At 59.4% G+C, this 56062-nt stretch carries 55 protein-coding genes and 1 tRNA gene (2 of these 56 running past the window's edge); 26 read left to right on the top strand and 30 right to left on the bottom strand.

Annotated features, from left to right (window positions below; translation table 11 throughout):
- From BOA8489_RS02780 to BOA8489_RS02765, 4 genes are all read left to right on the top strand, one after another.
- Positions 1-963 carry the 3' portion of a TRAP transporter substrate-binding protein gene (locus BOA8489_RS02780; protein WP_093972416.1) on the top strand. Its footprint begins 267 nt before the window's first position, so the window shows 963 of its 1230 coding nt (coding positions 268-1230); its start codon lies off the left edge, out of view; its stop codon occupies positions 961-963.
- Positions 964-1088: 125 nt separating this feature from the next.
- Positions 1089-1757 carry a TRAP transporter small permease gene (locus BOA8489_RS02775; protein ID WP_093972415.1) on the top strand — a complete coding sequence of 223 codons (669 nt, stop codon included), beginning with the start codon at positions 1089-1091 and terminating at the stop codon, positions 1755-1757.
- 1 nt (position 1758) lies between these two features.
- Positions 1759-3117: a TRAP transporter large permease gene (locus BOA8489_RS02770; protein WP_093972414.1), complete on the top strand. Its 1359-nt coding sequence runs from the start codon at positions 1759-1761 to the stop codon at positions 3115-3117.
- A 10-nt stretch (positions 3118-3127) separates the two neighbouring features.
- Positions 3128-3907: an IclR family transcriptional regulator gene (locus tag BOA8489_RS02765; RefSeq protein ID WP_093972413.1), complete on the top strand. Its 780-nt coding sequence runs from the start codon at positions 3128-3130 to the stop codon at positions 3905-3907.
- A gap of 13 nt (positions 3908-3920) precedes the next feature.
- Here BOA8489_RS02765 and BOA8489_RS02760 read toward each other — a convergent pair whose 3' ends face one another.
- The 6 genes from BOA8489_RS02760 to fabI form a co-directional block, all read right to left on the bottom strand.
- Positions 3921-4673, bottom strand: coding sequence for an NHL repeat-containing protein (locus tag BOA8489_RS02760; RefSeq protein ID WP_245813633.1), 753 nt, complete (start codon positions 4671-4673; stop codon positions 3921-3923).
- A 139-nt stretch (positions 4674-4812) separates the two neighbouring features.
- The gene (gene trpE / locus BOA8489_RS02755) at positions 4813-6324 is read right to left on the bottom strand and encodes an anthranilate synthase component I (RefSeq protein WP_093972412.1); all 1512 of its coding nucleotides are present in this window, start codon (positions 6322-6324) and stop codon (positions 4813-4815) included.
- On the bottom strand, positions 6324-8165 hold the full coding sequence (locus tag BOA8489_RS02750; RefSeq protein ID WP_093972411.1) for a peptidylprolyl isomerase: 1842 nt from the start codon (positions 8163-8165) through the stop codon (positions 6324-6326). Before BOA8489_RS02750 ends, trpE begins: the two co-directional genes overlap by 1 nt.
- A gap of 69 nt (positions 8166-8234) precedes the next feature.
- The gene (locus BOA8489_RS02745; protein WP_093972410.1) at positions 8235-9407 is read right to left on the bottom strand and encodes an aminotransferase; all 1173 of its coding nucleotides are present in this window, start codon (positions 9405-9407) and stop codon (positions 8235-8237) included.
- A complete protein-coding gene (gpt, locus tag BOA8489_RS02740; protein WP_093972409.1) occupies positions 9407-9910 on the bottom strand; it encodes a xanthine phosphoribosyltransferase in 504 nt (167 codons plus the stop codon). The genes BOA8489_RS02745 and gpt overlap by 1 nt, the downstream gene beginning before the upstream one ends.
- Positions 9907-10722, bottom strand: coding sequence for an enoyl-ACP reductase FabI (gene fabI, locus BOA8489_RS02735; protein WP_093972408.1), 816 nt, complete (start codon positions 10720-10722; stop codon positions 9907-9909). Before fabI ends, gpt begins: the two co-directional genes overlap by 4 nt.
- An 88-nt stretch (positions 10723-10810) precedes the next feature.
- Between fabI and pdxH the strand changes: the two genes are divergently transcribed.
- From pdxH to BOA8489_RS02705, 6 genes are all read left to right on the top strand, one after another.
- Positions 10811-11416, top strand: a complete 606-nt coding sequence (pdxH, locus tag BOA8489_RS02730) for a pyridoxamine 5'-phosphate oxidase (protein WP_093972407.1) — start codon at positions 10811-10813, stop codon at positions 11414-11416.
- 114 nt (positions 11417-11530) lie between these two features.
- On the top strand, positions 11531-12064 hold the full coding sequence (locus BOA8489_RS02725) for a cold-shock protein (protein WP_245813632.1): 534 nt from the start codon (positions 11531-11533) through the stop codon (positions 12062-12064).
- Entirely contained in the window at positions 12061-12537 is a 477-nt protein-coding gene (locus BOA8489_RS02720) for a DUF192 domain-containing protein (protein WP_370807032.1), read from the top strand. Before BOA8489_RS02725 ends, BOA8489_RS02720 begins: the two co-directional genes overlap by 4 nt.
- 51 nt (positions 12538-12588) lie before the next feature.
- Positions 12589-12665: transfer RNA gene (locus BOA8489_RS02715), tRNA-Pro, on the top strand.
- A gap of 599 nt (positions 12666-13264) precedes the next feature.
- Positions 13265-16924: a vitamin B12-dependent ribonucleotide reductase gene (locus tag BOA8489_RS02710; RefSeq protein ID WP_093972406.1), complete on the top strand. Its 3660-nt coding sequence runs from the start codon at positions 13265-13267 to the stop codon at positions 16922-16924.
- 347 nt (positions 16925-17271) lie between these two features.
- A complete protein-coding gene (locus BOA8489_RS02705) occupies positions 17272-17907 on the top strand; it encodes a hypothetical protein (protein WP_093972405.1) in 636 nt (211 codons plus the stop codon).
- Here BOA8489_RS02705 and BOA8489_RS02700 read toward each other — a convergent pair.
- Positions 17904-18698 carry a methyltransferase domain-containing protein gene (locus BOA8489_RS02700; protein ID WP_093972404.1) on the bottom strand — a complete coding sequence of 265 codons (795 nt, stop codon included), beginning with the start codon at positions 18696-18698 and terminating at the stop codon, positions 17904-17906. The two genes, BOA8489_RS02705 and BOA8489_RS02700, sit on opposite strands and share 4 nt — an antisense overlap.
- A 168-nt stretch (positions 18699-18866) precedes the next feature.
- On the opposite strand from BOA8489_RS02700, the gene BOA8489_RS02695 reads away from it, so the two are divergent.
- The gene (locus tag BOA8489_RS02695) at positions 18867-19994 is read left to right on the top strand and encodes an aminotransferase class V-fold PLP-dependent enzyme (protein ID WP_093972403.1); all 1128 of its coding nucleotides are present in this window, start codon (positions 18867-18869) and stop codon (positions 19992-19994) included.
- A gap of 247 nt (positions 19995-20241) precedes the next feature.
- Here the strand turns inward: BOA8489_RS02695 and BOA8489_RS02690 are convergent, their stop codons facing one another.
- The 3 genes from BOA8489_RS02690 to BOA8489_RS02680 form a co-directional block, all read right to left on the bottom strand.
- A complete protein-coding gene (locus BOA8489_RS02690; protein WP_093972402.1) occupies positions 20242-21153 on the bottom strand; it encodes a pirin family protein in 912 nt (303 codons plus the stop codon).
- Positions 21154-21250: 97 nt separating this feature from the next.
- Positions 21251-21820, bottom strand: a complete 570-nt coding sequence (gene ilvN, locus BOA8489_RS02685; RefSeq protein WP_093972401.1) for an acetolactate synthase small subunit — start codon at positions 21818-21820, stop codon at positions 21251-21253.
- Between the two features lie 59 nt (positions 21821-21879).
- Positions 21880-23640 (bottom strand): acetolactate synthase 3 large subunit, encoded by a 1761-nt coding sequence (locus BOA8489_RS02680; protein WP_245813631.1) that lies wholly within the window; start codon positions 23638-23640, stop codon positions 21880-21882.
- A 300-nt stretch (positions 23641-23940) separates the two neighbouring features.
- Between BOA8489_RS02680 and BOA8489_RS02675 the strand changes: the two genes are divergently transcribed.
- Complete coding sequence (locus BOA8489_RS02675) at positions 23941-24822, top strand: YihY/virulence factor BrkB family protein (RefSeq protein ID WP_176440184.1); 882 nt, start codon at positions 23941-23943, stop codon at positions 24820-24822.
- Here BOA8489_RS02675 and BOA8489_RS02670 read toward each other — a convergent pair.
- A complete protein-coding gene (locus BOA8489_RS02670) occupies positions 24819-25460 on the bottom strand; it encodes a response regulator transcription factor (protein ID WP_093972399.1) in 642 nt (213 codons plus the stop codon). The genes BOA8489_RS02675 and BOA8489_RS02670 overlap by 4 nt on opposite strands.
- On the bottom strand, positions 25457-26872 hold the full coding sequence (locus tag BOA8489_RS02665; RefSeq protein WP_093972398.1) for a cache domain-containing protein: 1416 nt from the start codon (positions 26870-26872) through the stop codon (positions 25457-25459). Before BOA8489_RS02665 ends, BOA8489_RS02670 begins: the two co-directional genes overlap by 4 nt.
- Positions 26873-27092: 220 nt before the next feature.
- On the opposite strand from BOA8489_RS02665, the gene BOA8489_RS02660 reads away from it, so the two are divergent.
- The 3 genes from BOA8489_RS02660 (at position 27093) to BOA8489_RS02650 (ending at position 31530) form a co-directional block, all read left to right on the top strand.
- On the top strand, positions 27093-28178 hold the full coding sequence (locus BOA8489_RS02660; RefSeq protein WP_093972397.1) for a TRAP transporter substrate-binding protein: 1086 nt from the start codon (positions 27093-27095) through the stop codon (positions 28176-28178).
- Positions 28179-28269: 91 nt separating this feature from the next.
- Positions 28270-29163, top strand: coding sequence for a TRAP transporter small permease subunit (locus tag BOA8489_RS02655; protein WP_093972396.1), 894 nt, complete (start codon positions 28270-28272; stop codon positions 29161-29163).
- Positions 29164-29175: 12 nt separating this feature from the next.
- Positions 29176-31530, top strand: a complete 2355-nt coding sequence (locus tag BOA8489_RS02650) for a TRAP transporter large permease (RefSeq protein ID WP_093972395.1) — start codon at positions 29176-29178, stop codon at positions 31528-31530.
- Between the two features lie 104 nt (positions 31531-31634).
- On the opposite strand, the gene BOA8489_RS02645 is transcribed toward BOA8489_RS02650, so the two are convergent.
- From BOA8489_RS02645 to BOA8489_RS02630, 4 genes are all read right to left on the bottom strand, one after another.
- Positions 31635-32465, bottom strand: coding sequence for an arginyltransferase (locus tag BOA8489_RS02645; protein WP_093972394.1), 831 nt, complete (start codon positions 32463-32465; stop codon positions 31635-31637).
- Between the two features lie 74 nt (positions 32466-32539).
- Positions 32540-32971, bottom strand: coding sequence for an RDD family protein (locus BOA8489_RS02640; RefSeq protein ID WP_093972393.1), 432 nt, complete (start codon positions 32969-32971; stop codon positions 32540-32542).
- Between the two features lie 68 nt (positions 32972-33039).
- The gene (locus BOA8489_RS02635; RefSeq protein ID WP_093972510.1) at positions 33040-33459 is read right to left on the bottom strand and encodes a DUF2852 domain-containing protein; all 420 of its coding nucleotides are present in this window, start codon (positions 33457-33459) and stop codon (positions 33040-33042) included.
- A gap of 120 nt (positions 33460-33579) precedes the next feature.
- Positions 33580-34047: a YbaK/EbsC family protein gene (locus BOA8489_RS02630; protein WP_093972392.1), complete on the bottom strand. Its 468-nt coding sequence runs from the start codon at positions 34045-34047 to the stop codon at positions 33580-33582.
- Between the two features lie 144 nt (positions 34048-34191).
- Between BOA8489_RS02630 and BOA8489_RS02625 the strand changes: the two genes are divergently transcribed.
- Together BOA8489_RS02625 and BOA8489_RS02620 are read left to right on the top strand one after the other, a co-directional pair.
- Entirely contained in the window at positions 34192-36990 is a 2799-nt protein-coding gene (locus BOA8489_RS02625) for a [protein-PII] uridylyltransferase family protein (protein WP_093972509.1), read from the top strand.
- A gap of 32 nt (positions 36991-37022) precedes the next feature.
- Positions 37023-37301: a hypothetical protein gene (locus BOA8489_RS02620; RefSeq protein WP_093972391.1), complete on the top strand. Its 279-nt coding sequence runs from the start codon at positions 37023-37025 to the stop codon at positions 37299-37301.
- On the opposite strand, the gene eda is transcribed toward BOA8489_RS02620, so the two are convergent.
- Positions 37298-37933 (bottom strand): bifunctional 4-hydroxy-2-oxoglutarate aldolase/2-dehydro-3-deoxy-phosphogluconate aldolase, encoded by a 636-nt coding sequence (gene eda, locus BOA8489_RS02615; protein ID WP_093972390.1) that lies wholly within the window; start codon positions 37931-37933, stop codon positions 37298-37300. The genes BOA8489_RS02620 and eda overlap by 4 nt on opposite strands.
- A 62-nt stretch (positions 37934-37995) precedes the next feature.
- The gene (edd, locus tag BOA8489_RS02610) at positions 37996-39801 is read right to left on the bottom strand and encodes a phosphogluconate dehydratase (protein ID WP_093972389.1); all 1806 of its coding nucleotides are present in this window, start codon (positions 39799-39801) and stop codon (positions 37996-37998) included.
- A gap of 94 nt (positions 39802-39895) precedes the next feature.
- Here edd and BOA8489_RS02605 point away from each other — a divergent pair, with 94 nt between their 5' ends.
- The 3 genes from BOA8489_RS02605 to BOA8489_RS02595 are packed head-to-tail and all read left to right on the top strand — an operon-like array spanning position 39896 to position 41869.
- Complete coding sequence (locus BOA8489_RS02605) at positions 39896-40096, top strand: hypothetical protein (RefSeq protein WP_141138218.1); 201 nt, start codon at positions 39896-39898, stop codon at positions 40094-40096.
- A gap of 46 nt (positions 40097-40142) precedes the next feature.
- Positions 40143-41333 (top strand): RSP_2647 family RNA methyltransferase, encoded by a 1191-nt coding sequence (locus tag BOA8489_RS02600; protein WP_176440194.1) that lies wholly within the window; start codon positions 40143-40145, stop codon positions 41331-41333.
- On the top strand, positions 41330-41869 hold the full coding sequence (locus BOA8489_RS02595) for an RSP_2648 family PIN domain-containing protein (RefSeq protein ID WP_093972386.1): 540 nt from the start codon (positions 41330-41332) through the stop codon (positions 41867-41869). The genes BOA8489_RS02600 and BOA8489_RS02595 overlap by 4 nt, the downstream gene beginning before the upstream one ends.
- On the opposite strand, the gene BOA8489_RS02590 is transcribed toward BOA8489_RS02595, so the two are convergent.
- From BOA8489_RS02590 to BOA8489_RS02565, 7 genes are read right to left on the bottom strand one after another with little or no spacing between them, the layout of a single operon-like run.
- Positions 41857-42555 carry a M48 family metallopeptidase gene (locus BOA8489_RS02590; protein ID WP_093972508.1) on the bottom strand — a complete coding sequence of 233 codons (699 nt, stop codon included), beginning with the start codon at positions 42553-42555 and terminating at the stop codon, positions 41857-41859. The genes BOA8489_RS02595 and BOA8489_RS02590 overlap by 13 nt on opposite strands.
- A gap of 46 nt (positions 42556-42601) precedes the next feature.
- Positions 42602-43786: a vWA domain-containing protein gene (locus BOA8489_RS02585; RefSeq protein ID WP_093972385.1), complete on the bottom strand. Its 1185-nt coding sequence runs from the start codon at positions 43784-43786 to the stop codon at positions 42602-42604.
- Positions 43786-43953: a hypothetical protein gene (locus BOA8489_RS20340; RefSeq protein ID WP_176440183.1), complete on the bottom strand. Its 168-nt coding sequence runs from the start codon at positions 43951-43953 to the stop codon at positions 43786-43788. Before BOA8489_RS20340 ends, BOA8489_RS02585 begins: the two co-directional genes overlap by 1 nt.
- A complete protein-coding gene (locus BOA8489_RS02580; protein WP_093972384.1) occupies positions 43950-45314 on the bottom strand; it encodes a DUF2927 domain-containing protein in 1365 nt (454 codons plus the stop codon). Before BOA8489_RS02580 ends, BOA8489_RS20340 begins: the two co-directional genes overlap by 4 nt.
- Entirely contained in the window at positions 45311-45754 is a 444-nt protein-coding gene (locus BOA8489_RS02575; protein WP_093972383.1) for a GNAT family N-acetyltransferase, read from the bottom strand. Before BOA8489_RS02575 ends, BOA8489_RS02580 begins: the two co-directional genes overlap by 4 nt.
- Positions 45751-46659, bottom strand: a complete 909-nt coding sequence (locus BOA8489_RS02570; protein WP_093972382.1) for an AEC family transporter — start codon at positions 46657-46659, stop codon at positions 45751-45753. The genes BOA8489_RS02575 and BOA8489_RS02570 overlap by 4 nt, the downstream gene beginning before the upstream one ends.
- Position 46660: 1 nt before the next feature.
- Positions 46661-47500, bottom strand: a complete 840-nt coding sequence (locus tag BOA8489_RS02565; protein WP_093972507.1) for an AAA family ATPase — start codon at positions 47498-47500, stop codon at positions 46661-46663.
- Positions 47501-47677: 177 nt separating this feature from the next.
- Here BOA8489_RS02565 and dksA point away from each other — a divergent pair, with 177 nt between their 5' ends.
- A complete protein-coding gene (gene dksA, locus BOA8489_RS02560; RefSeq protein WP_093972506.1) occupies positions 47678-48124 on the top strand; it encodes an RNA polymerase-binding protein DksA in 447 nt (148 codons plus the stop codon).
- 65 nt (positions 48125-48189) lie between these two features.
- On the opposite strand, the gene BOA8489_RS02555 is transcribed toward dksA, so the two are convergent.
- Genes BOA8489_RS02555 through ccmI form a run of 3 tightly spaced genes read right to left on the bottom strand, consistent with a single transcriptional unit; the run spans position 48190 to position 50125 of the window.
- A complete protein-coding gene (locus tag BOA8489_RS02555; RefSeq protein ID WP_093972381.1) occupies positions 48190-48429 on the bottom strand; it encodes a DUF1289 domain-containing protein in 240 nt (79 codons plus the stop codon).
- The gene (gene ruvX, locus BOA8489_RS02550) at positions 48426-48905 is read right to left on the bottom strand and encodes a Holliday junction resolvase RuvX (RefSeq protein ID WP_093972380.1); all 480 of its coding nucleotides are present in this window, start codon (positions 48903-48905) and stop codon (positions 48426-48428) included. The genes BOA8489_RS02555 and ruvX overlap by 4 nt, the downstream gene beginning before the upstream one ends.
- Entirely contained in the window at positions 48902-50125 is a 1224-nt protein-coding gene (gene ccmI, locus BOA8489_RS02545; protein WP_176440182.1) for a c-type cytochrome biogenesis protein CcmI, read from the bottom strand. Before ccmI ends, ruvX begins: the two co-directional genes overlap by 4 nt.
- A 196-nt stretch (positions 50126-50321) precedes the next feature.
- On the opposite strand from ccmI, the gene BOA8489_RS02540 reads away from it, so the two are divergent.
- Positions 50322-51566 (top strand): sarcosine oxidase subunit beta family protein, encoded by a 1245-nt coding sequence (locus BOA8489_RS02540; RefSeq protein WP_093972505.1) that lies wholly within the window; start codon positions 50322-50324, stop codon positions 51564-51566.
- Here the strand turns inward: BOA8489_RS02540 and BOA8489_RS20335 are convergent.
- Complete coding sequence (locus tag BOA8489_RS20335) at positions 51563-51712, bottom strand: hypothetical protein (protein ID WP_176440181.1); 150 nt, start codon at positions 51710-51712, stop codon at positions 51563-51565. The two genes, BOA8489_RS02540 and BOA8489_RS20335, sit on opposite strands and share 4 nt — an antisense overlap.
- A gap of 9 nt (positions 51713-51721) precedes the next feature.
- Positions 51722-51865, bottom strand: a complete 144-nt coding sequence (locus tag BOA8489_RS20330; protein ID WP_176440180.1) for a hypothetical protein — start codon at positions 51863-51865, stop codon at positions 51722-51724.
- A 176-nt stretch (positions 51866-52041) separates the two neighbouring features.
- Here BOA8489_RS20330 and BOA8489_RS02530 point away from each other — a divergent pair, with 176 nt between their 5' ends.
- The 4 genes in view from BOA8489_RS02530 to BOA8489_RS02515 are tightly spaced (at most 39 nt apart) and all read left to right on the top strand, a layout consistent with a single transcriptional unit that may run on beyond the window.
- Positions 52042-52227: a hypothetical protein gene (locus BOA8489_RS02530; protein ID WP_093972377.1), complete on the top strand. Its 186-nt coding sequence runs from the start codon at positions 52042-52044 to the stop codon at positions 52225-52227.
- A 39-nt stretch (positions 52228-52266) separates the two neighbouring features.
- Positions 52267-52596, top strand: a complete 330-nt coding sequence (locus tag BOA8489_RS02525) for a sarcosine oxidase subunit delta (protein WP_093972376.1) — start codon at positions 52267-52269, stop codon at positions 52594-52596.
- The gene (locus tag BOA8489_RS02520) at positions 52593-55601 is read left to right on the top strand and encodes a sarcosine oxidase subunit alpha family protein (protein WP_093972375.1); all 3009 of its coding nucleotides are present in this window, start codon (positions 52593-52595) and stop codon (positions 55599-55601) included. Before BOA8489_RS02525 ends, BOA8489_RS02520 begins: the two co-directional genes overlap by 4 nt.
- Positions 55594-56062 carry the 5' portion of a sarcosine oxidase subunit gamma gene (locus BOA8489_RS02515; RefSeq protein WP_093972374.1) on the top strand. The gene runs 104 nt beyond the window's last position, so 469 of the gene's 573 nt are visible here — the first part of the coding sequence; its start codon is at positions 55594-55596; the stop codon falls past the right edge of the window. Before BOA8489_RS02520 ends, BOA8489_RS02515 begins: the two co-directional genes overlap by 8 nt.

Below are 56062 nucleotides of genomic sequence, written 5' to 3'. Positions count from 1 at the left end.
GAAGAGCGCACTGACGGCGAAATCCGCATAGAATTCATCGGCAATAACCAGATTTGCGGTCAGTTGTCCTGCGTCGAGAAGGCCCAGCAGGGCATCATCGACATCTACGCGGCCTCCACTCAGAACTCGGCCGGTGGTGCACCATATCTGAACGTTCTGGACTATGCGTACATGTTCCGCAGTCGCGCGGACCAGTATTACTTCATGTACAGCCCGGAATCGCAGCGCATCCTGCGTGATCCCTTCGAGGCGCGTCACGGCCTGAAGTTCCTCTTCACCCATGCCGAATTGCGCGGCATCATGATGGGCCAGAACTTTGCCGATAAGCCGACGGTCACATCGATCGAAGACATTATGGGCACCAAGAACCGCGTCACGGGCACCCAGCTTGGCCGAATCGCCATGGAAGCCCTGAACCTCAACCCGGTTCCGGTTGCATGGGAAGAAACCCTCGACGGTCTGAAGCAGGGCCTGATCGACGGTGCGGAAACATGGGCATCGGCTGTGGCTTACGCCAACATGTCGCCTGTGGTCAGCCAGGTTGTCGACCTGCGCTTCTTCTGCGGTACCGAGCACACCGCCATGACGGCATCGACTTTCGACAGCCTTGGCGGCACGTTGCAGGATGCGGTGATGGAATCGTCCTACCTCACACAGGTTCACGTACAGGCCGCGAACGAAGCCGCACTTGTGAACACCGTGGGTCACACCAATCCACCACGTCCAGGCACGATCTTCGCAGAAAACAACGTCCGCGTTGCGGCTCTGGCCGACAGCGAAGTGCGCAAAGCCGAAGAGATGTGCTCGCCGGAATTCCAGCCACAACTCTGGGAGCAGTGGCGCGAGCGGATCAACGGTTGGGCTGGTGGCATCGACACCTATCAGGACATCTACAACGAAGTCCGCAACAACCCACACACTCTGGCCGAGAACGTCGAGCCTCGCCGGTGGTGGAAAGGCTAAACGCCTTCCTCTAGGATCAACGCCAGTCCCGGATTCGTTTGGGACTGGCATTTTTGTCAGGCACAAAGACCGGGCCGTCCGACAAGGACAAAACCCGGCTGACACGAAACGGGGAGGGATGGCCAATGTCCGTTTGGTCCGATGCAATGACGCTGTTCAGCGCGCTGGCAGGTCAGGATTCTTTTGACATTCGAAACGCGCTTCGGCCGAATTCGATGTATATCATCGCCGCGATTTATCTGTTGATCACCGGCTGGATCATGGCCTGGATCTACCACCACGTTCCCCTTTTCGAACGCTACTTCGAACGCACAGTGATGATCACCTGCTATCTGGCGATTGCGCTGATCATCTTCTGGGGCGTCGTTGACCGCTTCGTCTTTTCGAACCAGCAACCCTGGTCCACAACAATTCCGCCATTCCTCTTTATGGTCATGGCATGGTTCGGCGCGGCCTATAACGTCCGCGTCCGAACGCACCTCAGTTTCTCGGAATTCAGAACCCGGATGCCACGTATCGGACAGATGGCCTGCCTGTGGCTCGACTTTTTCCTGTGGTACGGTTTCGCGCTGATCTTCTTCGTCACCACCATGCGCGTCGTCGCGCTCTCGGCGTCGAACTTCCAGATCGTGCTGGGCACCGACAACACCATGCAGTGGTGGTTCATCCTCGCCGCGCCGGTTGCCGGAACGCTCATGGCCGCCCGCGCGGTCGAGAACATTCAGGACGACGTGAAGAACTACAAGAATGACGAACCCCTGATCACACAGGCCGTCATCGGAGGGGATACCTGACATGACCGACGGAACCTGGATCACCCTCATCTCGCTCGCGGTCACGTTTCTCTTCATGCTCGGGGTGCCGGTGCTGCTTGTGATCGCCTATTGGGTCATTGGCTGCTCCTTCGTCTTGGGCCTCACGCTCGACAACATGGGCGCCGAACTCCTCAACGTTTTCAACAAGGGCTTCGCTCTCCTTGCGATGCCGCTCTTCATCCTGACGGGGGACCTGATCAACAAATCAGGCATCGCGCGACGATTATCGGATTTCGCCTACGCCTGCCTTGGCTGGCTCCGAGGCGGCCTCGCCATGGCCAGCTTGGGTGCCTGCGGCCTCTTTGCCGCAATCTCCGGCTCGAACTCGGCCACGACGGCCACCATCGGCTCGATGCTGCACCCTGAGATGGTAAAAGGCGGCTACGACGAACGCTTCTCGGCGGCCACAGCAGCCGCCGGCGGCACGGTCGGCATCATCATCCCACCGTCGATCATCTTCATTGTCTACGGCTTCCTGATGAACCTGCCGATCTCGGACCTCTTCGTCGCCGGCATCCTGCCCGGCGCGCTCATGGTCATCGGTATGCAACTGGCCTGCTGGATCGTCTGCCGCATTAACGGCTGGGGCTACCTCATCCCGCTGCAACTGAACCGCATCCTGAAAACCGGGTTCGGCGCATGGCTTGGCTTCTTCGCCATCGGACTTGTGCTCTGGGGCATATACACTGGCAAGTTCTCCCCCACCGAAGCCGCAGGCGTCACAGTGGGCTTCTGCATCATCGCGGGCGTTGCCTCGTGGATCCTCAGCAGCGTGCTCAGAATGCGCTCGGACAAAACCTGGGAAGAAAAATCCTACGCCGAAATGCTGGTCGTCGAAGGCTTCACGCCATGGCAAATCCCTTCGATCACCATGCGTTCGGCCGAAATTACCGGCATCCTCGCGCCACTCATCGCGATCTCGGTCGTGATGCAGCAAATCCTGTCACTCCTTGGCGCACAGGAAGTCATCGGTGCCTTCGTGACCGGCATGGGCGGCTATTACGCGGTGCTGTTCACCTCGATGGTCATCGTGTTCTTCTCTGGCATGGTGCTAGAATCGCTGCCTGTCACGATCATCCTGGCCCCAATCCTCGCACCCATCGCCGCCAGCGTCGGCGTCGATCCGGTGCACTTCTCGGTGATCTTCCTCGTCGGTGCCTCCATCGGCTTCATCACACCACCCTATGGCCTCAACCTCTACGTGGCCTCGGGTGTAACGGGCGTGCCGTACTTCAGACTGCTGAAGTACACCGTGCCTTACCTCATCGCGCTAGTTGGCGTCTGGTTCCTCGTTGCTCTGACACCGGATCTTGCGCTGATGCTGTTGCCGAGCAGGTAAAGAGGAGCGTATGCCGGTAGATGATGTGATCGCTGACAAAACACAGATCCCGACAAATCTCCGGCTTCTCCTCCTGATCGAGGCGGTCGTGAAAAAGGGCGAGCCGGTGTCCCCGGCCGCCCTTTCCGAAACACTCGACCTGCCAAAGGCCACGATCCATCGCCTGCTAACCACGGCCGAAGCCGAAGGCTATTTGCAGCGGGATGTCGACGGACGCTCTTACGGGCCGGGACAGCGCCTGCGTGTGCTGGCCGCCAACACCATGTCCTCGCAACGGGTGCGCACCGAACGCCTGCTGATAATGCGCAGACTGGCCGAGGACATCGGCGAGACCTGTAATCTTGCGGCCCCCGAACGCTTCGGCATGATCTATCTTGATCGCGTCGAAACCAAATGGCCGCTGCGCATCCAACTGCCCGTCGGCACCACTGTGCCGTTCCACTGCACCGCAAGCGGCAAACTCTACCTGTCCTCGCTCAGAAGCGACAAGCTCGAACGCCTTCTGGACGGGCTGGAACTGGCCCGCTTCACGGACCGCACGCTGACCACGCCCTCGGACCTGATGAAGGAACTCTCGGACATCCGCGCGCGCGGCTATTCCACCGACAACGAAGAATTCATGGACGGCATGGCCGCGGTCGCCGCTCCGATCCGCGACAGTGAAAACCGCTTTCTCACGGCCATCGCGATCCACGCGCCTGTGCAGCGCCTAGGCATCAGTGAATTGCTGGAAACCCTGCCAATCATCCGGACCGCCGCGCGTAAACTGGAAATCATCGCGCGAAGTTGACGCGCGCACCGCATCAGAACATCATGCAATCCGCGCCGGGGCGCAAAGGCTCGGCACCGTCGGGCAGGGTGGGCGTATAGGTGAAACTCGCGATCGAAGCGCCCTGATCGAAGGCGATGAACAACTCGTTCGACCCCGGCCGGATCGCGATCCCCTCGGGATCGATCCCATAGGGCAACAACGACGCCGTATTCAGCAACGTGCCGTCCGCGTCGAACTCATAAAGACTGTTCGATCCCTCGTAATCATCGACAATCAGCAAATGCCCTGTGCGCGGATCCCGCGCAATGCCCTGTGCTTCGCTCAAAGGCGGGTCCAAAGTCATCGTATTGATCCGCCGCAAAATCTCGCCATCCGGCGCCATCCACGTTAGAAACTCGGGATCATCTTCGACCGTGATGATCACGCCCGCGTCGTCCACCACCATGCCCTCGGTATCCGCCCATTCCCCCTCAATACGAAACGGCGCGGCCAGTGCCTCGCCGTTCTTGGAGAGCCGCTGAAACCTGCCGCCGCCATCTGCCACGATCAGATCGTTGCCTTCCAAAGCGATCGCCTTGATGCGAAACAAATCCGAAGTGATGCGACGCAACTCCAGCCCGTCCAGCGTCACCAGGATTGCCTCGGGTCCCTCGTTGGCAATCCAAAGCCCGCAAAATGCCGGATCATATTCCAGACTGGCAGGTCGATTGAGACTGTACTGTCCGGTCAACTGCAAATCCAAAGCAAAGGCTGGGCCGGACATGCCCACCAAAGCCAATACCACAAATCTCGCGCAGCGTTTCATACACACAAAAGATGCGACACGACGGCCATTGGTCAACTGCACCCGACACGCGGCGCGGCTCTAACCCTCCTTTTTGGCTAAAATATCCAACGCGATTTCTTGCAATCGCCAAAAAAAACTACCGGTTGCGCCCGCGCTCAAAGCGTCCCGCATCTTCTGCCGCCTTGCGGATGGCCCGGCTCTTGTTGACGGTTTCTTCGTATTCGGCCTCGGGGTCGCTGTCCCAGACGACACCGCCACCCGCCTGCACGTAAAGCGTTTCGTCCTTCAGGACAGCCGTGCGCAAGGCGATACACATGTCCATGTCGCCCCCGGCCGAGAAATACCCGACACCGCCGCCGTAAACGCCGCGCTTTTCGGGCTCCAACTCGTCGATGATCTCCATCGCCCGTACCTTGGGCGCGCCCGAGACCGTCCCGGCAGGCAAACCCGCCAACAAGGCCGACAAGGCGTCCTGATCCGCGCGCAATTCACCGACGACGTTCGACACGATGTGCATCACATGGCTGTAATGCTCGACGATGAATTCCTCGGTGGGGTGCACGGTGCCGATCTTGGCAACCCGTCCTACATCGTTGCGTCCCAGATCCAGAAGCATCAGATGTTCGGCCAATTCCTTTTCGTCGCTCATCAGATCCGCCTCAAAAGCGCGGTCTTCCTCTGGCGTCGCGCCCCGTGGCCGCGTGCCCGCAATCGGGCGCACCGTGACTTCACCGTCAAACACCCGCACCAGTATTTCCGGCGACGCCCCGATGACCTGAAAACCACCGAAATCGAAATGGAACATGAACGGCGACGGGTTCGTGCGGCGCAAGGACCGGTAAAGCGAGAAGGGCGCCAGAGGAAACGGTTGCGACCAGCGCTGCGACGGGACCACCTGAAAAATGTCGCCCGCCTTGATGTATTCGCGCGCCTTCTCGACGGCGGCCAGATAATCGGCCTTGGCAAAGTTCGACACTGGCTCGGGCGCGACGAATTCTTCGCCCAGATCCCGGTCGCCACTTGGCACCGCGCGCTCCATATCGCGCACCGCATCCATCACACGCTCGGCCGCCTGCGCATAGGCCGCCCGCGCGCTCTGTCCCGACGACACCCAGGCGGGCGCGCAGACGATCACCTCGCCCTTCACACCGTCCAGCACGGCCACGACGGACGGGCGCAACAAGATGGCATCCGGCACACCCAGAACATCGGGGTTGATGTTGGGCAGACGCTCGACCAGACGGATCATGTCATAACCAAGATACCCAAAAAGCCCCGCCGACGCGCCTGGCAAGCCTGCAGGAAGATCAATCCGGCTTTCTGCGATCAGACTGCGCAAAGATGCCAATGGATCAAGCGTCTCATCCGTGAAATCGTCCCGGTCAAACCGCGCGTTCCGGTTGATCCGGGCCGTCGTTCCCTGACATTCCCAGATCAAATCCGGCTTCATGCCGATGATCGAATAGCGCCCGCGCACTTCGCCGCCCGTGACCGACTCAAGCACAAACGCATCCGCCTTGGCCCCGGTCAACTTCAGCATCAGCGACACCGGAGTGTCCAGGTCTGCCGCCAGCCGGGTGTAGACCAACTGGTTCTCGCCCGCGTCGTACCCGCGGGCAAAAGCGTCATAGGAAGGCAACAGGCTCATCAGGGTGCGCTGGCCGTCACGGCGTTGATCGCGGTCTGGTTGATCGACACCTCCGTCTCGTTCAGCACGGCTTGCGTGAACGCACCAAGCAGGCTGTCGGACAGCTCGCGCGCGGTCTCCTGACCGAACTGATCGATCACCAGCTGCGCCTCGGGCGAGTTTGGATCAGGCGCCACAATATCGTCCAGCCGCACCAGCCAAACCTCACCCGCCTCGGCCAGAACGCGCACTTCGCCGGGCGCCATGTCAAACACCTGATCGGTGAAATCCGGCGGCGTGCCCTGGACGAAACCGTTGCGCTCGAGGCCGCGATCCGTCTCCAGCCGAAGGCCCAACCCGGCCATTTCGGCGCCCCCGCGCAAACGGTCGGCATACTCCTCGGCCTGCGCGCTCAGGGCCGCCTCGGTCTGAGCCGCCTCCCATGCTTCGATCACCTCGCCGCGCACGCTTTCGAACGGCAGCAATACGGGCGGCAGAACCTTTGCCAAAGACAGCACGAAAAGCCCGCCGTCGTCCAATTCGCCGACCTCGGCAAAGGCACCAACCTCGGCAGTTGCCGCCGCCAGACGGAACGCATCATAAGCGGCGATCCCGTCCGTTACGTCCTCGCGCCACTCGATGGTGCCCGCCTGCATGTCCGTGCGCTCGGCCAGTTGTTCGGTGGTCGCTCCGCCCGCGATCAAATCCTCGACCTGCGCCTGACCTTCCAGAATGATGCGCCGCGCACGATCCGCGGCAGCTTCTTCGGCCAACTCCTCGCGGGCGTCTTCGAATGTCGTTTCCTGTGCGCTCAGGATTGCGTTCATCCGGTAAAGGGCAGGGCCAAGCGACGAGGGTAAAGGCCCGGCAACGCCTGGCTCTTCCAGCGCAAAAAGGGCCGCGCCCGCAGCGCCAAGCTCGTCTTCCTGCATATCGCCAAGATCCACGTCGTCCAGCGTCAGTCCGCGCTCTGCCACCAAATCGTCAAAACTGACCTCGCCCCCATCAATCCGCGCCTTTGCCGCCATCGCTTCGGCCTCCGAGGTGAACACCAGACGCTCGACGATACGCCGCTCAGGGCGCACATAAGAACTGAGCCGGCCCTCGTACAGTGCGCGCAACTGGTCATCGTCGACCTCGATATCGTCAACGATCATGTCCGGCGTCAGCCAAGCATAGTCGATCACGCGCGTTTCGTCCTGGGTGAATGGCTCGGGGTTTTCACTGTGAAAGCTCCGCAATTCGGCGTCCGAAGGTTCGGCCAGAGGCGCATCCAGATCGTCGCGGTTCAGCCGCGCCCAAGTGATGTCACGCGCCTCGCGCGCATAGTTGAACAGCGTGTTGGTGAAAACATCCGGCGTGCGCACACCCGACTGCACCGCAGCGCGCAACAGCCCGCTTGCGATCCCGTCGCGGATTTCCGTCTCGTACTCGCGCACCGTCACACCGCTCTGGCGCAGCGCCAATTCGTAGGTCTGACGGTCGAAATCACCCGAAAGCCCCTGAAACGCGGGGCTTTGCGCCACTTCGCGCCCGACGTTCTCGTCGCCGACCGAAATCCCGGCCTCGGCGGTTGCGTTTTCCAGTGCCGCGTCGCGCACCACCTGGCTCAAAGCCGCGCGATCGAACCCGAATTCGCGCGCCTGCGCGACCGTCAGGGCCTGGCCCGTCACCTGCTGGTAACTGCGCATCTGGGCCTGCAAGGTGCGCGCGAATGTCTCGGCGCTGACCTCGGTGTCGCCCACGGTTGCCACGTTGCGGACTGACCCGCCGAAGTTGGTCGCACCAAACCCTGCAAGGCCCGCGATAAGCAGCACCATGATGATCCAGACGAAGACGTTTGACGCCTTTTTCTTAGCCATTTTTGCGGGTCCTTCTGCAACGGTCGCGACTTCCTACGCGAGCGCCAAAGCCCGTGCAAGACCCAGACCTCAAAGAGTAAGCGATCCCAGGCGCCGCGCCAGTTCGTGGATGCCGCTCGCGTCTATATTGGCAAATGCGATCCGCAAGCTTTGCTGTCCCAAAGTGTCGCCTGCGGGCGTGAACATCGTCCCCGGCAAGGCCAGCACCGAGGCCTCCGAAACCAGACGCTTGGTCAGCACGTCCGAGGCCATATTGTAAGGATGCCGCATATAGGCGAAATACGCCCCGACCCCGAGAATTTCCCATCCGGGCAGAGGCGCGATATGCGTTTCGACCGCCGCGCGCCTTGCCAGTATTTCGGCGCGTTCTCCACCCAGCCATTGCCGCAGGTTACGCATCCCCCAAAGGGCGGCCATCTGCCCCAACTGATTGGCGCAGATCGATACCGTATCCAGAAACTTCTCAACCTCGGCCAACCGGGCAGGGGTCGCCACCAACGCGCCCACCCGATGTCCCGTCAACCGATAGGCCTTCGAAAACGAGTAAAGCTGGATCAGCGTCTCGCGCCAGTCAGGATCGGTGAACAGATCATGTGGCGCGCCCTCAACCGAATGGAAATCGCGATAGGTCTCGTCCAGGATCAAAGCGATCCCCCGCGCACGGCATACCTCGAAAAACGCCCGTACCAGTCCGACGGGGTATTCCGCCCCCGTCGGATTGTTCGGCGTCACCAGCACTATCGCCCGCGTCCGGTCTGTGATCAGAGCGGTCGCCGCCTCCAGATCAGGCAACATTCCCGCGCCGCAGGGCGTTGGAACCGCCCGTATCCCCGACATGTCCAGCCACATTTTATGATTGAAATACCAAGGCGTTGGAAGAAGAACTTCATCCTCCGGCCCTGCCAGTGTCGCCACCGCTGCCGCAAATGCCTGGTTGCACCCCGACGTGATCGCGACGTCACCTGCATCAACTGCGCCGCCATAAGCCTCGGACCACTCCGAGGCGACAGTCGCGCGCAATTCCGGTATCCCCAGAACCGGCCCGTATAAATGCGCCTGAGGCACTTCAATCGCAAACCGCGCAATCGCCTCGCGCATCGCCAATGGCGGCACATCGACCGGCGCCGCCTGACTGACATTCAGCAATGGCCGATCAACCGGGAACTCAACGCCGGCAATCCACCGACGCGCCTCCATCACCGGAGGCGCTTCCGTGCCCGCCATCGCCGGTTGAATGCGCATCAATCCTTGCCGCGATAAGGCTCAACGTATTGCAGCGCCATGTCCCACGGGAAGAAAATCCAAGTGTCCTGCGAGACGCCAGTGATAAACGTATCCACCATCGGTTCGCCCTTGGGCTTTGCGTAAACGGTCGCGAAATGCGCATTCGGATACAAGGACCGCACCAGTTCCAGCGTCTTGCCGCTGTCCACCAGATCGTCCACCACCAGAATACCCGTCCCGTCGCCCATCATTTCGGCGTCCGGCGCCTTCAGCACCTGCGCCGACGACTGCGCCTGATGGTCATAGGATTTGACCGAAATCGTATCGACCGTGCGCACATCCAGTTCACGCGCCACAATCATCGCAGGGGCCATTCCACCGCGCGTGATGGCCACAATCGCGCGCCATGTGCCGTCGTCAGGGCCGCGGCCATCCAGCCGCCACGCCAAGGCGCGGCTATCGCGATGAATCTGGTCCCATGAGACATGAAACCCCTTTTCGTGTGGCAGTTGATCGCTCATTCCTTGCGCTCCAGCGTCATATCGGGGGCCTCGGGGTTCTTCATGCCAACGACATGATACCCTGAATCCACGTGATGCACCTCTCCAGTCACGCCACGCCCCAGATCACTGAGCAAATACAGCGCCGAACCGCCGACGTCTTCGATCGAAACGTTCCGGCGTAGAGGCGAATTCAACTCATTCCACCTCAGGATATAGCGGAAATCGCCAATCCCCGACGCGGCCAGCGTCTTGATCGTTCCCGCGGAAATCGCGTTGCAACGGATGTTATCCTTGCCCAGATCCTCGGCGATATACCGCACACTCGCCTCCAAAGCCGCCTTGGCCACACCCATCACATTGTAGTGCGGCATGACCTTCTCGGCGCCGTAATAGGTCATCGTCAAAAGCGATCCCCCGTCCGGCATCATCGTACAAGCCCGCCGGCATACGGCCGTAAAGGAAAAGACCGAGATATCCATCGTCTGCTTGAAGTTGTCGCGGCTGGTGTCGACATAGCGACCCCGAAGTTCATTTTTATCTGAAAAACCAATGGCATGAACGACAAAGTCCAATTTGCCCCAACGCTCTTTCAAGGCATCGAACAACTCGTCGATGCTGTTTCCGTCGCCCACATCGCAAGGCAGAACAACGTCCGAGCCCAAAGACGCCGCCAAAGGATCGACCCGCTTCTTCAGCGCGTCTCCCTGATAGGAAAATGCAAGCTCGGCGCCCTGATCGGCCAGCGCCTTTGCAATCCCCCATGCAATAGATTTATCGTTTGCCAACCCCATGATGAGGCCGCGTTTACCCGTCATTAACCCTGCAGCCATGGCCTTGTCCCTCAGCCCGTTTACGCTGCGACGGGTCTATGCCATGAACACCCTCGCATCAAGACCCGCGTCAACAGGAGCCCGCAACATGAGCGAAAGAACCGGCATTTTCGAAGGCGACAGCCCGTTCGAGATCATTCGACGCTGGCAATCCGAAGCATGGGACACCGAGCCAAACGACGCCAACGCCATCGCCTTGTCGACGGTCGACCCTGACGGTCTGCCCAACGTGCGCATGGTGCTGTTGAAGGACATCGAAGACGACGCCTTCGTGTTTTACACCAATTACGACAGCGCCAAGGGGCAGGAGCTTGCCGCCACCCCCAAAGCCGCCTTCGTGATGCACTGGAAAACCCTGCGCCGTCAGGTGCGCGTGCGCGGACACGTCACCCGCGAAGAAGGCGAAAAGGCCGATGCCTATTACAACTCCCGCGCCCTTGAGAGCCGCATCGGCGCCTGGGCCTCACAGCAATCGCGTCCCCTGAAATCCCGCGCCACCCTCATGGCCGAGGTTGCAAAACAGGGCGCAAAGCATGGGTTAAGCCCGAAACGCCCGCCACATTGGGGCGGTTTTCGCATCAAACCGGTCGAGATCGAACTTTGGGCGGATGGCGCTTTCCGGCTGCATGACCGCTTCCGATTCACCCAAAACGAAGACAATCGTGCCTGGCAAGCAACACGCCTTGCACCGTGATGTGGTTTCCGGGAAGAACATTAACAAAAACTAATATTGACCCTTGCAATGGTGCGACACCATGGCCCAAACTCCTATTAAAAGGGGCCAGAGGCTCGAGGGATGATGCTGAAAATGTCGGACGCTGAAGAAGACGGGACACGTGTCTCGGGCACCGTTAAATGGTTTGACCCATCCAAGGGGTTCGGATTCGTCGTGGCCAACGAAGGCGGTCCCGACATTCTTCTCCATGCCAATGTGCTCAGAAATTTTGGACAATCCTCGGTGGCCGACGCCGCCGGGATCGTGGTCATTGTACAGGAGACCGCGCGTGGCGTGCAGGCCGTCGAAGTCCTGTCCATCTCGCCGCCTGCCGGTGAAGAATTCGACGAAGACGAAATCGACAGCGAAATCGCGGAGGCCGTCGATCTGTCGCTGCCTTTGGAGCCGGCCCGCGTGAAGTGGTTCGACAAGGCCAAGGGCTTCGGCTTTGCCAATGTGTTCGCCCGCGACGAGGACGTGTTCCTCCATGTAGAAGTGCTGCGCCGTTCCGGCCTTGCCGATCTGCAACCGGGAGAGGCCGTATCGCTGCGCGTGGTCGATGGCAAACGCGGCCGAATGGCCATGCAGGTCACCAGCTGGGAAGCCGCGTTAAAGCCCGACGAGTGACCCGCACCGCTCTCTTTTCCTTTCTGACCACGATCGCCACCGCCACCGCGGCTTTTTCCGCCTGTTCCGAAACGCATGTCGATCTCAAGGGCGACTGGGGGCAGGCGCGTTTCATGGTCGAAGTCGCCGACGATCCCGCCGAACGCTCGCAAGGTCTGATGAACCGAGAAAACATGGCCCGAAGCGCGGGTATGCTTTTTGTCTACGAATTTCCCCAGCGCGTCGCCTTCTGGATGCGCAACACGCTTATTCCACTCGACATGATCTTCCTCGATGACACTGGCACAGTGCAGCGCGTCCACGAAAACGCCATCCCGCTTGATGAAACCGCGATCCCGGGGGGCGACAACATCCAGTATGTGCTCGAGATCAATGCAGGCCTCGCCGCACTTTATGGCATCGACGAAGGTACCGTCCTCAGACACCCGTCCATCGGTGAAAATGCCGTTTGGGGCTGCAAAGACGAAAATTAACTGAAATGCAGGATTGCACCCGCCAAAAAACGCGGCTAATCAGCAACCCGTCGGGGCGTAGCGCAGCCTGGTAGCGCATCTGTTTTGGGAACAGAGGGTCGGGAGTTCGAATCTCTCCGCCCCGACCACCACCACCATTCACAGTCGAAAACGTGAAAAACACCCACTACATCTAGTGGTGCCTGTTTCTGTGGCACATTTTGTACCCTTGACCGCGTCCACAAGGCCACGCTGGCGTTAACCTTCGTTAACATCAATGCCAACGCAAAAAGGCGCATCGCTGGCGTTTACGCCGAGTCGCCCCTTGCGAGTCCCACCCGAAAACCTCAACACATCCCGCTAGCGGATTGCGAAACAAAGGATTTTTGCGATTGCCCTTTGGTCACCACCTTTGCGCGTCCGTTTGCGCATCGGCTAGGTCAGAATCGTCGGTTTCGCGATGCCCTGATCGTCAACCGAAAAACTTCACAAAAATGTAAAAATTCTCGTTGACGGGGCAGGGCTCCATGCTTCAGGTTGTGCGGGCCGGTCAGAAAGCCACAATATCTAGTGGTCGCGGCGCAGGGATGACACCCAACTCACAACCGCTCCCCCAAGGGCGATGCCGTGGCTTTTTTCAAATGAGTCACGCACCGATGAAGGTGTGTCCAGCGCTCTGACCGGCACGAATAGCGGCGTAAGCCAAAGGCGCGCCAGGAACCAAAACGACCTACCACGGGGCAAGTTAATGAAAATAGATCGTTCCTTTACGAAGGCTGGAAAAGACGCCTACGCGTCGCTCGAGTTCATGCACACTGCGTCCGAAATCCGCAATCCTGACGGCACGATCGTCTTCAAACTCGACAATGTCGAAGTTCCGACCACCTGGAGCCAGGTCGCCTCGGACGTCATTGCGCAGAAGTATTTCCGCAAGGCCGGCGTTCCTGCCGCGCTAAAGAAGGTCAAGGAAAAAGGCGTGCCTGCGTTCCTCTGGCGCTCGGTTCCCGACACCAAAGCCCTCGAAAAGCTGCCTGAGGACGAACGGTTCACCGGCGAAACCTCCGCCCGTCAGGTGTTCGACCGCCTCGCAGGGGCCTGGGCCTACTGGGGCTGGAAGGGCGGCTACTTCACCACCGAAGCCGACGCAAAGGCCTACTTCGACGAAATGCGCTTCATGCTCGCCACCCAGCGCGCCGCGCCGAACTCGCCACAATGGTTCAACACCGGCCTGCACTGGGCCTACGGCATCGACGGCCCATCCCAGGGCCACCACTACGTCGACTACAAGACCGGTAAACTCACGAAATCCGACAGCGCGTACGAGCACCCGCAGCCGCACGCCTGTTTCATTCAGTCCTGCGCCGATGACCTCGTAAACGAAGGCGGCATCATGGATCTCTGGGTCCGCGAAGCGCGCCTCTTCAAGTACGGCTCCGGCACCGGCACCAACTTCTCCAGCCTGCGCGCTGCCAATGAATCGCTCTCCGGCGGTGGCAAATCCTCAGGCCTCATGGGCTTCCTCAAGATCGGTGACCGCGCTGCCGGCGCAATCAAATCGGGCGGCACAACACGCCGGGCCGCCAAGATGGTCATCGTCGACGCCGACCACCCCGACATCGAGGAATTCATTAACTGGAAGGTCATCGAAGAGCAGAAAGTGGCCTCGATCGTTGCTGGCTCCAAGATGCACGAGCAAAAGCTCAACGCCATCTTCGCCGCCATCGCAGCCTTCGACGGAACCGAAGAAGGGGCTTATGATCCGGCTTCGAACCCGGCCCTCAAGTCGGCGGTGCGCGATGCGAAAAAGTCCGCAATCCCCGAGACTTACATCAAGCGCGTACTCGACTATGCACGCCAGGGCTACGCCTCGATCGAATTCCCGACCTACGACACAGACTGGGACTCCGAGGCCTATTCCTCCGTCTCGGGCCAGAACTCGAACAACTCGATCCGCGTCACCGACGCCTTCCTCAAGGCCGTCAAGGATGACGCCGACTGGGAGCTGATCCGTCGCAAGGACGGCAAGGTCGCCAAGTCGATCAAAGCCCGCGATCTGTGGGAACAGGTCGGCCACGCCGCATGGGCCTGCGCCGATCCCGGCATCCAGTACCACGACACGGTCAATGCCTGGCACACCTGCCCGGAAGACGGCGCAATCCGCGGCTCGAACCCGTGCTCGGAGTACATGTTCCTCGACGACACCGCCTGTAACCTTGCTTCGATGAACCTGCTCACCTTCTACAAGGACGGTGAATTCCAGGCCGATGAATACGTCCATGCCACGCGCCTGTGGACCGTCACACTGGAAATCTCGGTGATGATGGCCCAGTTCCCATCCAAGGAAATCGCGCAGCGGTCTTACGACTTCCGCACCCTTGGCCTCGGCTACGCCAACATCGGCGGCCTTCTGATGAACATGGGCTACAGCTATGACAGCGACGAAGGCCGCGCCCTTTGCGGAGCTCTCACAGCCGTCATGACCGGCGTCTCCTACGCAACCTCCGCCGAAATGGCGAGCGAGCTTGGCGCCTTTCCGGGCCACGCCAAGAACGGGGACCACATGCTGCGCGTCATGCGCAATCACCGTCGCGCGGCTTACGGTGAAACCGACGGCTACGAATTGATGAACGTTAATCCCGTTGCCCTCGATCACGCCAATTGCCCCGACCAGCGCCTCGTCGAACTGGCAAAAGCCAGCTGGGACGAAGCTCTCAGCCTTGGTGAAAAGCACGGCTACCGCAATGCGCAGGCCACGGTCATCGCGCCTACCGGCACGATTGGTTTGGTCATGGACTGCGACACAACCGGCATCGAGCCCGACTTCGCCCTCGTGAAGTTCAAAAAGCTCGCCGGCGGCGGTTACTTCAAGATCATCAACCGCTCCGTCCCAGCCGCGCTTGAAAAGCAAGGCTACGGCTCGGCCCAGATCGAAGAAATCATCTCCTACGCGGTCGGTCACGGCACGATCGGCAATGCGCCTGGCATTAACCATACCTCGCTGATCGGTCACGGCTTTGGCCCGGCTGAACTTGAGAAAATCGAAGCCGCCCTGCCATCGGCCTTCGACATCCGGTTCGTGTTCAACCAGTGGACACTGGGCGAGGAGTTCTGCACCAAAACCCTCGGCATCCCGGTTGAAAAGCTGCGCGATCCGTCCTTCGACCTGCTGCGTCACCTCGGGTTCACCCGGAAGGATATCGAACGGGCCAACGACCACGTTTGCGGCACGATGACCCTCGAAGGCGCGCCACACCTCAAGGAAGAGCACTATTCGATCTTCGACTGTGCCAACCCTTGCGGCAAGAAAGGCAAGCGTTTTCTCAGCGTCGACAGCCACATCACCATGATGGCCGCCGCGCAGTCGTTCATCTCCGGCGCGATCTCCAAGACGATCAACATGCCGAATGATGCAACGATCGAAGACTGCAAAGCCGCCTACGAACTATCGTGGTCCCTGGGCATCAAAGCCAACGCGCTCTACCGCGACGGCTCGAAACTCAGCCAGCCTCTCGCCGCTTCGCTTGTCGAAGACGACGACGAAGCCGCCGAGGTCCTCGAATCCGGCACGACACAGGAAAAGGCCGTCGTACTGGCCGAGAAGATGGTCGAAAAGATCATCGTCAAAGAAGTCGCCCGCGGTCGCGAGCGTATGCCCGAACGTCGCCGCGGCTACACACAGAAAGCCGTCGTCGGGGGCCACAAGGTGTATCTGCGCACTGGTGAATATCAGGACGGCAAGATCGGTGAGATCTTCATCGACATGCACAAGGAAGGCGCGGGTTTCCGCGCGATGATGAACAACTTCGCCATCGCCGTGTCCGTCGGTCTTCAGTATGGCGTGCCGCTTGAGGAATTCGTCGACGCCTTCACCTTCACCAAGTTCGAGCCAGCCGGCATGGTTCAGGGCAACGACAGCATCAAGAACGCCACGTCGATCCTCGACTACATCTTCCGCGAACTTGCTGTGTCCTACCTTGACCGCACCGACCTCGCGCACGTCAAACCACAGGGCGTCAGCTTTGACGACCTCGGTCGCGGCGAAGAAGAGGGCAAGCGCAACTTCGAAGAGGTGAACGGCTCACGCGGCGAGGATCCGGTCGACGTGCTGCGCAAAGTAGTGTCGACGGGCTACCTCAGAAACCGTGCGCCGCAAGGCCTGATGGTCGTGCAAGGCGGAGCAGGGGCCACGGCCCTCAACACCACCGGCGACGCGGTTGCGACACTTGAAACCGTGGTCAAATCGGAAACCGCCATCGCAACGGGCACCGTCTCAATGGACGCGCGCACCAAGGCGAAAATGCAGGGCTACGAAGGCGATCCTTGCGGCGATTGCGGCAACTACACACTGGTGCGCAACGGCACCTGCATGAAGTGCAACACCTGCGGCGCGACAAGCGGGTGTAGCTGAACGAACAGGGTGGGGCGGCACTCACGTCCCCCCACTCTCACACGGAGTGCGTGCGCGCGCTCTTAACGCGGGTCAGGCCGCAGGCATAAACCGGGCGGTACAATCACAGAGCCTGACAAGCGAAACTGGGGGTCCTTAGGGGCCCCCTTCTTCTTTCCAGCCTCCTGATAATAAACGCAAAACCCCGACAAAACTGCTGGTATGTCAAAGAAGTGCCAGAAAACTCAACCAATCGGAGAGCATAGTCGTTAAAACTTTCTTAAAAATTGCCCCGCTCTCGCCCGAATGTCGTCACACTCTGTGGTCCATAAACCAAAAAGGGGTTGGGACGCCTGGAGATACGACACATGAATGCGTTAGCCGAAGACTTTTGGAACACCGAAACAGCCCAAACCATAGCTTCGAAGCTGCGTGTCTGGGATGCGCATTGGGGCTTCAACGTCTCCGAAAAGAAAAAGCGCAAGAACGACAAAAGCACGCTTTGGGAGCTGGGTATCAAGCTTGTTGGGATGATGATGATCCCGGCAGCCGGGATTATTCTCTTCCTTCCGGGCCTTCAGGTCTCAACGACCAGCGTCGTAGTCGTGCAGGCGGCCATGCTTTTCGCGTTTCTCGCCGTCGGCTTCGGTCTGCACCGCTACGCTGACCGTGGCTTTCGGACGAAATTCCAGGTCGACAGCGCCCGTGGTGAACTGCGCATCGGGACACTGAACGCCAAAGACCGCTTCTTCGTGCGCACCATCCTGAGCGTGACAAACATCGAAAGCGTGTTCATCGTCCGCTCGAAAGAGCCAGGCAAACCCGCCCAGCTGAGGGTTCGCATGAAGACCGGTACGACCACTGTACCGCTGGCCGAAGGCTCGGAGCGCACGCTTGTGCCAATTCTGGAGCGCATGATCGTCACGCTGCAGCCGCCACGCGCCAACAAACGCCGCGTGCGCACCATGACTACGGGCAAATTCATCCGTGCGTCGTTCGGCTAGGACACCTCCTGCAACCCTGATTTCCGCGCCACGCAAACGAATTGCGTGATCGAGAAAAAGAAGCGCCCGTCGCGCGCCAGAGCGACTTGCTGGTCGAACCACGCCTGCGCCTCCGCGGCGTCAATATGCCCTTGATCAATGGCAAATCCCCGCATCAGGTGCATCATCATCATGGCCACGCCGTCAGGGTTCAGCCTGTGATCAACCAGCGTGACTGGCACCACGTCCTCGACAAGATGACCCTCGCTCCTCAGAAGTGCGGGCAGGCGTTCAGGGATGCTTCCGCTCGCGAAATGCTGATCCCGGGACGACTTCATCCGCTCCATGCGATCCGGAACATCGCTGAACCAGATGAAACTCCCAAAATGCAGATCGCTGATCACCAGCATACCTCCGGGTTTGATGCATCGGAGAACCTCAGCGGCAGCAGCACGGATATCATCAGTGTATTCAAACACCTGAACCGACACGGCCTTGTCTGCGAAAGCGTCGTCCAACGGTAAATCCGTCGCCACGCCGCGCAGGAACGACACTTGGTCGAACGCGCCGCACTTTTCTTTCGCGACGCTCAGCATATCGTCACTTGGATCAATACCAATGATCTGACCCTCGGGGCCGACCGCGCGGGCCAGTTCGCGCGTTAGCAATCCGTTGCCGCAGCCGACATCAAGGATCGCCTCGCCCGGTCCGGGTTTCAGCGCATCAAACGAAGCCCGCCGCCTGCGCGTTATATCCGCCCCCTGATACGCGTTATCAAGAATTCTGGTCACTTCCGCATCAAACGTAAGCATCCCTCGCGTCCCTCAAAGCTCTTGATTCTGCCTGCGATCTTAGCCTCGAAAACGGGTTTTGCCCAATGAGGGCATCCACTCGACCGTGCTTGGGAAAAAGACACCTTCCCCCAACCGGCGTCCCGCGCTATCCCAATCAAAAGCAGAAAAACAAACGGAGCACACCACATGACCACTGGATCCGACATTGACCCGCACGGCCTCATGGAATTCTCTGTGGTCTTCACCGATCGTTCCCTCAACCATATGTCCAAGGCGTTTCAGGCGGTGATGAACGATATTTCGTCCATGCTGAAAGACATCTATTCCGCCAGCGGCGTGGCCATTGTTCCCGGCGGCGGCACCTACGCGATGGAGGCCGTGGCACGTCAGTTCGCCACCAAACGTCGTGCGCTCGTCATCCGGAATGGCTGGTTTTCCTACCGCTGGACCCAGATTTTCGACGCCGGCGACATTCCATCAAGTGCCACCATCCTGAAGGCCCGTCGTACCGGAAATCACCATCAGGCCCCTTTCGCACCCGCACCCATCGACGAAGTGACGCGGACCATCCTCGCTGAAAAACCCGACGTAGTCTTTGCCCCGCATGTCGAAACTTCCGCCGGCATCATCCTGCCGGATGATTATATCACAGCGGTCGCCGAAGCCGTTCACACCTATGGTGGCGTCTTTGTGCTCGACTGCATCGCGTCGGGCACGATCTGGGTCGATATGGCCGAGACCGGCGTCGATGTTCTGATCTCGGCCCCGCAAAAAGGGTGGAGCGCGTCACCGGCGGCGGGTCTCGTCATGCTGTCGGACCATGCGATTGCACGTATGAGCGAAACCCAGAGCACCAGTTTCGCCTGCGACCTTGGCAAGTGGTATCAGATCATGCAGGCCTATGAGAACGGCGGACACGCCTATCACGCCACTATGCCGACCGATGCTCTGGTTACGTTCCGCGATACGATGCTGGAAACCAAAGCGCTTGGATTCGACACCGTTAAGGCACAGCAAATCGAACTTGGCTCGAAAATTCGCGCCCTTCTTTCAGACGCAGGTATTCAAAGTGTGGCCGCTCCCGGTTTTGAGGCCCCCGGTGTGGTCGTGTCTTACACCGATGACCCCGACATCCAGAACGGGTCAAAGTTTGCCGCCCAGGGCATGCAGATTGCCGCAGGCGTTCCGCTTCAGGTGGGCGAGCCGGACGATTTCCGCACCTTCCGACTTGGTCTTTTCGGCCTCGACAAGCTGGCCGATGTGGATGGCGCCGTCGCTAAGGTAAAAACGGCTTTGGACACCGTCTACACCTGACAGGCCGCCAGTCACGCCCCTGCCGCCGCGATCCCGACGTGTTGCGGACGGGCGTATAGAGCTAATGTTTAGGAAACCTGAACGAGGGCGCAAAAAATCGCACGCCCCGTTCACCAAATCCTCACCAACACCCGCAATTCTTAACAGACCGTCACCCGGGCGAACGGTCGCACCGACGCGATACCGACGTGGCACCGACGCTTCTCGCATCGCGTTAAAGCAATCTAAAACGGGGACTTACAAGGCGTTAGTGCTGTGATTTGATAAACGTACCGTTATTGAGTTCTTTCACCGCCTGCATCAGTTCGGCTTGTGTGTTCATCACGATCGGCCCGTGCCACGCCACCGGTTCCTGCAAAGGACGCCCGGAAATCAGCAGAAACCTGACCCCCTCATTCCCGCTTGTCACGGTAATTTCGTCGCCAGTATCGAACCGCACCAACGTCCGGTTCCCGGACATGTCGCGGATGTTCAACTCCTCGCCTCGAAACTCTTTTTCTACACGAACACCAATAGGTTGCGAGGCGTCCCTAAAGCTCGCCGAGCCAGCAAACACATAGGCAAACGCGTTCGAATAGGCGTCGACAGGCAGAACCTTCCGCGTGTTCGGCGGGATCGAAACATCGACAAACATGGGCTCCGCCGCGATCCCGTCAACCGGCCCTGTCTTGCCCCAGAACTTGCCGATGATGATCTTCACGCGAGTCCCGTCATCGTCAATGATCTCAGGCACATCGGACCCCTGGATATCCTGATACCGCGGGTCCGTCATCTTGTGTGCACCGGGCAAATTCGCCCAAAGCTGGAATCCATGCATCCGCCCCGAAAAATCGCCCTTTGGCATTTCCTGATGCAAAATCCCCGAACCGGCCGTCATCCACTGCACGGACCCACGCCCCAGCAGCCCGCGATTCCCAAGCGAATCGCCATGCTCGACCTCACCTTCCAACACATAGGTGATCGTCTCGATCCCGCGGTGCGGATGCCATGGAAACCCCTTGTGATAAAGGGCCGGATCGTCATTTCTGAAATCATCCAGCAGCAGAAACGGATCGCTCTCGCTTGGGTCGCCAAACCCGAAAACACGGTGCAGATGAACCCCCGCACCCTCCATGGTCGGCCGGGCGGTCGAGGTTGATTTAACTGGACGAAAAGTCATGGCAAAACTCCTGTGAACGTTAACCCGAGACATAATCCAACCGCGCGAAAGGGAAACTGCCGCGCGCGCACAGGATCTGTGAAAAAAGGCGCGAAGCCTAGTGCGCGCCGTCCCCTCGTGACAGGGCCGCAACGCCGGTCCGCGCAACCTCCTGCAATCCCAACGGGCGCATCAGTTCGGCAAAAGCATCAATCTTTTCGGGTGTTCCGGTGATCTCGAAGACAAAACTCTCAAGTGTCGAGTCGACTACATTCACGCGGAAAATATCTGCCAACCGCAGGGCTTCCACCCGCTTGTCGCCAGTGCCCGCCACCTTGAACAACCCAAGCTCCCGCTCGACACTCGGCCCCTCGACAGTCAGATCATGCACCTCATGCACTGGCACGATCCGCCCCAGTTGCGCCTTGATCTGCTCGATCACGGATGGAGTTCCCGACGTCACAATCGTGATACGGCTCACATGACCGGTATGATCCGTTTCAGCAACGGTCAGGCTTTCAATGTTGTACCCGCGCCCCGAAAACAGCCCGATGACACGCGCCAGAACACCCGCTTCGTTATCGACGACAACAGCCAGAGTATGCCGTTCAATCGCTTCTGCATGGGGGTCACGAAGGTCGTAAGCCGAATGGCTCGATGCACCTTTTTTGATCTTGAGTGGAGACATGATCCAACTTCATCCTTTTCCAAATACCACGGGGTGAGCGAAGCGAGGGGCAGCGCCCCTCAAACCATCACAGCCCCCTTGGCGCCAATCGCATCCTTGGTCGAAACCTCACCCAGAAGCATCTTGTTATGCGGTTCACCCGACGGAATCATCGGGTAGCAATTCTCGTGCTTGGTCACCAGACAGTCAAAGATCACCGGCCCGTCGTGGTTCAGCATCTCCATGATCGCGTCATCCAAGTCCGCCGGATCCGAACACAAAATGCCTTTCGCTCCAAAGGCTTCCGCCAGCTTCACGAAATCGGGCAGGGCGGATGACCAGCTTTCCGAATACCGCTCACCATGCAGCAGTTCCTGCCACTGGCGCACCATACCAAGGCGCTCATTGTTTAGAATGAACTGCTTTACCGGCAGACGATACTGCACAGCCGTGCCCATCTCCTGCATGTTCATCAACCATGAGGCCTCACCCGCAACGTTGATTACCAAGGCATCCGGATGCGCCATCTGTACGCCCACCGACGCCGGGAACCCATAACCCATCGTGCCAAGCCCGCCAGAGGTCATCCAGCGGTTTGGTTCGTTGAATCCGAGGTACTGTGCGGCCCACATCTGGTGCTGGCCGACCTCGGTGCAAATATAACGAGACGGATGATCCTTGGTCAAAGCCTCCAGTCGCGACAACGCATACTGCGGCTTGATCACATTGCCTTCCTGCTTGAACGCCAGGCAATCCACCTTGCGCCATTTCTCGATTTGCGCCCACCACTTCTTGACCGCCTCGCCGTTTGTCTTTCGACCGCGCGATTTCCAAATTCTTAACATATCTTCGAGAACATGACCCACGTCACCGATGATCGGCAATTCGACGCGGATCACCTTGTTTATCGAAGACGGGTCAATATCCACATGCGCTTTCACTGATCCCGGTGAAAAATCCTGAACCCGGCCGGTGATCCGGTCATCGAACCGCGCGCCGATGTTGATCATCAGATCGCAGTCGTGCATCGCAAGGTTGGCCTCGTACAAACCATGCATGCCCAGCATGCCCAGCCATTTTTCACCATTCGCGGGGTATGCGCCCAGACCCATCAGGGTCGACGTGATCGGAAATCCTGTCGCCTCGACCAGTTCACGCAGCAGAGTGCTGGCAGCCGGCCCGGAATTGATAACGCCGCCGCCAGTGTAAAACAGCGGACGTTTGGCGGTTTCCATCGCCTCGACCAGTGCGGTGATCGTCTCGATGTCGCCTTTCACCGGCGGCTGGTAATGCGACACCCTCGCGGCCTTTGGAGCCGTGTACTTGCCGCTGGCGAATTGCACGTCCTTCGGGATGTCGACCAGAACGGGGCCGGGGCGGCCCTTTGTTGCGACGTGAAAGGCCTGATGGATGGTGTTGGACAATTCATCAGTCTCTTTCACCAGCCAGTTGTGCTTGGTGCAGGGCCGCGTGATCCCGACGGTGTCGGCCTCCTGAAAGGCGTCGTTGCCGATCATGAAGGTTGGAACTTGTCCGGTCAGAACAACGATCGGGATCGAATCCATTAACGCGTCCGTCAGACCGGTCACCGCGTTTGTGGCACCGGGGCCGGACGTGACCAAGGCAACGCCGGGCTTGCCGGTTGACCGCGCATACCCCTCGGCGGCGTGAACCGCACCTTGCTCGTGGCGCACAAGCACGTGGCGGATCTGGTTTTGCTGGAAAATCTCGTCGTAAATCGGAAGCACCGCGCCGCCGGGATAGCCAAAGATCACCTCGACACCCTGATCTTTCAGGGCCTGCACTACCATTTTCGCACCAGTCATCTGCGTCTTGCTCATCGCGCCAATCTCCATACGTCGCGCATAAAAAAAGCCCCCGATTTTCGGAGGCGCATGGGGTACCGTTCAGGATGTCCGTTACCGGCCCATGCGCCATTTTCCCACGAGGACTACAATCGGGGCCATTGCCCTATCTCCTAATGTCAGTGTGCCGGACCCTAGGCAGCAGGCTGAGGGGCGTCAACCGTGAAATTTGCATTTCTTGCGTTTGAGGGGGCTTTTGTGAAACTTTTCGCGGATTTTTGTCGCTTCGAAGCGATCGCCCTTTTCGCCAGCCCGACTTGAGCTATGGTCGCACGCATGGAAGAAACCACACCCAAACCGACGCAGGCCCGCCCGCTGCTCAGAGGTATCTCATTGAAACAATGGGGCTTTATTCTGTGGCGCGTACTGCGCCGCATGGGCCCCGACCAACTTGGTGTGATCGCCGCCGGCGTCGCATTCTACGCCCTTTTGGCGGTTTTCCCAGCGATTGCTGCCCTAACGGCCCTTGCGGGACTGTTCACCGAAGCCGACGCGGTTGTCGGTCAGCTTCAGTTCTTCACGCAGTATCTGCCCGAGGAGGCCGCGCTGATCTTGATCAATCAGGCCAACACGGTCGCCAGTTCGTCCGACGAGGGTCTGTCACTGGCACTTGCCCTCGGTGTGGGCTTCGCGATCTATCTGTCCACTCGCGCCACGACCAGCCTTATCCACGGCCTCAACATCGCGTTCAAAGAACAAGAGAGCAGGGGCATTGTCGCCTTCTGGAGCACCGTTATTCTGCTGACGGCCACGCTCCTGTTCGGCGTTTTGATCCTCGCGCTGTTGCTGATTGGCTTGCCGACCGCACTTGCCTTCGTTCCGCTGGATGTCGGCACCGAACAAACGCTCGCTGCCGCGCGCTGGATTCTGGTCGCCGCCGTGGTCATCGCGGGCATGTCCATTCTCTATCGCTGGGGGCCATCGCACGGCGCCGCTCGATGGAAATGGCTGACGCCGGGCACGATGATCTCAAGCGCGCTCTGGTATCTCGGCACCATCGGATTTTCGATCTATGTCGCGAATTTCGGCAATTACAATCAGACCTTCGGCAGCCTCGGCGGCGTCATCATCCTGCTGACATGGCTCTGGCTTTCGGCGTTCATCATCCTCCTCGGAGCCCTGCTGGACGCCGAGGTTAACGCCGAAATCGGCCTCTAAAGCTGACCTGTGCCCTGCAAGACGCCGTGCTCCATCGCATAACGTGTCAGGCCAGCGGTTGAGCTGATCCCCAGCTTCCGCTTGATGTTCTTGCGGTGCGTTTCGACCGTATGGATCGAAATATCCAGCACTTCGGCCACCTCGCGGTTCGACTTGCCCTGCGCCAGTTGTAGCAGCACCGTCTGTTCGCGAGACGTCAGCGGCTCGCGACCGTCCGAGATACGCGGGCTCAGGGACGATCGCGTGCCGGTGCACATATATGTGCCGCCCGCCATGACCCGGTCAATGGCGGTCTTGATCTCGTCGGTTGGCACGTCCTTGAGGATATACCCCTTTGCCCCATGGTTCATCGCCGTCGCGATATACTCCGGACTGTCATGCATACTCAGGATGACGATCAGCGTCTCGGAGCGCCGCTCAAGAATCATTTCGGTTGCCGCCAATCCGGTCACACCCGGCATGTTCAGGTCCAGCAAGACCACATCGGGGCGCAGAGCTTCGGCCTGTTCGACAGCCTCGCGCCCGTTGGACAGTGTGGCGACTACTTCGATGTCGTCATAGGTTTCAAGGATCGCCTCGATCCCTTCGGCCACCATGGCATGATCGTCGACGATCATCACGCGAATGGGTTTACTCATGCGCTTTCCTTCAAGGCCGAGTCGGGTCTCAACAGGTGACTGAGAGGTACCTCTGCTTCGATAATGGTGCCCTTTGGCGACGACAGAACCCGAAATGCGCCATCCAGTTGCGCCACGCGTTCTTCCATATTCCGCAAGCCCAGCCCGCCGCGTGCGGTGTCGGGCTGAAAGCCCGCCCCGTCGTCCTGTACCCGCAGCGTCGCGCCTTTCTTGTGTCCAAAGATGCGCACCTTCACTTCGCTGGCTCTTGCGTGCCGCTCGATGTTGGTCAACGCCTCCTGAGCCACCCGGAACAGGGCGGTCTTGGCCTCGTCATCAAGCCGGTTGCGGAACACCACGGTCTCAAGCTCGGTCCTGATCCCGGTCCGGTCGGTGAATTCGTCCGTCAAGGCCTTCAGTGCGGGTCCAAGTCCTAGGTCATCCAGCGTGCCAGGCCGCAGGTCACGGCTGATCCGTCGCACCTCCTGAATGGCCGTGGTCAGGTTCGCCATTCCTTTGGCGAGGCTTTCCGAAGCGCGCGTATCGCCAAGTGTCAGTCTTCTCTGCGCCAGATCAAAGGCATAGCGCGCACTGATAAGTATCTGACTGATCCCGTCGTGCAGTTCGCGCGCCACCCGCCCGCGTTCTTCTTCCTGCGTGTCGATGATGCGCTGCGTGAGTTGCTTCAGTTGCGCATCCGCAAGTGATCGCTCGCGGATGTTGATCCAAAGGCCGGCGACAAATACCAACAGCAACCCCGATGCCGTAATCAGCCCGATATAGATGAATGTCCGCTCAATCCGCCCTTCGACGCCCGCCCGCGCGGCGGCCACGGTTTCGCGAATGTCGTCGATGAAGATGCCGGTCCCCAACACCCATCGCCAATCCTGCAACCCGATCACATAGGTGGCCATCTCGGCCTGTTCACCGGTTGTCGGCTTGAACCACAAATGCGAATGATAGCCGCCACCAGAGCGTGCAACGCGAATGAACTCGGACGTGATCGGCACGCCGTTTGCGTCTTCGAGGCCCAGCCAGTTCTCGTTGATCAACTGGGTTTGCCGGGGTGCCACAAGGTTCTTTCCGTCATAGTCAAAGACAAAGAAATAGCCGTCCTGACCATAGATCATCGCGGCAAGGGTCTGCATGACCTGACGTTGTGCGTCTTCATCCTCGGGCAGGGCGTTGCCGTAGGTCGCGCCAATCGCGGTGCGCGCAATCGAGATGTAATTGCGCAGCTCTTCTTTCTTGGCTTCCAGCAATTGCACTTCCAATGAAGCGATCTCGCGCTCAGCCAGCGCACGCGATTGCAGGGTGACAAGAACGGCGATGGCCCCCATCGCCAGCAGCAAAGGCAACGCCGCGATAAGGAAGAACTTCCGGCGATACCGACGTGTCAGGTGATTGTCGTTGATGCGGAACTGATCCGGCATAGGCTCCTCCCACCGCTACGAATCGCAGCTTAGTTGGCGATCGACAAGCTATATTGCTGTTAAGCTCGTTCCCAATCCGACCTAAAAACTAGCAACTTGAATTAAAAATCACCGGAACTGGGTATTTTACTTTCTTAAAGCCCCCGCTAGGTTCGCCGACACTTGCAACGATCCGTCTGCCCCTGGGGGTGGACTGTTTCACATGGGAGGAAATAACCACATGGATCGTCGTTCATTTCTTAAGAACACGGCACTCGGCGGCACTGCCGCTGTCGCAACAACAGCTCTTGCCGCTCCGGCATATGCACAGGGAAAGCGCACTCTGACGCTCGTCACCACGTGGGGCCGCGGCCTTGCTGGCGTGCATGATGCCGCACAGCGTGCAGCTGACTCGATCACTTCAATGACCGATGGCGATTTGACCATCGACCTAAAGGCCGCCGGCGAACTTGTTGGCGCTTTCGAGGTCTTTGATGCCGTGACCTCTGGTCAGGCCGACATGTACCACGGCGCGGACTACTACTTCGTCAACCAGCATCCAGGCTATGCATTCTTCACGGCGGTGCCATTCGGCATGACTTCGCAGGAGCAATTCAACTGGTACTATCAGGACGGCGGTAAAGAGCTTCATGACGAGCTCGGTCAGATATTCGGCCTGAAGTCGTTCCTCGCAGGCGACACTGGTGCACAAGCGGGCGGTTGGTTTTCCAACGAAATCACCGGTCCAGAGGACTTCCAAGGTCTGAAGTTCCGCATGCCCGGTCTGGGCGGCGCAGCTCTTGGAAAAATGGGCGCTTCTGTTCAGAACCTTCCTGGGGCTGAAGTGTATCAAGCACTTGCCTCTGGCGCGATCGACGGAACCGAGTGGATTGGTCCTTGGGCAGATGAGAAAGCTGGCTTCCAAGAGATCACAAAAATCTACTACACTGCTGGTTTCCACGAGCCATCCGCAGGCTTGACCCTTGCGACGAACCGTGACGTTTTTGAGAGCCTGTCACCTGCTCACCAGAAGGTCATTGAAGTCGCAGCAGCCGAAGCGCACAGCTGGAACCTCACACAGTTCCTCGCCAACAACGGTGCAGCTTTGCAGCGTCTTCAGTCTGGCGGTGTTACGGTCCGTGAATTCCCTGATAGCGTTTGGGATGCGATGGGCGCAGCAGCGCAGGAAGTTCTCGACGAGAACATGGGCGACGAGCTGTTTAAGAAGATTTACGACAGCATGCGTACGTCGATGGCGTCTTCTTCCGGCTGGATCAACCGTTCGATCAACACCTACGCCGCTCAGCGCGATCGCGTACTGGGTTGATCGCTCATACCAATTCTCAGGGGGCCCTTGCTTTGGGCCCTCTGATCACCTTTTCTAAACCTTAACATAAAAACCAACCGGGGGACGGGTCTTGGTCGAGGGTATCATCTGGTTTTTCCAGAATATCGCACTGGCGTTCTACAACTTCTTCTACGCATTAACCCATCCCGGACTGTGGCTGGATTGGTCAGACAAGGAAGCGCTGATGCGCTTCATCTACTATGGCGGTTCGATCGAGTTCTTCTTCGTAGTTTTCACGGCTTTTCTGGTCTTCACGGCGGTTGGCATGTGGAAGAACCGGATCCTGTGGGGCGCGGTGCGCGTTATGGAAGGCTTTGCAAACGGGCTGGGCCGCATCTTCGCCTGGGCTGGTCTTCTGATGGTTTTGCAGCAAATCATCATCATCTTTATGCAGCGCGTCTTTGCCGCGTCCGAGATATCGATCGGTTTGGGAAAAGCACTGACATTTGACGTCAGTTGGTGGGCGGAAGAACTGAAACTTTACAACGCTCTCGTAGTCACTTTGTGCGTCACATACACATTTGTTCAAGGTGGTCATGTCCGCGTTGACCTCATCTATTCCTCCGTTAAGTTCCGCACCAAGCGCTTCATCGACATGTTCGGCTCACTTTTCTTCATGATGCCGGTGGCGGTTATCACATGGATGTACGGCTGGTACTTCCTGTGGCGGCATCTGGTAGTGCCGAACCCGTCCGCTTCGGACACGCTTGAGCGGCTTTTGCAGAAATCTCGCGCTTTGCGCTGGAACGTCGAAACCATCGGCTTCAGTCCGAATGGCTTCAATGGCTACTTCCTCTTCAAAGTGCTGCTGGTCGCCTACGCCGCGCTCGTGTTCATTCATGCGATCGCCTTCTTTTACCGTTCGTACCTTGAGTGGAAAGAGGGTGAAGTGAGCGAAAGCAAATACCTCGACAAAGACTTGCTCGGCGACGAAGACGCCGAACTTGTCGCGAATATTCATTAAGGGGCCGGGACGATGTTTCTTGGACTAGATGGCGTCGAGATCGGCCTTCTGATCGTGTTTCTTTGCCTCTTTGGAGGTATTCTTTCCGGCTTCCCCGTGGCCTTTGCCATTGGAGGTTCGGCTGTCATTTCCTTCGGGATAATTGCGGGTCTCGACAGCGCGGGACTGTTGATCCATCAAGCCATCGACTCAAGCTCGTCCGCCTATGCTGGCCTCATCGCAGAAGGGATCAGGCCCGACGCGATATCGGTGTTCCGCTACCCGGAATTGCCGCGCATCGGTGAGCCCGTGTTCCCGCAAGGCTGGGAAGTCGCGCTGGATCGGAATGTGTCCTTCGTCGTCAACCGGATGAACGAACGGGTTCTGGCCGGCCAGTCAATCGAAACTCTCCTGGCCGTTCTCATGTTCGTTCTGATGGGCATCACCCTTGAGCGTTCAAAAATCGCGAATGACCTGTTGCTTACTATGGCAAGGGTTTTCGGACCGCTGCCTGGCGGCCTGGCCGTGTCTATTGTGGTCGTCGGCGCGTTCCTTGCCGCCTCAACCGGGATCGTCGGTGCGACCGTTGTGACCATGGGTCTGCTGGCACTTCCCACGATGTTGCGGAACAACTACTCGCCCGAACTGGCCACCGGTGTCATCGCGGCGTCGGGCACGCTTGGGCAGATCATTCCGCCGTCCATCGTGATCGTGCTGCTCGGCACCTTGGCCGGTGACCTGTATTCGGCGGCGCAGGAAGAACGCGCGCAGCTTGTCGGGTGTTCGGATGCCTTGACGTACCTAGGTGAACCCGCCGTGGTTTCAGTCGGTACGCTGTTTCAGGCCGCGCTTCTGCCCGGCATCATGCTCGCTGTCCTCTACGCGCTCTATGCGTTCGGATTTGCCCTGCTGAATCCCTCCAAAGCGCCAGCAGTCGAACTTGGCTCGACCAACAGCGAAGTCATTACCCGTGCAGAGGGCCTCACCTGGTTCCTTGGCGTGCCAGCAGCACTGATCGGTGGACTGATCGTGCTGTCTTCGGCGGGCGTTATCGGCAGCCAGAACGTTGCCGTGGATAGTTTCTCGCAGGCCGGTCAGACGGCCAGCCTTCGTACCAATGTCTCGCCGGACTGCCAGGCCGCGATGATCGAACTGCACGGCCAGGAGGCTTGGGACGAGGCAATTGCCGAACAGCAGGTCATCGATGCCGCAGGTGGTGTCGCTCAGGCTGTGCAACTGACCGCCGAGGAGCGTGTCGCGCAACTAGCGATCAATATCGAAGATGCAGCCCCCATTGGCACCGGGATTGCGATCAGCCTTGTCCTTCTGGCGCTGATCCTGACCACGGCACGCGGAGTTTCGCCATCCTCTGACCCGCGTCCGCTCTGGATCGGGCTGGGGGCGTTGTTCGTCGGACTGCTGGTGGACGCGCTCTTTATTTCGCCCGTCACGTCTCCCGGTCTTACGATCGTCATGCTAGCCATACCGTTGGTCGTGTCATTCTGGGCGATCCGCTATGGCTTTGGTCTTTTGACTCAGAACGAACTTTTGCGCGTCGTCTTCCCGCCGCTTGTGCTTATTGTCGCCGTGCTTGGATCGATCCTTGGCGGTATCACCAACCCGACACCGGCCGCGGCCCTTGGGGCAGGTGGTGCGATCATGCTTGCGGCCTACCGCAAGCTGCGTGACGAAGATCGGTCGGGCAAGACGATCATCATGTCGACCTTTGCTCTGATCGTGATGATCCTGATCGGGATTAACTTCGACTTGCGGATTGGCCAGTCCGAGGTCGGTTTCGAGAACTGGGTAGCCTTTATCGTCGCGAAGGGCGCATACCTCTACGCACTGTTCGGGCTACTGTTCGGTTGTTGGACGCTGTTCCGCTCCGGCGTTCTCAGCCCGGTCGTGCGTGAGACAGCCAAGGTGACCTCGATGGTCTTTACCATCCTGATCGGCTCGCAACTTTTGAACCTCGTTGTGATCTCCTTTGGAGGCGAGCACTACATTCAGCAGTTCCTCAGAAGCTTCGACAACGAATTCCGCGTGTTCTTGATGGTGATGCTGGTGCTCTTTGTGCTGGGCTTCGTGCTCGACTTCCTCGAGATCATCTACATCGTTGTCCCCATCGTGGGGCCGGTGATCTACGGCGGAACCTTCGATCCGAAGTGGGTCACGATCATGATTGCGGTGAACCTGCAAACGTCGTTCCTGACGCCTCCCTTTGGCTTTGCGCTGTTCTATCTCAGAGGGGTCGCGCCACCGGCTGTCACCACGCAACATATCTACCGCGGAATCATCCCCTTCGTGGGCATTCAGGTGATTGGGCTTGGAATTCTGTGGTTCTTCCCAAGCATCGTGACCATCGTTCCGGATCTGATCCCGAACTGATCTAATCAGGAAAGCCGCGCCCTTGAGGCGCGGTTTTTCCTTGGTTCATCTGATATTGAGTTCAAACCCGCAAAACGCAGTGGTCAGCCTTGACGTTGCAGGTGTCAGCCGCGCGTCGGGCGCGAGTCCGGAAGGTTGATCCGGGCAACCTGCTCGGCAATCGGATCTGTCGACAGTGGATGTGTTTCCGAGGAGTACCGCTCGGGGTCACCAATGTCGCGCCATTCGCCCCGGTGATAAATTTCCAGCGACGAAAATTTCGCCTTGTACCCCATCTTCGAAGACCCCGGCACCCAATAGCCGAGATAGACATATGGCAGTCCGGCATCCCGTGCGATTTCGATGTGATCCATGATCACATAGGTGCCAAGGCTGGAGGCGGCGTATTTTGGGTCATAGAAGCTGTAGACCATGCTCAGCCCGTCATCGAGAACGTCGGTCAGGCAAACTGCAGCCAGTTCTTTTTCGCCGTCCTCGTCCATGCCGGTGTACTCAATCACCCGGCTACGGATCGGCGTCTCTTCGATCATCGCTGCAAATTCGAAGATATCCATATCCGCCATGCCACCCTCGGCGTGCCGGCTATCGAGATAGGATCGAAATAGTGCGTATTGTTCTTCCGTGGCCCAGGGCGAGGTCGCTTCCCGGCGCAACCCCTCGTTGCGACGCTTGGTTTTGCGCTGGCTACGGGATGGCGTGAAGTCAGCGACCCGGATGCGGGCCGAAAGACAGGCCGAACACTCGGCACATGACGGGCGGTAAAGCACGTTCTGCGACCGTCTGAAGCCTTGTTTGGACAATGTATCGTTGAGTTTCTCGGCAAATTCGCCCTGCAATGCGGTGAACAACTTCCGTTCCATCCTGCCCTCAAGATAGGGGCAGGGTTGTGGGGCGGTCACATAGAACTGTGGCGCAATCGGAAGAGTATGACGCATGCGAGTGCCTGAAGCCGTTTCGAAACGAGGTTAGCAAGTGCGTTCCTTGCCGCCAAGACCCAATTCCCCCGAGCTTAGCGGTTGCGCATATTGAGCAATACCGTGCCCAAAACCATGTCCGTCAGACCCTGTTTGCGTTCGCTCATCAGCATCAGAGTGATCGACACAAGCTGCGCTGGGAAGATCGCGACCGACAGGTAGTAGCCGAGTGTGTGTAGAAAAGCCGTGCCGCCGTCGAAGTCCTCGCCATCGGCCTTGCGAAACTCGACCGACATGACACGCATACCGACCGTGGCCGAATACCGCGAAAGTCCTGCCCAGCGATAAATGAACCCCACGGTCGCATAGAGAAACGGCAGGAAAAACAGCGCCGTGAAAAGCGACAAGACTGTCAGCAAGGCCGTGATGGCCGAGATAAGGACAATATCAATGATCCAGGCCATGAAGCGTTTCGAATTCACGTCCTCATAGAACTCTGGCTGTGTCTCGGGGAGGGGTAAGGGCATTTCGTTGGTCCTGAATAGGGCGGTACTAAAGGTAGGTGGCCCGCTGAAATTGCGGGCCACTGGTTGGTTTAGGCGTCGACGGGTTCAGCGTCTTTGTCGTCTTTACGCTTGTCGCGCTCAGCCATGAACTGGTCAAACTCAGCCTTGTCTTTCGCATCGCGCAGGCGGCCCAGGAACTGTTCGAAGTGGTCCTGTTCTTCCTGCAAGCGGCGAAGTGTCTCCGACTTGTAGCTGTCGAAGGCGGTGTTTCCGCTTGATTTGAAGGCGACATGGGCGTGGCGGGTGCGACGTGCGCAATTTCCGTTAAACAATCGTTTGCTCCAGATCATATAGGCAAGAAGCGCAAGGCCAATTGGCCAGAAAAAGATGAACCCAAGGACCATCGCAGCAATCCAGGCGCCTTTTCCACGGTCATCGAGCCATTGCTCGCTGCGGGAAAGCCATGAACCACGGTGGGCAGGGGCTGCGTGTAAAGTGGCGGTCGTCATCTGATGTGCTCCAATGCGTGTGTTTCGTTGAATGTGAATGCCTTTCACATCACACATATCGGTGACAGAGGCCTCGGGTTCAAGATTAAATGTGAATGAATTTTACATTAAGTTTGGAAACTAAATGAAATCAGATATTTGAGCGCCCGAAATTTCAAGTAATTTTTGCGAAGATATCGGAAAAATGTGATGAGGCGTACCCGCTGCGGCGTAGATCACATCAGATTTGAGGAGAGTCGGATCGAAAAACGCGCGCGGTGGCGTCAGGTGACCAACAGGAGCGACGCCGCCGATTGCAAAGCCCGTTTCGGCCCTGACGGCAGCAGCATCGGCGCGTCCCAAAGGTTCGCCCGCAACAATCGAGGCTTTCTCTGCGTCGACCTGATTGCCGCCAGCGGTAATGAACAGGACGATCTTGCCGGTAACGTGACCGCCAAAGATGATCGACTTGGCGATCTGGTCGATTTCGCAACTCGCTTCGCGCGCCGCATCGGCCGCTGTACGGGTTTCGTTCGCCATGTGCAGAATGTCCGCGTTTAGTCCGGCTGCCTCCAATGCTGCAACCACGCGTTTCTTGCTTTTGCTCATCTACGTGCGCCCTTCAATATGCCACGTGTTCTTGCCCGAAAGCGTCACTGACGGAAATGCCGCATATTGCCTTTGCCACCGTTGGAAGCGGTGAACGTGTCGGACGCTCTTGACCGCGCGGCGGGCGCGGGCTTTGGTCGCTCCATGTCACTTTCCACAAATATCAACCGTGTGCCAATCGCTCATGATCGCGAGCGTGCGCGTGACGCCGTATCTGCCCTTGGTCTGAAAACCGGCGCACTTGCTGACCTGATTGCCGGAGCTGCGGGGTCGTCGTTCTACCTTTCCGATCTTCTACGTCGTGACGGCGATTGGCTTCTTGAGGTTGTCGATCTGGAAACGGAAAAAGTTCGGCGCACCTTCTTGGATGAGACGACATCCCTGTCGGACGGTGACCTTGCGCCAGGGCTGCGTCAGTTGAAGCGACGAGTAGCGCTTTATGCCGGGCTTGCTGACCTCGGCGGCGTCTGGGCCCTTGAAGACGTAACGGGGCTTTTGACGGACTTTGCATCTGCCGCGACGGATCGGGCTTTGAAGGCCGCGGTCGCGAACGAGATCAGACGTAAGAAACTGCCCGGTCAAACTGACGATGACATTGAAGTTGCGGGCGGGCTTTCGGTTCTTGCGATGGGCAAGATGGGGGCGGGCGAGCTGAACTATAGCTCGGATATCGACCTTATTTGTCTCTATGATGAAACGCGGTTCGACTCCGACGAATATGGCGAAGCGCGTGCCAGTTTTGTGCGGTCTGTTCGCAAGATGACCGCTTCGCTCAGCGAGAGAACCGCCGACGGATATGTGTTTCGTACAGATTTGCGACTGCGCCCGGATGCATCCGTCACTCCTGTCGCAATTTCGATGGAAGCGGCGGAACGATATTACGAAGCCTTTGGGCGCACATGGGAGCGAGCGGCGTTCATAAAGGCTTCTGCGGCGGCCGGCGATCTTGAGGCGGGTAAAGCCTTTCTTGAAACGCTGCGTCCCTTCGTGTGGCGACGACATCTTGATTTCGCGGCCATTCAGGACGCGCATGACATGCGGTTGCGCATCCGCGATCACAAGGGCCTGCACAAAGCCGCAAGCCACCTCAGTCACGATCTGAAGCTTGGCCAGGGCGGTATTCGCGAGATCGAGTTTTTCACGCAGACGCGTCAGTTGATTGCGGGGGGGCGCGATCCTGACCTGCGGGTGCGCGGTACGGTCGAAGGCCTGTCGGTGCTGGCTGCGAAAGGTTGGGTCAGTTCGGACGAAGCCAGCCAATTGGCCAAGGACTACAGGGCGTTGCGCGAGGCCGAGCATCGCGTGCAGATGATCGCCGACCAGCAGACCCACGTCTTGCCGAACACAGAAGAGGAATTCACCCGGCTTGCGTATCTCGCAGGACAAGACCCGCAAGACTATGCCCGCGCTTTGGAAGAAATGTTTCAGCGTGTGCACCAACTGACTGAAGGCTTTTTCGCGCCCGGAAGTCCCGTCCATGCCGCGCCGCGCCGGGCTCAGGTATCTGACCTGAATGCTGAAATCATCGAACGGTGGAAGGGCTATCCCGCACTGCGCTCGGCGCGTGCGGTCGAGATCTTCAAACGAATGGAGCCGATCTTGCTGGACCGACTGGCGGCTGCCGCCCGGCCGTCCGAAGCACTTTTGAACTTTGACGGATTTCTTGCAGGACTGCCCTCGGGAGTGCAATTGTTTTCCTTGTTTGAGGCCAACCCGCAACTTCTTGATCTGGTTGTGGATATCGTCGACACAGCGCCAGGTTTGGGTCAGCATCTGGCACGGAACGCGCCTGTCTTCGATGCAGTGATCGGGGGCGGCTTCTTTTCGGACTGGCCGGGGGCCGATGGTTTGACCAAGGCCCTGACGCAAGAACTGGCTGGACTGAAGGATTACGAGGCACGATTGGACCGCGCGCGTGTTTGGGCGCGCGAATGGCACTTTCGTGTCGGCGTGCACCACCTGCGTGGCATCATCGACGCAAATACGGCCGGGCAGCAATACGCAGATCTTGCGACCTCGGCGGTTCGGGCGCTTTGGCCATTTGTCGTCGAGACCTTCGCGGCCAAACATGGCCCACCTCCGGGCCGTGGAGCGGTCGTCATCGCGATGGGCTCGCTTGGCGCCGAGCGGCTCAACGCGGCGTCAGATCTTGATCTGATCGTTGTCTATGACGCGCAAGGGGTCGACACATCACAGGGCCGTCGTCCACTGGCGACACGCGCTTACTATGCGCGACTGACGCAAGCTTTGGTCACCGCGATATCGGCGCCGACTGCTGAAGGGCGGCTTTACGAAGTAGACATGCGCTTGCGGCCATCGGGACGACAAGGCCCTGTTGCGACGGGGTTTTCTGCCTTTCGGACTTATCAGGAAACCGAGGCGTGGACATGGGAGCATCTTGCTCTGACGCGTGCGCGTGTGATTGCAGGTGATGAGGCCCTAGGCGAGGAAATCGCCGGATTTCGTAAAGAGCTTCTTGCCAAAACGCGGGACCGAAAGGGCGTTTTTTCAGATGTTGCAGACATGCGGGCGCGGCTGGCAGCGGCCAAGCCGGGAGGCGCTGAGTTTGACATCAAGTCAGGGCCCGGACGTCTTCAGGACATAGAGCTTTTCGCGCAGACGGGGGCATTGCTGCGAGGCGACGGCGCGCGATGTCTGAGCGATCAGCTCGATGCGGCGATTGAGGATTTTGAACTATCGGCAAACGAAGGGTCGACGATCAAGGCTGCTGCCGATCTCTTTTGGACGGTACAGTCCGCAGCGCGACTGATATCTAAAGACCCTCTGACCAAGGAAACGACGGGCGCCAGCGCCGAGGCATTTCTGTTGCGGGATCTTGGGGTCGACAGCATGGAAGAGCTGAGTGCCGAGATCGCAAAAACCGCGGAGTACGTCGCTGGCCTTATTGACAAAACGGTCGGCCCGGCCACTTCTGGAGGCTGAGGACGCTAGTTCGACTGCGAATGAGGTGGGCGATGCCCCGACAAGATGATCCCGCCGACCCACGCGGCCTGATTTACGAAAGCTTCCGCATTGACGGAATTGGTGAACCAGAGTGCCGTTCGATTTTTCTCGATTGGGCCATTGGCGTGCCGCTTGGCGAAGACAGCAGCGCATTGGTACGCAAACTGCTTGGGCGATTTGGAGCCGAATACCCGGACCATCCGATGACTTCCGTCCTGACTGAGGCTCTCAACCCGCCCGCCGCACGCGGCCGGCGTGGCGGGGCCATGGCTCGGCGCAAGCAGGACTAGAGCTTTGAAGCTTCTGCGGCCAGTTCAGTGATCCGTGCCCAGTCCTGCGCGTCAACGGCATCTTTCGGAGCAACCCACGACCCGCCAACACAAATCGTGTTGGAGAGCGCAAGATAGTCTGGTGCGTTTTTCAAAGTGACGCCTCCGGTGGGGCAGAACCGGATCTGCGGCATCGGCGCGCCGATGGATTTCAAAGCCGGCACACCGCCCGACGCTTCCGCGGGAAAGAATTTCTGGATCGAGAAGCCGCGCTCCAGAAGGCGCAAGGCTTCGGTTGCCGTCGCAGCACCGGGCAAGAGCGGTAATTCCGCATCCAGTGCGGCGTCAATTAGCCGATCCGTGGTGCCCGGTGTCACTCCAAAAAGGGCACCAGCCTCTTTCGCGGCCACGACCTCCGCCGGGGTCAGAAGTGTTCCCGCACCGACGACACCACCTTCGACGCTGGCCATTTCGCGGATCACATCCAGCGCAGCAGTTGTGCGAAGCGTCACTTCCAGAGCGGGCAGGCCGCCTGCTACAAGCGCCCGCGCAAGGTCGGCGGCAGAGGCTGCGTTCTCAACAACAAGCACGGGCACGACCGGTGCCAGCTGACAAATCTCGGCGGCCTGGAAACTGCTTTCTTCTGGTGTCATGTGTCGTCTCCGTTCTGCTTTTCGTTTCGCGCAAGAGCGCGCTAGTTCCTGCGCGATTTGCGCTAGACTACAGTGCCTGCACCGTCAGCGGCCAGACCACAACGGTCGCGGAACGCCGCAAACAATTCGCGCCCCAGACCTTCCTGATTGCCACTGAGATCCGGCACGATGGCTTCGCGCATTTCGAACCCGTCTTCGAGGCACTCCAATGCACCCGACGTGGCATCGACCCGCACCAGATCACCGTCCCTCAGTTTTGCGATCGGCCCGCCATCCGCCCCTTCGGGGGACAAGTGAATGGCGGAGGGTACCTTGCCGCTTGCGCCCGACATGCGTCCGTCTGTGACCAGCGCCACCTTCAATCCGCGTGCCAGAAGAACGGAAAGGATCGGAGTCAGCGAGTGTAGTTCGGGCATTCCGTTCGCTTTCGGTCCCTGAAAACGCACGACAACTACAGTGTCTTCGGTGAACTCATTGTTCTTGAACGCAGTTTTTACCGCGTCTTGGGATTCAAAAATGCGTGCCGGGGCTTCGATGAAGTGATGTTCCGGCGCAACGGCCGAGACCTTCATGACGGAACGCCCGAGGTTGCCTTTCAACTCGCGAAGGCCGCCGCTGTTCTTGAATGGGTCGCTGGCGGGGCGCACGATCTTGTCGTTGAGACTTTGCCTTGGTCCGTCGATCCAGGAAAGCGTGCCGTTCTTCAGCGTTGGTTCGCTTGCGTAAAGCCCAAGCCCGTCGCCCGCGACCGTGCTGGTATCCGGGTGCAAGAGGCCCGCATCCAGAAGCTCGCCGATGAGGTAAGCCAAGCCACCAGCCGCATGGAAGTGGTTCACGTCAGCGAGGCCGTTTGGATAGACCTTTGCCATCTGCGGAGTTGCTGCGGAGAGGTCGTTGAAGTCCTCGATATCAAGGATGACGCCCGCGGCGCGTGCCATTGCGGGCAAGTGGATCACCAGGTTTGTCGATCCGCCAGTTGCCATCAGGCCGACGATTCCATTTACAAACGCTTTCTCGTCCAGAATGTCCGAGACGGGGCGATAATCGTTCCCCTGCGCCGTGATTGCGGCCGCGCGGCGCGTTGCTTCGACTGTCAAAGCTTCGCGCAGAGGCGTGCCCGGATTGACGAAGCTTGCGCCAGGCAGATGAAGTCCCATGAACTCCATCAACATTTGGTTGGAATTGGCTGTGCCGTAAAACGTACAGGTGCCCGGCCCGTGGTACGAAGCCATTTCGGCTTCCATCAACTTGTCGCGGCCGATCTCTCCGGCAGCGAATTGCTGTCGGACTTTGGCTTTTTCATCGTTCGGAAGTCCGGAAACCATGGGGCCCGCAGGTACGAAGACGCCGGGGATGTGCCCGAAGGTGGCGGCGGCGACAATCAGGCCGGGGACGATCTTGTCGCAAACGCCAAGATACATAGCCGCATCGAACGTGTTGTGGCTGAGTGCGACACCAGTCGCGAGTGCAATCACGTCGCGTGAAAAGAGGCTCAACTCCATGCCGGTTTGACCTTGGGTCACGCCGTCGCACATCGCGGGCACTCCGCCTGCGACCTGTGCCGTCGCTCCGACCTGGCGGGCGGCGTCTTTGATCTTGTCGGGATAGTCCTTGAACGGTTGATGTGCGGAAAGCATATCGTTGTAAGCGGTCACGATCCCGATGTTCGGGGCGCGATCTGCAACCAGCGTTGCTTTGTCATCGCCCATTGCGGCGTAGGCATGCGCCTGATTACCACAAGAAAGGTGCGCGCGTTTCACGCCCCCGTCCTGAGCCCGCGCGATCTTGTCCAGATAACCTCCTCGTGCCGCTCCGGATCTTTCGATGATCCGTTCGGTCACCCGATGCACTGTGTCGTTCAAACTCATGTCGGAGCCTCCTCAAACCGCGATAACCCGGCTCATACCACTATTTGTTACCGCTAACAATGTGGAAGATCGCAGTATCGCTGGGGCCATGCGCATGTCGCATATCGGCCTTGTCAAAACGTGGCTTTTCGGGACGTCCAGCCGCGCCTATGTGATCGCTAACAGTAAAAAAGGACTGAAAATGCAATACAATTCGAAAAAAGGGTCCGTCAATTTGATGGCGATTGAGACGGAAGCACGTCGCCTGCGTGCCAATTGGGTTCGCACGCTGCTTTGGGGCAACAAAGCGCGCTGATCCCTTTCCGAAGGTCGCCGTTCCCGCTAAAGGGATCGGCATGAACATTGAACGCCCCACAATCCGCCTGAAACCCAAATCTGATTCCCGGCATCTGCGCCGCGGATTCCCTTGGGTTTACGATAACGAGTTGGTAACCGATCGTCGTACGCGCGCACTGCCCGCCGGGACGATCGCGCGTCTGGAAGATGCAGACCGCAAGCCGATTGCGACCGTGACGGTCAATCCGGCGTCCAAGATTTTTGCACGCCTTTTGGATCGCGATCCCGAGGCTGTGATAGATCGCCATTGGATCGCGACACGGCTGACGCGGGCGCTGCAAACGCGCACTGCGCTTTTCGATGCACCCTTTTACCGGTTGATCCATGCGGAAGCCGACGGCTTTCCGGGCGTTATTATTGATCGGTTCGGCGATGCGGCCGTCATTCAGCCCAATGCAGCATGGGCGGACGCGCGGCTGGACGAAATCGTGGAGGTTCTGGCACAGGTCACCGGAGTGTCTGTGGTCGTCAAGAGCGGATCAGGCAGAGCGCGTAGTCTTGAGGGGCTGGATGATGCGTCGGCGGTGCTTTTGGGGTCGATTGAAGCCCCGGTAGCCGTTGTGATGAACGGGGCCACCTACATGGCGGATCTGCTTGGCGGGCAGAAGACAGGTCTGTTTTATGACCAGCGTCCGAATCATGCATTTGTTGCTCGACTTGCCAAGGGCACGGACGTCTTGGACGTATTTTCGCACGTGGGGGGCTTTGCGCTTTCGGCTTTGGCAGGTGGAGCGCGGTCGGCGCTCTGCGTCGACGGTTCAAACGCGGCTTTGACCTTGGCTTGGGCCGGAGCGAAGGCCTCTGGCGTCGCTGACAGGTTCGACAGCAGAACTGCAGACGCATTCGTAGCGATGAGCGCACTGGCCGAGGAGGGGCGCACATTCGGAACTGTGATTTGCGATCCGCCGGCTTTTGCGCCGCACAAAGGCGCGCGGGACGCGGGTTTGCGCGCTTACGAGAAGGTTGCGAGACTTGGTGCTGCTTTGGTTGCGCCGGACGGGACCCTGACGCTTTGTTCGTGTAGTCACGCGGTTGATGCTGAGCAATTCCGGGCAGCATCCTTGCGCGGTATCGGGCGGGCGGCGCGGTCGTGCCAGATTTTGCGAACGAGCTTTGCCGGACCGGATCATCCTCAACACCCGCAACTGGCCGAAAGCGGTTATCTGAAAGCGATGACGTTTCGGCTTTTGGGATGAGGGTGCTGATTGACGCCTGCGTGCTTTATCCAACGGTATTGCGCGAAATTGTCCTCGGGGCGGCGGCGCGTGGTTTGTTCGCGCCGCTTTGGTCACCGCGTGTTCTGGAAGAATGGCGCCGCGCTGCACAAAAGCGCGGTGAAACCGGGATTGCCGAGCTTGAGATAGAAGCAGTGAAGGCGCTGTTTCCCGAAGCGATGGTGTATGCATCGCCAGACACGCAAGCGCGTTTGTCGCTTCCGGACTCAGATGATGTTCACGTTCTCGCTGCTGCAATTGATGGCGAAGCTGACGAGATCTTGACGCTTAATCTGAAGGATTTTCCGGCGCGCACACTGGCGAGGGATAGTATCCTCTTGCGTGCGCCGGACACTTTCTTACTAGAATTTTTTCACAATGATGCCAACGCCTTGCGCGCTGTTCTTGACGAAGTAATGCGCAAGGCGAACAGGCACGGTATCGACACGACCAACCCGCGTGCGCTGTTGAAGCGTGCTCGCCTGCCAAGGTTGGGAAAAGCGGTCTACGCGTCCTGACCCGACGCCAACCAGCGGTCTTCGTTTGCCTCAATCGCGGCGATGCGTTCGGTGGTCTTTGGGTGGCTCATCAGCCAGACAGGCATCGCGGCCCCGTTTGCGCCGGTCAGCGTTTCCAGCTTTTTAAACAGGGACTTCTGTGGTCCGGTGCCGATTCCCGATTTGACAAGCAGCGCCGAGGCATAGGCGTCTGCTTCGTACTCGTCCTTGCGTGATAGGCGGGCGGCGAGGAGGGACATCACGAAGTTCGCAATGAAAGGGCCGATGAAGGGAATGAAGCGCGACAGGATCATCGCAAGGGCGGTTCGAAGAGCGTTTTGGCCGGAGAAGTCAATCATTCGTCGGCGCGAATGTCCCAGGGCGACATGCCCCAACTCGTGGGCGATCACACTGGCGAGTTCTTCGGCGGAAACCTCTCCGGCTTTGTATTTGCGGTAAAAACCGCGGGTCAGGAAGATGCGGCCATCGGGGGCCGCAAGGCCATTCACCGGTTCGATCTCGTAAATGTTGACGCGAATACGCTTCAGATCAAGGGCCGCAGCCATACGGTCCATGAGGCCTTTCAGGATCGGGTCGGCCAGCTCGGTGGATTTCGAATCGAGCTCGCGCTTCGTTCTCCAGACTGAAAAACGATACATGGCGAGGCCATACAAGAGCGCCAAAAGGATCGGGGTAAACTTGATCATGCCTATCATATGGGGCGGCTGGTCCCTGTCGGCAATGCGTCAGTGTTTAGCCCAAACGCCGCATCCCGCGCATGAGACCATCGAGTGTCAGGGGAACCATGCGATCCGCTCCGATGATCTCGCGGATCATGGCGGTGGACGAGGTGTATTGCCAATGCGCTTCAGGGACCGGATTGATCCAAAGCGCATCAGGCCATTGCCGGAATGCACGGCGCAGCCATGTCTCGCCGGACTCCTTGTTCCAGTGCTCGTTGGCGCCTCCGGGGATCGCGATCTCGTAAGGCGACATGGCCGCGTCGCCGACCACTATACATTTGTAGGTCGAGCCGTAGGTGTTCAGAACATCCCAAGTGGGGATTTGCGCGTTCCAACGGCGTTTGTTGTCGCGCCAGACGCCTTCGTAGAGGCAGTTGTGGAAATAGTATTGCTCGAGGTGCTTGAATTCACTTCGCGCGGCGGAGAAAAGCTCTTCGACGAGTTGAACATGGGCGTCCATTGAGCCGCCGACGTCGAGGAAGAGCAGAACCTTCACCGCGTTGCGGCGTTCAGGGCGGGTCTTGACGTCGAGATAGCCGTGTTCGGCGGTGGCGCGGATGGTGCCGTCGAGGTCCAGTTCACTGTCGGCGCCTTCGCGGGCCCATTGGCGCAGCCGCCTGAGGGCGACTTTGATCGAACGGGTGCCGATCTCGCGAGTGTCGTCGAGGTCTTTGAAATTGCGCTTGTCCCAGACTTTGACGGCCCGCTGATGGCGGGATTCGGCCTGGCCGATACGTACGCCTTCGGGGTTGTAGCCGTAGGCTCCGAAAGGAGAGGTTCCTGCCGTGCCAACCCATTTCGAGCCGCCCTGATGGCGCCCTTGTTGTTCCTTCAGCCGTTCGCGCAGGGTTTCCATCAGCTTGTCGAACCCGCCAAGGGCTTCGATTTCGGCTTTTTCTTCGGGACTGAGGTGCTTTTCGGCCATCTTGCGAAGCCAGTCCTCGGGTAGGTCGAGAGCTTCGACAATAGCGTCAAGCGGGATGGCTTCGATCCCTGCAAAACTGGTGGCGAACGCGCGGTCGAAGCGGTCAAGGTGGGCTTCGTTTTTGACCATGATCGTTCGGGCGAGATAATAGAAGGCATCGACATCGTAGGTCGCAAGCCCCGCGTCCAGCGCGCCCAGAAACCCAAGGTATTCACGAAGTGTGACCGGGACACCGGTGCGCCTGAGTTCGTCGAAGAACGGGAGAAACATCAGCTCACGATACGCTCGATGATGATGGTAACAAGGATGCCGAGCAGCACGAAGGCGATGCCGTAGCCTGCTGCGTATTGCGCCATGTCCAGACGGTTGCCCTTGCGCTTGCGGGCGTTTGTGATGCCAAGGAAAATGCCAAGCGCGGCGAAGGCGAGGATGATCATAGGGGGCTGTCCTGTCTGGTGCGCGGGCTGATCGCGCGAATTTCTGAAACGCGGGCGCGGATGTCGGCTTCGTTGCCAAAGCCATAGCGCGCCCAGGCGAGAGCATCGGTTTGCGCGGCCTTTGCCTCGGTGAGGCGACCAAGCACGTTCAGGGCTTCGGACTTGATCAAAAGGAACAGCGACAGAAGGGCCGCGTGTTCGGATTGGGTGACGACATCGATGTTTCTGTCGACAAGGCCAAGGGCGATTTCGGCGCGACCGGCCGATAGCTGGAACGCGGCGATTTGCATGGCGACGTGGGCTTCGTGAATGGCGGTATCGGGTCGGTTCTGGTAGATCTTGCCGGCCGCCAGAAAATGGCCAAGGGCCTGGTCGGGGTTGCGGGCAAGCGAGAGCCGACCCAGCACATAGTGCGAAAAGGCAAGCCGCGTGTCTGTGGCGCCGAACCCTGCGGCAAGCGCAACCGCACGGCTGGCAGCGTTCAGACGACGGCTGCGGTTTTCGCCCGGATTGGTTGCAAGCGTGATGGCCTTTTGCCATTCGGGATTGACCGGCGCAATTGAGGCGATGTTCTCGCGGCCTCCACGCGGGTTCAGGCGAGCGAGGATTGCGGGAAGGCGCGCCATAACCTCGGTGCGGCTCATGCCGCTTTGCAGCGAACCGTCGTAGGTCGTTCGCAGCATCAGCATGTCAAAGCCGGTCAGGACAGTGTGGAAGTTGTCGTCGTTGAACACGGATTGCGGCAAACGATAGAGGTCGTTCACTGGTCCGAGGGACTGGGCAATTTCTTCGTGCAGGCAGTCTCGGATTTCCTGCGGGCTGACGTCTCTGGGCAGGAAGATCGCCATTTTGCGCCGTTCGATCAGGCGGTTCCAGAAGGTGTCGGGGTCGTTTCGGCGGGCGCGGTATTCCGACCAGTTCGACACATTGGGGCGTACGAAGCAGGCTGCGGAAGGCGCGACGCGTTGAATTTGGCCGCGGGTGACGGGCTGGATGGTGATTTGGGCTTCCGTGCTTTCTGACACGCGGCGGATATCGAGGCGGGCTTCTCGGCCCAGGCGATCCAGAAGGCGGTCAAGGTCGCGGTTCAGGCTGGCGGGCGCTCGCCCCAGAACGCGGACGCCGATCGGGCCTTCAAAGCGCGTGAACACCGGCAGTGTCGCGCCGTTTTCCAGCGTGAAGGTCAGGTCGATGAAGTCGCGCGCCAAGGCGGCATTGGATTGCGTCGGGCGGTCCAGGGTCGCGGCTGCAAAGGTATTCATCGGAGGCAGGGTGAGCGCGCCGGTTGCCTGCCGCGCCGTTTGAGGCGACGCGCAGGCGGCCAGCATCAGGGCTGCGATGAGGGTGGCGCCGCGTCTCATAAAGGGCGCGCGTATTTGATGAAGGGCGTGAGCTTGCCGACACGGTCGTAGAGTTTGCGGGCCTCGGCATTAAAGTCTTGGGTAAGCCAGTAGACCGAGGGCGCGCCCGCCGCATCGGCGGCCTCATAGACCGCTTCGATCAAGGCGCGACCGACGCCCTGGCCGCGGACCTCGGGGTCGGCGTAGAGGTCTTGCAGGTAGCAGGTATTTTCGATTTTCCAGCCGTGGCGGTGGAAAAGGTAGTGTGTAAGGCCGACGGGTTTGCCGTCGACTTCCGCGATGAGTCCGTGGAAGTCATGCGGGTCGTCTCCGAGGAGCCGGCCGAATGTGGTGTCGTAGACCTGTTGCGGCAGTTCAGTTTCGTAGAACGCCAGATACGCGCGCCAAAGCCGCGTCCATTCTGGTTTGTCGTGTGTGGTCAGGGGACGGACATGGGTCATGCGAGGAAAGCCAGTGATGCGAGTGTCAGAACGGACGTCCAGACGGTCACCTGCATGATTGCGTCTGTGCGGACTGAATAAAGGAGTGCCAGCGAAAAGGCCATGACGCCGGCGGGGCCTGCGCTGGCCAGAACGAAAAGCGGCAATGTGTCGGCGGGTGGCAAGAGGTTGTAGAGAAGGATCGCAATTGTGGCAGGGAAGATCACGACCTTGATCGCTGAGGCCGCGAACACCACAGGTTCGGGTTTCAGGGGCGTGGCGGAAAGGATCACGCCCATGGCGAAGAGGGCGATGGGGGAAGCGGCGTTGCCGACAAAGGCGGTGAAAGTGTCGATAGGCGCGGGCAGGGTGAGCGAGCCTGCCGAAACAACAATGCCGAGTGCGAGTGCCCAGAGCAGCGGCAGTTTCGCGATTCGCGCGGCGACGAGGGCAAGGCCCGCGCCTGCATCCCGTCCTTTGCGGGCTTCCAGCGCGACCATGGTGCCGCCAAAGACCAGAATGGCATCCATGATCACGATCGAGGCGACGGGCAAGGTGCTGCCGTCTCCGTAGAGCAATTTGGCAATGGGCAGGACGTAGTATGCGTTGTTTGCGAAAACACCGCAGAACCCGAGGAGCAGGGATTCGGAGACGCCGAGGCGAAAGACTTTGCGGGCGAGGAGATAGCCGAGCGTGTAGAGCACCGCCTGCGCGGCGGCGTAAAGGGCGAGAGCCGCAAGGTTGAAGTCGGTGATCGGGGCCAAAGCGACGGCGCGGAAGACAAAGATCGGCAAAAGGACCGTCATCGCGAATTTGTTGAGGATGCGAGCTTCTTCGTCGCTGGCTTTACCAAGGCGGCCAGCAAAAAAGCCGATGAACATGATTGCGAACACCGGCAGGATGGGGTCGAGCAGAACGCCCAGCATATTAGCTGCGCCCACGTGCCATGAAGGCGAGGCGTTCGAAAAGGGCGACGTCCTGTTCGTTCTTCAGGAGTGCGCCATGCAGTTTGGGCAATGCGGCGGTGCCGTTGCGGCGCAGGTCTTCGGCGTCGAGGTCTTCGGCCAGAAGTAGCTTCAGCCAGTCCAGCACTTCGCTGGTCGAAGGCTTTTTCTTCAGCCCCGGGGTTTCGCGAACCTCGTAGAACTGTGTCAGGGCCGTTGTGAGCAGTCTGTCCTTGATGCCGGGGTAATGGACATCGACGATGGCTTTTAGCGTATCGATTTCGGGGAAGCGGATGTAGTGAAAGAAACAGCGGCGCAGGAAGGCGTCGGGGAGCTCTTTTTCGTTGTTCGAGGTGATGATGACCACGGGGCGATTGACGGCGCGGATGGTTTCGCCGGTCTCGTAGACGTGGAACTCCATCCGGTCGAGTTCCTGTAGCAGATCGTTCGGGAATTCGATGTCTGCTTTGTCGATCTCGTCGATCAGAAGGACGGTGCGTTCGGGGGCGGTGAAGGCCTCCCAGAGCTTGCCGCGCCGGATGTAGGCGGCAACGTCGCCAACGCGGTTATCGCCAAGTTGACTGTCGCGCAGGCGGCTGACGGCATCGTATTCGTAAAGGCCTTGCTGCGCCCGCGTGGTGGATTTCACGTTCCATTCGATAATCGTCATGTCGAGAGCGGCGGCGACCTGACGGGCCAGCTCGGTTTTGCCGGTGCCGGGTTCTCCTTTGACCAGAAGCGGGCGCTCAAGCGTGATGGCGGCATTTACCGCCATGGCCAGATCGTCCGAAGCGACATAGTCTTTTGTACCGGTAAATCTCACGTCCGCATCCTTGACCATATTCAACCTTTGGGCGCGCACCCTAGCCCCACCGGGATGCGACGACAAGCGCGTGGATCGTGTAGTGACAACCGAGTTTTGATGCGGTACACGCCGCGCATTACCAACCATTTGGAGCGACTGGAGCAGGTCGTTTACCCATTGGAGAACAGTCAAATTATGACGAAGAAAAAGGGGAATGATGTGAAATCTGAAGCTTTTCTGGCAGATGATTATACGCCCGCAGAGGACGAGCCGTTCATGAACGAGCGTCAGGTCGAGTATTTCCGTCGCAAGTTGTTGCATTGGAAAGCCGAGCTGCTAGGCGACAGCAAGATGACAATCGAGGGGCTGCAGGATTCAAGCCGCAACATCCCCGATATCGCAGATCGCGCAAGCGAGGAGACAGACCGCGCGCTTGAGCTGCGCACACGCGACCGTCAGCGCAAGCTGGTTTCGAAGATCGATGCGGCGCTGCGCCGAATCGAAAATGGCGAATACGGATACTGCGAAGAAACCGGCGAGCCGATCTCGCTGAAGCGTCTAGATGCACGTCCGATTGCAACCATGAGCCTTGAAGCGCAGGAGCGTCACGAGCGCCGCGAAAAGGTCCACCGCGACGACTGATATTCGTTCGTTTGCAGGATTGAAGGCGCCTCGGGGAAACTCGGGGCGTTTTTTTGTTGGTGGGGCTAGCCGTCGCGTCGTTTAAGGCGGGCTTCGCGGCCGCCACGGCGCGCAGGAATGCTTGAGGCGCGGGAAGGGAGTTCATCCATGATGACCCGGCGCGCTTCGGGTGACAGGCGCGACCAGATCATGATCTCGTCGCCGGTGCGGTAGCAGCCGACGCAGATTTTCGCCTCGCGGTGGATCAGGCAGATCTTGTTACAGGGACTTTCGATTTCGTCGCGGGCCCAGACGTCGTCGTTCATGCCGTGGTCGCTTTCAGATGGGCAAGGCGGTCGAGGGCGCCTTGCAGGATATACGAGGCCGCGACGTGGTCGATGACTTCGGCGCGGCGTTTGCGGGAGGTGTCGGCTTCCAACAGGGCGCGTTCGGCGGCAACGGTGGACAGGCGTTCGTCCCAGAAGGTGATCGGCAGGTCCGTCAGTTTTTCGAGGTTGCGCGCGAAGGCGCGGGTGGACTGGCAGCGCGGCCCTTCGCTGCCGTCCATATTGAGCGGCAGGCCGAGAACAAGTCCTGCGATGTTGCGCGCGGCGCAAATTGCAATCAGGCGGTCGGCGTCGAGGCTGAATTTCTTGCGTTTGATTGTTTCAAGCGGGGTCGCGACCTGACGCATCCCGTCACTGACGGCGACCCCGATTGTCACGGTGCCAAGGTCGAGACCCGCAATAGCGCGCAAATCGGGGATGGCGGTTGAAAAGGCCGTCAGATCGTCGGTGATCATTGGCTGATCCCGGCCTGCGCACGGGCATTGGCGATCAGGGCCAGCGCATTGGCGTTGTCGGCAAAGACGGTTTCGGCTTCGGCGGCTATCGCGCGGGCGCGGTTCTGGTCGCCGAGAACGCCTAAGGTGGAAATGAGCCGTGCCCAGTCCTCAGGTGGTCCGCCTTCAATGGCGAGGCGATCTGCTAGGCGTCCGACCATGCCTTGGATCATTTCGGCGCGCTCCTGCGCGGTCATGTCATTGGCTGCGGCAATGTCATCGTCGCTGAGAGCAGGCAGGCTGGACGTTGGGGGCAATTGGTAGTTGGTCACTCCGGCGGCGAAGGCCACGTCGAAGATTTCGCCGCGCACGACAGGCACCCAAGGGGCGCTGGGTGGGCTGTCTTCCAGAAGCTGCGCCCAGATGGCGAAGGCGCGGTCTGCGCGTCCGGCCTGCGCTTCGGCAAGGCCGAGATAATAGCGCGCGGCACCGTTTTCAGGCGATCCCATGAGAACGTCTCGCACGACGCTTTCCGCCTCGGGCGAGACATAGCCTGCGGCCGCAAAGACCATGATATCGACCAGCGTCAGCTTATCGGTATCTGTGGCCTCGTCGCCTTTCGCGGCGATGAGCTGTTCCTGTGCGGCGCGCGATGCGGAATAATTGCCGATGCGGGCTTCGTATTGCGCAAGAAACGTCAGGCCCTGAATATCGTTCGGGCGCTCGGCTACTGCGGCGCGCAGTTGGTCCATAAGCGTCAGGAACTGCGGATCGGGGGCTTCGGGGCGGGGAAGGTCTCCCGCCACTTCCGCTTCGGCGGCGGCCTGTCCCGGACGATCGGCACGCGCTTTTTCCAGCGCGGCAAGGCGCGGTTTCATCGGCATATCGCCATAGCCCGGCGCGCCGATCCAGGCATATGTGCCAAGGCCTCCGGCAATGACGCAAAGCGCGACAATGGTGATGCCGATCCCGCTTTGGCCCTTTTGTTCTGCTTTGTCGCCGGTGTCGCGCGTATCGGCATCCAGAAGGCGGCGCGAGACTTCGACGCGCACAGCGTCGGCTTCGCTTTCGGTCACGATGCCCCGCGCCAGATCGCGTTCGACTTCGGCAAGCTGATCCTTGTAGACGGCGATATCGGAATTGGCCGCCGTCACGTCGCGCAGACGGGCGGCGCGCAGGGCTCCGATGAGAAGGCCGGCGACGGCAAAAGTGATGGCGACAGAGACGATCCAGAACAGCATAAACCTCATTTAGTGATGAACGCCGGCAATCGAAAGGGTTTTCGGACGGTGCGACAGTGGGTCTTGGGGTCATTTGCGGCGTGGTGTCGCGAATTCGTCAACGGGTGCCGCTTGCCGCCTTCACATTTGTGCAAATTTTGACGAATAAAGGTCTATAGGGCGGATGCCGTCCGAAATTCCAAGGATGAAGCGCGAAATGAGCCGTTATTCCGTTTTTGCTGTCGCGCGCGAGGCGTTCCGTGACCATCAGGGCTGGACGCGGGCATGGGGCTCGCCCGAGCCGAAGCGCAAGTATGACGTCATCATCATCGGGGCGGGCGGTCATGGTTTGGCGACGGCCTATTATCTTGGCAAGAACCACGGCATCCGCAATGTGGCGGTGTTGGAGAAAGGGTGGCTTGGGGGCGGAAATACGGGTCGCAACACGACGATCATCCGCTCAAACTATCTGCAGGATCCGTCGGCGGCGATCTATGAAAAGGCGCGGTCGCTCTATGAAGACCTGAGCCAGGACCTGAACTACAACGTCATGTTCAGCCCGCGCGGTGTGATGATGTTGGCGCAGACCGAGCATGAGATACGCGGCTACAAGCGTACGGCGCACGCGAATGCGTTGCAGGGTGTGGCAACAGAGTTCATTAGCCCGGCGCGGGTAAAGCAGCTCTGCCCGATCATGGAAATCCGTGGCCCGCGCTATCCGGTGCTGGGGGCGCTATGGCAACCGCGCGGCGGCACAGCGCGGCATGATGCGGTGGCTTGGGGCTATGCGAGGAAGTGCTCTGAGATGGGCATGGATATCATCCAGAAGTGCGAAGTGACCGGCGTGCGCTCCCAAGGAGGAAAGGTTGTCGGGGTCACCACATCGCGCGGGGATATCGACTGCGACAAACTTGGGGTCGTCGTGGCGGGCCATTCGGGCCATGTGGCCGATATGGCGGGCTTTCGGTTGCCGATTGAATCGGTGGCATTGCAGGCCTTGGTCAGTGAGCCGATCAAGCCCTGTATGGACGTCGTCGTAATGGCGAACACAGTGCACGGCTATATGAGCCAGTCTGACAAGGGCGAGATGGTCATCGGGGGCGGCACGGACGGGTATAACAACTATACGCAGCGCGGGTCGTTCCATCACATCGAGGAAACCGTGCGGGCACTGGTAGAGACCTTCCCGATGATCTCGCGGTTGAAGATGCTGCGTCAATGGGGCGGGATTGTGGATGTGACGGGGGATCGCTCGCCCATTCTGTCCAAAACGCCTTTAGAGAACTGCTTCATCAATTGTGGCTGGGGGACGGGGGGCTTCAAGGCCATTCCGGGCTCGGGTTGGGGCATGGCCGAATTGATGGCGACGGGGTATTCGCCATTGACGGAGGCGTTCGGGTTGGATCGCTTTAGTGAGGGGCGGTTTATCGACGAGAGCGTTGCGGCCGGGGTGGCGCACTAATGCGGGGCGTCGGTATGACTTTCGCTCCCTCCACCGCGCGCCTTGTTCGCGGTGTCGTCGGGCTTGGTGCGCATTCCGCGCAGAACCAGCCAGGAGGCAACGACGACCAGCAAAACGAGCGGCAGTATTTGAAGCCATGGTGTCATGAAACGCGACTACTTCCGGGTTTTCCAACTGGCGCCACCGCCTTTGCCGCGATTGTTGGTGCGGTCGGATTTGGTGTCTATGCCACGCCAGACGGCGATGACGGCGCCGATCAAGAGAAGCGCGATGGGCATGATCTGGAAAACGGGTCTCATGGTTGGTCCAATAGGTCGGTTGCAATGATCGTTGCTGATATAGGGACTGTTTTGCCTTGGCGAAGTGGTTCAGCGAAAAAAAGACATGAGGATCGCGTGGTTCAAATTAACGATATCGGCTTGAACCGGGGAAGCTGCGCCATATCTCCCGCTGCACAACAGCAGGAGATCCCAAGATGCAAAATGTCCTCAAGCGCTTTCCAGACAGCGCAACGCTTCATCGTCGTCGCGGGGCTTTTGCAGGGTTTTTGGCAGGGGTCGCCGTCCCGTTGCTGGTGGTCGGTGTGTTCATTGTGTCGCTGCGTGGCTACGGCATCACCGAAGAGCCTCCCCAGCCTCCGCAGGCTTACTCGAACTTCTAGGACGTCTTCGCCTTTCGAGCTGAGTGAACGGGGTCTGCCATGCTGATCCTGAAATGCCCTTATTGTGGTGTCGCCTGTGACGAGACCGAGCTTCATGCCGGTGGCGAGGCGCATCTGACCCGGCATGGTCCGGGGTCGTCGGATGCGGATTTCGAGGAATATCTTTTCATGCGGGAAAACCCGCGCGGGGTTCATTTTGAACGGTGGCGGCATGTTTACGGTTGCGGGAAGTGGTTTCATGCCGCGCGGGATACGGCGACGTTGGAAGTCTTCGGAACCTATTCGGCGCAGGTGGCCGAGCCGCCTAAGGACGTGCGCGCCGCGATAACGGCGAAGGTGCCGGGTTGGCGCTGGAGGGATCTCTCATGAGCTTTCGTCTGGATACCGGGGGGCGGTTCATTGATCGCTCGAAGCCACGATCGTTCACGTTCAATGGCAAGGCCATGCGGGGATTCGAGGGCGATACTTTGGCGTCGGCTTTGCTTGGGCAGGGTCAGATGCTGGTGGGGCGCTCGTTCAAGTATCACCGTCCGCGCGGGATTGTGGCCAGCGGGTCGGAGGAGCCGAACGCGCTGATGAACCTCGGGCGCGACAAGACATTCGAGCCGAACGCGCGCGCGACGACGACGGAGTTGTTTGACGGGTTGGAAGCGGAGAGCCAGAACCATTGGCCGAGCCTTGAGTTCGACATTGGCGAATTGAACGCCAAGCTGTCTCGGTTCTTGCCTGCGGGTTTTTACTACAAGATGTTCCTGTGGCCCCGGTCGTTCTGGAAGCATGTGTATGAGCCGATCATCCGCAAATCGGCGGGCTTGGGTCGCGCTCCGAGGCATCGGGATGCGGATCATTATGAGCATTTCAACGCGACCGTCGATGTTCTGGTCGTTGGTGGTGGAATTGCTGGTTTGCAGGCGGCAAAAGCGGCAGGTGAGGCAGGGGCCGAGGTATTGTTGATCGAGCAGGGCGCGCATTGGGGTGGGCGTGCTCCGGTGGACGGGGCTGTGATTGACGGTGTGCCTGCGGCTGAGTGGGTCGAGGCGACTGTCGCGGCGCTGGGCGCTATGCCGAATGTTGCGATACGGGCGCGCACGATGGGGGCCGGGGTTTATGACCATGGCTATGCGCTGGCCTATGAGCGTTTGACGGATCATGCGCCGGACCCGAGTTTGCCGCGTCATCGTTTGTGGCGCATTCGCGCAGGGCGGATCGTGACGGCGACAGGGGCGATTGAGCGGCCTTTGTCATTTGCGGGTAATGATCTTCCGGGTGTGATGCTGGCGTCGGCGGTGCGCGATTACGTGACGAATTACGCGGTGGCTCCGGGCAAGTGCGTGGTTGTGGTGACGAACAATGACGACGGGTATCGGACGGCCTTGACGGTGCAGGAGGCTGGGCTTGAAGTTGTGGTGCTGGATGCGCGGTCGGAGGCCAATGGGCCGTTGGCCGAGCAAGCGCGTGCCGCCGGGATTACCGTGCGTGTCGGGCGCGGTATCGAAAGTGTGAAGGGCAAGGGCAAGGTCGAGAAGGTCTGGGTTTGTGATCAGACCCGTGACGGCTCGAACCCGGACCCGATCAAAGCCGATTGCGTTGCGATGGCCGGGGGGTGGTCGCCGGTTGTGCATTTGTGGTCACATTGCGGGGGCAAGTTGAGCTGGCAGGAGGACGGGGCGTTCTTCCGGCCTGATCCCGAGCGGGCACCAAATGGCGCAGATGGCGCGGCATTTGTCTTGGCGGCGGGTGCGGCGAATGGCGAGCTTGAGACGGCTGCTGTCTTGACGGATGCATATGTGGCCGGAGCACGGGCGGCGGCTGAGGCTGGCGCGACAGGGACGGCCGGTGCGGCGGCGACGGCGGATGTTGAGTTGAGCGAGCCGATGCTGCCGGTTTGGAATATGCCCGAGCGCGCGAGTTATGCGCTGCGGTCGAAAGCGTGGCTCGATTATCAGAACGATGTGAAGGTTACGGACGTCGAGTTGGCGGCGCGTGAGGGCTTCGAGAGTGTCGAGCATACCAAGCGCTATACGACACTGGGCATGGCGACGGATCAGGGGAAGTTGTCCAACATCAATGGGCTGGCGGTTCTGGCCGGTGCTTTGGATCAGGAGATTCCCAAGGTCGGGACTACGACGTTCCGCCCGCCTTACCATCCGATTTCGATGGGCGCGATTGCGGGTGAGGCGCGGGGCGCATTGTTCCAGCCTGTGCGCCAGACGCCGATGTATGACTGGCACGACGCCAACGGCGCGCATTGGGAGCCAGTGGGCCATTGGCGGCGGCCCTATGCTTATGTGAAACCGGGCGAGGATGTACATGCTGCGGTGAAGCGTGAGGTTTTGGCGACGCGCAACTCGCTTGGGCTCTTGGATGCATCGACATTGGGCAAGTTGGTCGTGAAGGGCCCGGATGCGGGCAAGTTTATGGACATGATGTATACCAACATGATGTCGACGCTGCCGGTCGGGAAATGCCGGTACGGGCTGATGTGTTCCGAGAACGGTTTTTTGTCTGATGACGGCGTGGTTGCGCGGATGGATGATGACACATGGCTCTGTCACACGACGACGGGTGGGGCGGATCGTATTCACGCGCATATGGAGGAATGGCTTCAGACCGAGTGGTGGGACTGGAAGGTCTATGTGGCCAATGTGACGGAGCAATACGCGCAGGTCGCGGTTGTGGGCCCCAATGCGCGCAAGGTTCTGGAAAAGCTGGGCGGGATGGATGTTTCAAAAGAGGCATTGCCGTTCATGCAGTGGGCGGAAGGCGCGATCGGACAGTTTTCCGCGCGGGTGTTCCGGATCTCGTTTTCGGGCGAGTTGTCTTATGAGATTGCCGTGCCGGCCAGTCAGGGGCGAGCGTTTTGGGATGCACTTTTGGAGGCGGGGTCTGAGTTTGGGGTCACGCCTTATGGCACTGAGGCCTTGCATATCATGCGGGCCGAGAAGGGCTTTATCATGATTGGCGACGAAACGGACGGGACAGTCATTCCGCAGGATTTGGGGCTGAATTGGGCGATCTCGAAGAAGAAAGAGGATTTTCTTGGGAAACGCGCGCAGGAACGGGATCACATGACGGACCCCTTGCGCTGGAAGTTGGTTGGGCTTGAGACGCTCGACGGGTCTGTTTTGCCGGATGGGTCTTATGCGGTAGGCGAAGGCGTGAACGACAATGGTCAGCGTGTCGTGCAGGGGCGGGTGACCTCGACTTACTTTTCGCCGACACTGGAACGCGGCATTGCCATGGGGTTGGTGGAGCTTGGGCCGGACCGGATGGGCGAGGTGATCGCGTTCAACCGCGTGGATGGCACGTTTGTGCAGGCCAAGATTGTCGATCCGGTGGTCTTTGATCCCGAAGGGGAGAAGCAGAATGTCTGAGGCTGTGAGTGCGGTTCAGGGCGCGTCTGCGTCCGGGTTTGTTGATGTTGCCGAAGCCGGTTTGGTCGGGATGGTCACGATCCGTGGGGACTTGGGTGATAGCGATTTCGCGCATGCCGTTTGGTCGGTGACGCATTGCGGGCTGCCAAAGAAACGCGGGATTGCGGCGGGCGAGAGCGATCAGCTTTTGTGGATGTCGCCGGACGAGTTGTTGCTGGTCTGTGCGCATGAGGAAGCGGAGGCGCGGGTTCAGGCGTTGAGTGCGGCTTTGTCGGGGCAGCATCATCTTGTGGTGAATGTATCCGATGCGCGGGCAGTGTTTCGGGTGAGCGGATCGGGAAGCGCGGTGCGTGAGGCAATGGCGAAGGTGACGCCGGCGGATTTGCGGCCCCGAATTTTGGGCGTTGGTGAAGTGCGACGGACGCGCATGGCTCAGGTGCCAGCGGCGATCTGTTTTGACG

The organism is Boseongicola aestuarii (assembly GCF_900184815.1).
Classification (GTDB): domain Bacteria; phylum Pseudomonadota; class Alphaproteobacteria; order Rhodobacterales; family Rhodobacteraceae; genus Boseongicola; species Boseongicola aestuarii.
The sequence above is the reverse complement of the archived record's forward strand: the minus strand, read 5'-3'. Positions and strand labels throughout refer to the sequence as shown.

Coding starts and splice junctions, on each gene's coding strand:
- BOA8489_RS02710 (WP_093972406.1), top strand. CDS start 13,265: ATGAAAATAGATCGTTCCTTTACGAAGGCTGGAAAAGACGCCTACGCG.
- eda (WP_093972390.1), bottom strand. CDS start 37,933: ATGACACCAGAAGAAAGCAGTTTCCAGGCCGCCGAGATTTGTCAGCTG.
- BOA8489_RS02680 (WP_245813631.1), bottom strand. CDS start 23,640: ATGAGCAAGACGCAGATGACTGGTGCGAAAATGGTAGTGCAGGCCCTG.
- BOA8489_RS02530 (WP_093972377.1), top strand. CDS start 52,042: ATGCAAAATGTCCTCAAGCGCTTTCCAGACAGCGCAACGCTTCATCGT.
- BOA8489_RS02775 (WP_093972415.1), top strand. CDS start 1,089: ATGTCCGTTTGGTCCGATGCAATGACGCTGTTCAGCGCGCTGGCAGGT.
- BOA8489_RS02575 (WP_093972383.1), bottom strand. CDS start 45,754: ATGACCCATGTCCGTCCCCTGACCACACACGACAAACCAGAATGGACG.
- BOA8489_RS02645 (WP_093972394.1), bottom strand. CDS start 32,465: ATGCGTCATACTCTTCCGATTGCGCCACAGTTCTATGTGACCGCCCCA.
- BOA8489_RS02635 (WP_093972510.1), bottom strand. CDS start 33,459: ATGACGACCGCCACTTTACACGCAGCCCCTGCCCACCGTGGTTCATGG.
- BOA8489_RS02520 (WP_093972375.1), top strand. CDS start 52,593: ATGAGCTTTCGTCTGGATACCGGGGGGCGGTTCATTGATCGCTCGAAG.
- BOA8489_RS02630 (WP_093972392.1), bottom strand. CDS start 34,047: ATGAGCAAAAGCAAGAAACGCGTGGTTGCAGCATTGGAGGCAGCCGGA.
- BOA8489_RS02540 (WP_093972505.1), top strand. CDS start 50,322: ATGAGCCGTTATTCCGTTTTTGCTGTCGCGCGCGAGGCGTTCCGTGAC.
- trpE (WP_093972412.1), bottom strand. CDS start 6,324: ATGAGCCTGTTGCCTTCCTATGACGCTTTTGCCCGCGGGTACGACGCG.
- BOA8489_RS20335 (WP_176440181.1), bottom strand. CDS start 51,712: ATGACACCATGGCTTCAAATACTGCCGCTCGTTTTGCTGGTCGTCGTT.
- edd (WP_093972389.1), bottom strand. CDS start 39,801: ATGAGTTTGAACGACACAGTGCATCGGGTGACCGAACGGATCATCGAA.
- BOA8489_RS02660 (WP_093972397.1), top strand. CDS start 27,093: ATGGATCGTCGTTCATTTCTTAAGAACACGGCACTCGGCGGCACTGCC.
- BOA8489_RS02570 (WP_093972382.1), bottom strand. CDS start 46,659: ATGCTGGGCGTTCTGCTCGACCCCATCCTGCCGGTGTTCGCAATCATG.
- BOA8489_RS02670 (WP_093972399.1), bottom strand. CDS start 25,460: ATGAGTAAACCCATTCGCGTGATGATCGTCGACGATCATGCCATGGTG.
- BOA8489_RS02620 (WP_093972391.1), top strand. CDS start 37,023: ATGCCCCGACAAGATGATCCCGCCGACCCACGCGGCCTGATTTACGAA.
- BOA8489_RS02700 (WP_093972404.1), bottom strand. CDS start 18,698: ATGCTTACGTTTGATGCGGAAGTGACCAGAATTCTTGATAACGCGTAT.
- BOA8489_RS02695 (WP_093972403.1), top strand. CDS start 18,867: ATGACCACTGGATCCGACATTGACCCGCACGGCCTCATGGAATTCTCT.
- BOA8489_RS02585 (WP_093972385.1), bottom strand. CDS start 43,786: ATGTTTCTCCCGTTCTTCGACGAACTCAGGCGCACCGGTGTCCCGGTC.
- BOA8489_RS02750 (WP_093972411.1), bottom strand. CDS start 8,165: ATGGCTAAGAAAAAGGCGTCAAACGTCTTCGTCTGGATCATCATGGTG.
- BOA8489_RS02525 (WP_093972376.1), top strand. CDS start 52,267: ATGCTGATCCTGAAATGCCCTTATTGTGGTGTCGCCTGTGACGAGACC.
- BOA8489_RS02605 (WP_141138218.1), top strand. CDS start 39,896: ATGTCGCATATCGGCCTTGTCAAAACGTGGCTTTTCGGGACGTCCAGC.
- BOA8489_RS02650 (WP_093972395.1), top strand. CDS start 29,176: ATGTTTCTTGGACTAGATGGCGTCGAGATCGGCCTTCTGATCGTGTTT.
- ilvN (WP_093972401.1), bottom strand. CDS start 21,820: ATGTCTCCACTCAAGATCAAAAAAGGTGCATCGAGCCATTCGGCTTAC.
- BOA8489_RS02725 (WP_245813632.1), top strand. CDS start 11,531: ATGTCGGACGCTGAAGAAGACGGGACACGTGTCTCGGGCACCGTTAAA.
- BOA8489_RS02625 (WP_093972509.1), top strand. CDS start 34,192: ATGTCACTTTCCACAAATATCAACCGTGTGCCAATCGCTCATGATCGC.
- BOA8489_RS02580 (WP_093972384.1), bottom strand. CDS start 45,314: ATGAGACGCGGCGCCACCCTCATCGCAGCCCTGATGCTGGCCGCCTGC.
- BOA8489_RS02705 (WP_093972405.1), top strand. CDS start 17,272: ATGAATGCGTTAGCCGAAGACTTTTGGAACACCGAAACAGCCCAAACC.
- BOA8489_RS20330 (WP_176440180.1), bottom strand. CDS start 51,865: ATGAGACCCGTTTTCCAGATCATGCCCATCGCGCTTCTCTTGATCGGC.
- BOA8489_RS02640 (WP_093972393.1), bottom strand. CDS start 32,971: ATGCCCTTACCCCTCCCCGAGACACAGCCAGAGTTCTATGAGGACGTG.
- BOA8489_RS20340 (WP_176440183.1), bottom strand. CDS start 43,953: ATGATCATCCTCGCCTTCGCCGCGCTTGGCATTTTCCTTGGCATCACA.
- BOA8489_RS02770 (WP_093972414.1), top strand. CDS start 1,759: ATGACCGACGGAACCTGGATCACCCTCATCTCGCTCGCGGTCACGTTT.
- BOA8489_RS02595 (WP_093972386.1), top strand. CDS start 41,330: ATGAGGGTGCTGATTGACGCCTGCGTGCTTTATCCAACGGTATTGCGC.
- BOA8489_RS02765 (WP_093972413.1), top strand. CDS start 3,128: ATGCCGGTAGATGATGTGATCGCTGACAAAACACAGATCCCGACAAAT.
- pdxH (WP_093972407.1), top strand. CDS start 10,811: ATGAGCGAAAGAACCGGCATTTTCGAAGGCGACAGCCCGTTCGAGATC.
- ruvX (WP_093972380.1), bottom strand. CDS start 48,905: ATGATCACCGACGATCTGACGGCCTTTTCAACCGCCATCCCCGATTTG.
- BOA8489_RS02555 (WP_093972381.1), bottom strand. CDS start 48,429: ATGAACGACGACGTCTGGGCCCGCGACGAAATCGAAAGTCCCTGTAAC.
- ccmI (WP_176440182.1), bottom strand. CDS start 50,125: ATGCTGTTCTGGATCGTCTCTGTCGCCATCACTTTTGCCGTCGCCGGC.
- dksA (WP_093972506.1), top strand. CDS start 47,678: ATGACGAAGAAAAAGGGGAATGATGTGAAATCTGAAGCTTTTCTGGCA.
- BOA8489_RS02690 (WP_093972402.1), bottom strand. CDS start 21,153: ATGACTTTTCGTCCAGTTAAATCAACCTCGACCGCCCGGCCGACCATG.
- fabI (WP_093972408.1), bottom strand. CDS start 10,722: ATGGCTGCAGGGTTAATGACGGGTAAACGCGGCCTCATCATGGGGTTG.
- gpt (WP_093972409.1), bottom strand. CDS start 9,910: ATGAGCGATCAACTGCCACACGAAAAGGGGTTTCATGTCTCATGGGAC.
- BOA8489_RS02675 (WP_176440184.1), top strand. CDS start 23,941: ATGGAAGAAACCACACCCAAACCGACGCAGGCCCGCCCGCTGCTCAGA.
- BOA8489_RS02745 (WP_093972410.1), bottom strand. CDS start 9,407: ATGCGCATTCAACCGGCGATGGCGGGCACGGAAGCGCCTCCGGTGATG.
- BOA8489_RS02665 (WP_093972398.1), bottom strand. CDS start 26,872: ATGCCGGATCAGTTCCGCATCAACGACAATCACCTGACACGTCGGTAT.
- BOA8489_RS02590 (WP_093972508.1), bottom strand. CDS start 42,555: ATGATCAAGTTTACCCCGATCCTTTTGGCGCTCTTGTATGGCCTCGCC.